This window comes from Streptomyces sp. NPDC026575 (assembly GCF_055567415.1).
Genome location: NZ_JBVHQM010000003.1, coordinates 114,800 through 171,417, shown reverse-complemented (window position 1 = coordinate 171,417; position 56,618 = coordinate 114,800). Strand labels below are relative to the sequence as shown.

General features: G+C 66.6%; 57 protein-coding genes and 1 pseudogene (2 of these 58 running past the window's edge). 17 read left to right on the top strand and 41 right to left on the bottom strand.

What is annotated here, in order from left to right:
* From ACZ4NB_RS05215 to ACZ4NB_RS05190, 6 genes are all read left to right on the top strand, one after another.
* Positions 1-154 carry the 3' portion of a hypothetical protein gene (locus ACZ4NB_RS05215; protein WP_467658408.1) on the top strand. 95 nt of this gene lie to the left of the window's left edge, so only the last 154 of its 249 coding nucleotides appear in the window; its start codon lies beyond the left edge, outside the window; it ends in the stop codon at positions 152-154.
* Positions 151-1,338, top strand: coding sequence for a DnaB-like helicase N-terminal domain-containing protein (locus ACZ4NB_RS05210; protein WP_467658407.1), 1,188 nt, complete (start codon positions 151-153; stop codon positions 1,336-1,338). Before ACZ4NB_RS05215 ends, ACZ4NB_RS05210 begins: the two co-directional genes overlap by 4 nt.
* Positions 1,335-1,931 (top strand): hypothetical protein, encoded by a 597-nt coding sequence (locus ACZ4NB_RS05205; RefSeq protein WP_467658406.1) that lies wholly within the window; start codon positions 1,335-1,337, stop codon positions 1,929-1,931. The genes ACZ4NB_RS05210 and ACZ4NB_RS05205 overlap by 4 nt, the downstream gene beginning before the upstream one ends.
* Positions 1,910-2,218: a DNA cytosine methyltransferase gene (locus tag ACZ4NB_RS05200; RefSeq protein ID WP_467658405.1), complete on the top strand. Its 309-nt coding sequence runs from the start codon at positions 1,910-1,912 to the stop codon at positions 2,216-2,218. Before ACZ4NB_RS05205 ends, ACZ4NB_RS05200 begins: the two co-directional genes overlap by 22 nt.
* Positions 2,112-3,131, top strand: a complete 1,020-nt coding sequence (locus ACZ4NB_RS05195) for a DNA cytosine methyltransferase (RefSeq protein ID WP_467658647.1) — start codon at positions 2,112-2,114, stop codon at positions 3,129-3,131. Before ACZ4NB_RS05200 ends, ACZ4NB_RS05195 begins: the two co-directional genes overlap by 107 nt.
* 303 nt (positions 3,132-3,434) lie before the next feature.
* Positions 3,435-4,214 (top strand): class I SAM-dependent methyltransferase, encoded by a 780-nt coding sequence (locus tag ACZ4NB_RS05190; protein WP_467658403.1) that lies wholly within the window; start codon positions 3,435-3,437, stop codon positions 4,212-4,214.
* A 66-nt stretch (positions 4,215-4,280) separates the two neighbouring features.
* On the opposite strand, the gene ACZ4NB_RS05185 is transcribed toward ACZ4NB_RS05190, so the two are convergent.
* The 11 genes and pseudogenes from ACZ4NB_RS05185 to ACZ4NB_RS05135 all read right to left on the bottom strand — a co-directional run.
* Positions 4,281-5,060 (bottom strand): aspartyl/asparaginyl beta-hydroxylase domain-containing protein, encoded by a 780-nt coding sequence (locus ACZ4NB_RS05185; protein WP_467658402.1) that lies wholly within the window; start codon positions 5,058-5,060, stop codon positions 4,281-4,283.
* Between the two features lie 55 nt (positions 5,061-5,115).
* Positions 5,116-5,832 carry a 2OG-Fe(II) oxygenase gene (locus ACZ4NB_RS05180; protein WP_467658401.1) on the bottom strand — a complete coding sequence of 239 codons (717 nt, stop codon included), beginning with the start codon at positions 5,830-5,832 and terminating at the stop codon, positions 5,116-5,118.
* 16 nt (positions 5,833-5,848) lie between these two features.
* A complete protein-coding gene (locus ACZ4NB_RS05175) occupies positions 5,849-6,169 on the bottom strand; it encodes an acyl carrier protein (RefSeq protein ID WP_467658399.1) in 321 nt (106 codons plus the stop codon).
* Positions 6,162-7,484 carry a class I adenylate-forming enzyme family protein gene (locus ACZ4NB_RS05170; RefSeq protein WP_467658398.1) on the bottom strand — a complete coding sequence of 441 codons (1,323 nt, stop codon included), beginning with the start codon at positions 7,482-7,484 and terminating at the stop codon, positions 6,162-6,164. The genes ACZ4NB_RS05175 and ACZ4NB_RS05170 overlap by 8 nt, the downstream gene beginning before the upstream one ends.
* Positions 7,481-8,758, bottom strand: coding sequence for an MFS transporter (locus ACZ4NB_RS05165; RefSeq protein ID WP_467658396.1), 1,278 nt, complete (start codon positions 8,756-8,758; stop codon positions 7,481-7,483). The genes ACZ4NB_RS05170 and ACZ4NB_RS05165 overlap by 4 nt, the downstream gene beginning before the upstream one ends.
* Positions 8,755-9,780 carry a biotin synthase BioB gene (locus tag ACZ4NB_RS05160; RefSeq protein WP_467658394.1) on the bottom strand — a complete coding sequence of 342 codons (1,026 nt, stop codon included), beginning with the start codon at positions 9,778-9,780 and terminating at the stop codon, positions 8,755-8,757. The genes ACZ4NB_RS05165 and ACZ4NB_RS05160 overlap by 4 nt, the downstream gene beginning before the upstream one ends.
* On the bottom strand, positions 9,764-11,032 hold the full coding sequence (locus ACZ4NB_RS05155) for a hypothetical protein (protein ID WP_467658393.1): 1,269 nt from the start codon (positions 11,030-11,032) through the stop codon (positions 9,764-9,766). Before ACZ4NB_RS05155 ends, ACZ4NB_RS05160 begins: the two co-directional genes overlap by 17 nt.
* Complete coding sequence (locus ACZ4NB_RS05150) at positions 11,019-11,843, bottom strand: hypothetical protein (protein WP_467658392.1); 825 nt, start codon at positions 11,841-11,843, stop codon at positions 11,019-11,021. The genes ACZ4NB_RS05155 and ACZ4NB_RS05150 overlap by 14 nt, the downstream gene beginning before the upstream one ends.
* A gap of 24 nt (positions 11,844-11,867) precedes the next feature.
* Complete coding sequence (locus tag ACZ4NB_RS05145) at positions 11,868-13,244, bottom strand: B12-binding domain-containing radical SAM protein (protein WP_467658390.1); 1,377 nt, start codon at positions 13,242-13,244, stop codon at positions 11,868-11,870.
* A gap of 175 nt (positions 13,245-13,419) precedes the next feature.
* Positions 13,420-13,710 (bottom strand): hypothetical protein, encoded by a 291-nt coding sequence (locus ACZ4NB_RS05140; RefSeq protein WP_467658389.1) that lies wholly within the window; start codon positions 13,708-13,710, stop codon positions 13,420-13,422.
* Between the two features lie 485 nt (positions 13,711-14,195).
* Positions 14,196-14,541, bottom strand: a pseudogene (locus ACZ4NB_RS05135) (helix-turn-helix domain-containing protein); the annotation flags it as partial.
* A 512-nt stretch (positions 14,542-15,053) separates the two neighbouring features.
* Between ACZ4NB_RS05135 and ACZ4NB_RS05130 the strand changes: the two are divergent.
* The 4 genes from ACZ4NB_RS05130 (at position 15,054) to ACZ4NB_RS05115 (ending at position 18,219) form a co-directional block, all read left to right on the top strand.
* Positions 15,054-15,665: a DUF4913 domain-containing protein gene (locus ACZ4NB_RS05130; RefSeq protein WP_467658387.1), complete on the top strand. Its 612-nt coding sequence runs from the start codon at positions 15,054-15,056 to the stop codon at positions 15,663-15,665.
* A gap of 480 nt (positions 15,666-16,145) precedes the next feature.
* Positions 16,146-17,009: an SPDY domain-containing protein gene (locus ACZ4NB_RS05125; protein ID WP_467658386.1), complete on the top strand. Its 864-nt coding sequence runs from the start codon at positions 16,146-16,148 to the stop codon at positions 17,007-17,009.
* A 31-nt stretch (positions 17,010-17,040) separates the two neighbouring features.
* Positions 17,041-17,892, top strand: coding sequence for an SPDY domain-containing protein (locus tag ACZ4NB_RS05120; protein ID WP_467658385.1), 852 nt, complete (start codon positions 17,041-17,043; stop codon positions 17,890-17,892).
* Positions 17,893-18,015: 123 nt separating this feature from the next.
* Complete coding sequence (locus ACZ4NB_RS05115; protein WP_467658384.1) at positions 18,016-18,219, top strand: hypothetical protein; 204 nt, start codon at positions 18,016-18,018, stop codon at positions 18,217-18,219.
* On the opposite strand, the gene ACZ4NB_RS05110 is transcribed toward ACZ4NB_RS05115, so the two are convergent.
* Complete coding sequence (locus ACZ4NB_RS05110; RefSeq protein ID WP_467658382.1) at positions 18,216-18,404, bottom strand: hypothetical protein; 189 nt, start codon at positions 18,402-18,404, stop codon at positions 18,216-18,218. The genes ACZ4NB_RS05115 and ACZ4NB_RS05110 overlap by 4 nt on opposite strands.
* 207 nt (positions 18,405-18,611) lie before the next feature.
* Here ACZ4NB_RS05110 and ACZ4NB_RS05105 point away from each other — a divergent pair, with 207 nt between their 5' ends.
* The 3 genes from ACZ4NB_RS05105 (at position 18,612) to ACZ4NB_RS05095 (ending at position 19,992) form a co-directional block, all read left to right on the top strand.
* Entirely contained in the window at positions 18,612-18,986 is a 375-nt protein-coding gene (locus ACZ4NB_RS05105; RefSeq protein WP_467658381.1) for an SPDY domain-containing protein, read from the top strand.
* Positions 18,987-19,351: 365 nt separating this feature from the next.
* The gene (locus ACZ4NB_RS05100) at positions 19,352-19,576 is read left to right on the top strand and encodes a hypothetical protein (RefSeq protein ID WP_467658380.1); all 225 of its coding nucleotides are present in this window, start codon (positions 19,352-19,354) and stop codon (positions 19,574-19,576) included.
* A 110-nt stretch (positions 19,577-19,686) separates the two neighbouring features.
* On the top strand, positions 19,687-19,992 hold the full coding sequence (locus ACZ4NB_RS05095; protein ID WP_467658379.1) for an esterase: 306 nt from the start codon (positions 19,687-19,689) through the stop codon (positions 19,990-19,992).
* A gap of 45 nt (positions 19,993-20,037) precedes the next feature.
* Here the strand turns inward: ACZ4NB_RS05095 and eccCa are convergent, their stop codons facing one another.
* A complete protein-coding gene (gene eccCa, locus ACZ4NB_RS05090) occupies positions 20,038-24,024 on the bottom strand; it encodes a type VII secretion protein EccCa (RefSeq protein ID WP_467658378.1) in 3,987 nt (1,328 codons plus the stop codon).
* A 9-nt stretch (positions 24,025-24,033) separates the two neighbouring features.
* On the bottom strand, positions 24,034-25,248 hold the full coding sequence (gene mycP / locus ACZ4NB_RS05085; RefSeq protein ID WP_467658377.1) for a type VII secretion-associated serine protease mycosin: 1,215 nt from the start codon (positions 25,246-25,248) through the stop codon (positions 24,034-24,036).
* 1,034 nt (positions 25,249-26,282) lie between these two features.
* Between mycP and ACZ4NB_RS05080 the strand changes: the two genes are divergently transcribed.
* Positions 26,283-26,822: a hypothetical protein gene (locus tag ACZ4NB_RS05080; RefSeq protein ID WP_467658376.1), complete on the top strand. Its 540-nt coding sequence runs from the start codon at positions 26,283-26,285 to the stop codon at positions 26,820-26,822.
* 85 nt (positions 26,823-26,907) lie between these two features.
* Here the strand turns inward: ACZ4NB_RS05080 and ACZ4NB_RS05075 are convergent, their stop codons facing one another.
* The 13 genes from ACZ4NB_RS05075 to ACZ4NB_RS05015 all read right to left on the bottom strand — a co-directional run bounded on the left by ACZ4NB_RS05075 (position 26,908) and on the right by ACZ4NB_RS05015 (position 38,220).
* Positions 26,908-27,216: a hypothetical protein gene (locus tag ACZ4NB_RS05075; RefSeq protein WP_467658374.1), complete on the bottom strand. Its 309-nt coding sequence runs from the start codon at positions 27,214-27,216 to the stop codon at positions 26,908-26,910.
* A gap of 268 nt (positions 27,217-27,484) precedes the next feature.
* A complete protein-coding gene (locus ACZ4NB_RS05070) occupies positions 27,485-28,600 on the bottom strand; it encodes a hypothetical protein (RefSeq protein ID WP_467658373.1) in 1,116 nt (371 codons plus the stop codon).
* Complete coding sequence (locus ACZ4NB_RS05065) at positions 28,600-30,789, bottom strand: hypothetical protein (protein ID WP_467658372.1); 2,190 nt, start codon at positions 30,787-30,789, stop codon at positions 28,600-28,602. Before ACZ4NB_RS05065 ends, ACZ4NB_RS05070 begins: the two co-directional genes overlap by 1 nt.
* A gap of 2 nt (positions 30,790-30,791) precedes the next feature.
* Positions 30,792-31,250 (bottom strand): hypothetical protein, encoded by a 459-nt coding sequence (locus ACZ4NB_RS05060; RefSeq protein ID WP_467658371.1) that lies wholly within the window; start codon positions 31,248-31,250, stop codon positions 30,792-30,794.
* A gap of 195 nt (positions 31,251-31,445) precedes the next feature.
* The gene (locus ACZ4NB_RS05055; protein WP_467658369.1) at positions 31,446-31,832 is read right to left on the bottom strand and encodes a hypothetical protein; all 387 of its coding nucleotides are present in this window, start codon (positions 31,830-31,832) and stop codon (positions 31,446-31,448) included.
* Positions 31,833-31,907: 75 nt separating this feature from the next.
* Positions 31,908-33,653: a relaxase/mobilization nuclease domain-containing protein gene (locus tag ACZ4NB_RS05050; protein WP_467658368.1), complete on the bottom strand. Its 1,746-nt coding sequence runs from the start codon at positions 33,651-33,653 to the stop codon at positions 31,908-31,910.
* A 2-nt stretch (positions 33,654-33,655) separates the two neighbouring features.
* Entirely contained in the window at positions 33,656-34,006 is a 351-nt protein-coding gene (locus tag ACZ4NB_RS05045) for a plasmid mobilization protein (RefSeq protein ID WP_467658367.1), read from the bottom strand.
* Between the two features lie 269 nt (positions 34,007-34,275).
* The gene (locus tag ACZ4NB_RS05040) at positions 34,276-34,500 is read right to left on the bottom strand and encodes a hypothetical protein (protein WP_467658366.1); all 225 of its coding nucleotides are present in this window, start codon (positions 34,498-34,500) and stop codon (positions 34,276-34,278) included.
* A 104-nt stretch (positions 34,501-34,604) separates the two neighbouring features.
* On the bottom strand, positions 34,605-35,600 hold the full coding sequence (locus ACZ4NB_RS05035) for a DUF2637 domain-containing protein (protein ID WP_467658365.1): 996 nt from the start codon (positions 35,598-35,600) through the stop codon (positions 34,605-34,607).
* Positions 35,597-36,190: a WhiB family transcriptional regulator gene (locus tag ACZ4NB_RS05030; RefSeq protein ID WP_467658363.1), complete on the bottom strand. Its 594-nt coding sequence runs from the start codon at positions 36,188-36,190 to the stop codon at positions 35,597-35,599. Before ACZ4NB_RS05030 ends, ACZ4NB_RS05035 begins: the two co-directional genes overlap by 4 nt.
* 94 nt (positions 36,191-36,284) lie before the next feature.
* Entirely contained in the window at positions 36,285-37,067 is a 783-nt protein-coding gene (locus ACZ4NB_RS05025; protein ID WP_467658362.1) for an ATP-binding protein, read from the bottom strand.
* Positions 37,067-38,086 (bottom strand): hypothetical protein, encoded by a 1,020-nt coding sequence (locus ACZ4NB_RS05020; protein ID WP_467658360.1) that lies wholly within the window; start codon positions 38,084-38,086, stop codon positions 37,067-37,069. Before ACZ4NB_RS05020 ends, ACZ4NB_RS05025 begins: the two co-directional genes overlap by 1 nt.
* Positions 38,087-38,088: 2 nt before the next feature.
* On the bottom strand, positions 38,089-38,220 hold the full coding sequence (locus tag ACZ4NB_RS05015) for a hypothetical protein (protein WP_467658359.1): 132 nt from the start codon (positions 38,218-38,220) through the stop codon (positions 38,089-38,091).
* A gap of 1,469 nt (positions 38,221-39,689) precedes the next feature.
* Between ACZ4NB_RS05015 and ACZ4NB_RS05010 the strand changes: the two genes are divergently transcribed.
* Positions 39,690-41,057: a helix-turn-helix transcriptional regulator gene (locus ACZ4NB_RS05010; RefSeq protein ID WP_467658358.1), complete on the top strand. Its 1,368-nt coding sequence runs from the start codon at positions 39,690-39,692 to the stop codon at positions 41,055-41,057.
* Between the two features lie 203 nt (positions 41,058-41,260).
* Here ACZ4NB_RS05010 and ACZ4NB_RS05005 read toward each other — a convergent pair whose 3' ends face one another.
* The 14 genes from ACZ4NB_RS05005 to ACZ4NB_RS04940 form a co-directional block, all read right to left on the bottom strand.
* Entirely contained in the window at positions 41,261-42,142 is an 882-nt protein-coding gene (locus ACZ4NB_RS05005; protein WP_467658356.1) for a hypothetical protein, read from the bottom strand.
* Positions 42,143-42,420: 278 nt separating this feature from the next.
* The gene (locus ACZ4NB_RS05000; protein WP_467658355.1) at positions 42,421-43,416 is read right to left on the bottom strand and encodes an NAD-dependent epimerase/dehydratase family protein; all 996 of its coding nucleotides are present in this window, start codon (positions 43,414-43,416) and stop codon (positions 42,421-42,423) included.
* A gap of 37 nt (positions 43,417-43,453) precedes the next feature.
* Positions 43,454-44,290, bottom strand: coding sequence for a phosphotransferase (locus ACZ4NB_RS04995; protein ID WP_467658354.1), 837 nt, complete (start codon positions 44,288-44,290; stop codon positions 43,454-43,456).
* Positions 44,287-44,943, bottom strand: a complete 657-nt coding sequence (locus ACZ4NB_RS04990) for a histidine phosphatase family protein (RefSeq protein ID WP_467658352.1) — start codon at positions 44,941-44,943, stop codon at positions 44,287-44,289. Before ACZ4NB_RS04990 ends, ACZ4NB_RS04995 begins: the two co-directional genes overlap by 4 nt.
* Positions 44,940-45,701 (bottom strand): phosphotransferase, encoded by a 762-nt coding sequence (locus ACZ4NB_RS04985; protein WP_467658351.1) that lies wholly within the window; start codon positions 45,699-45,701, stop codon positions 44,940-44,942. Before ACZ4NB_RS04985 ends, ACZ4NB_RS04990 begins: the two co-directional genes overlap by 4 nt.
* Positions 45,701-46,543: a class I SAM-dependent methyltransferase gene (locus ACZ4NB_RS04980; RefSeq protein ID WP_467658349.1), complete on the bottom strand. Its 843-nt coding sequence runs from the start codon at positions 46,541-46,543 to the stop codon at positions 45,701-45,703. The genes ACZ4NB_RS04985 and ACZ4NB_RS04980 overlap by 1 nt, the downstream gene beginning before the upstream one ends.
* A gap of 31 nt (positions 46,544-46,574) precedes the next feature.
* The gene (locus ACZ4NB_RS04975) at positions 46,575-47,087 is read right to left on the bottom strand and encodes a P-loop NTPase family protein (protein WP_467658348.1); all 513 of its coding nucleotides are present in this window, start codon (positions 47,085-47,087) and stop codon (positions 46,575-46,577) included.
* 96 nt (positions 47,088-47,183) lie between these two features.
* Entirely contained in the window at positions 47,184-48,239 is a 1,056-nt protein-coding gene (locus ACZ4NB_RS04970) for a glycosyltransferase family protein (RefSeq protein WP_467658347.1), read from the bottom strand.
* On the bottom strand, positions 48,236-49,963 hold the full coding sequence (locus ACZ4NB_RS04965; RefSeq protein ID WP_467658345.1) for a carbamoyltransferase family protein: 1,728 nt from the start codon (positions 49,961-49,963) through the stop codon (positions 48,236-48,238). Before ACZ4NB_RS04965 ends, ACZ4NB_RS04970 begins: the two co-directional genes overlap by 4 nt.
* Positions 49,963-50,919, bottom strand: coding sequence for a thymidylate synthase (locus tag ACZ4NB_RS04960; protein ID WP_467658344.1), 957 nt, complete (start codon positions 50,917-50,919; stop codon positions 49,963-49,965). Before ACZ4NB_RS04960 ends, ACZ4NB_RS04965 begins: the two co-directional genes overlap by 1 nt.
* Positions 50,916-52,793 (bottom strand): hypothetical protein, encoded by a 1,878-nt coding sequence (locus ACZ4NB_RS04955; protein ID WP_467658342.1) that lies wholly within the window; start codon positions 52,791-52,793, stop codon positions 50,916-50,918. Before ACZ4NB_RS04955 ends, ACZ4NB_RS04960 begins: the two co-directional genes overlap by 4 nt.
* Positions 52,790-53,455, bottom strand: a complete 666-nt coding sequence (locus tag ACZ4NB_RS04950; RefSeq protein WP_467658340.1) for an HAD family hydrolase — start codon at positions 53,453-53,455, stop codon at positions 52,790-52,792. Before ACZ4NB_RS04950 ends, ACZ4NB_RS04955 begins: the two co-directional genes overlap by 4 nt.
* Entirely contained in the window at positions 53,452-53,997 is a 546-nt protein-coding gene (locus ACZ4NB_RS04945; protein WP_467658339.1) for a LuxR C-terminal-related transcriptional regulator, read from the bottom strand. The genes ACZ4NB_RS04950 and ACZ4NB_RS04945 overlap by 4 nt, the downstream gene beginning before the upstream one ends.
* Positions 53,970-54,398 (bottom strand): ATP-binding protein, encoded by a 429-nt coding sequence (locus tag ACZ4NB_RS04940; RefSeq protein ID WP_467658338.1) that lies wholly within the window; start codon positions 54,396-54,398, stop codon positions 53,970-53,972. Before ACZ4NB_RS04940 ends, ACZ4NB_RS04945 begins: the two co-directional genes overlap by 28 nt.
* A gap of 571 nt (positions 54,399-54,969) precedes the next feature.
* Between ACZ4NB_RS04940 and ACZ4NB_RS04935 the strand changes: the two genes are divergently transcribed.
* Positions 54,970-56,229, top strand: coding sequence for a helix-turn-helix domain-containing protein (locus ACZ4NB_RS04935; RefSeq protein ID WP_467658336.1), 1,260 nt, complete (start codon positions 54,970-54,972; stop codon positions 56,227-56,229).
* Positions 56,226-56,618 carry the 5' portion of an aminoglycoside phosphotransferase family protein gene (locus ACZ4NB_RS04930; RefSeq protein ID WP_467658335.1) on the top strand. Its footprint extends 486 nt past the window's final position, so 393 of the gene's 879 nt are visible here — the first part of the coding sequence; it begins with the start codon at positions 56,226-56,228; the stop codon falls past the right edge of the window. Before ACZ4NB_RS04935 ends, ACZ4NB_RS04930 begins: the two co-directional genes overlap by 4 nt.

The window sequence follows — 56,618 nt, the reverse complement described above, 5'->3', positions numbered from 1 at the left end:
ATCGCCCTCCGGAACGATGCTCGCCACCGATGCCGCCTTTACGAGCGAACTGGACCGCTTCGCCACCGACATGGCCACGGCCAACCGTGCCGTCGCTGATCTGCACAACGGGCGCGACGCTTCCGACACTCCCGTACGCGAGGTTCAACGGTGACGCCGCTCGTCCAAGCCGAGCAGGCCGTCCTTGGAGCGGTCTTCCTGGCTCCCGGCCAGCTTGACCGCCTTGCGCCCTGGCTTCGGCCGGAGCACTTCTCCCGTCCGGCACACACCGCGATCTACGCCGCAATGCTCAAGCTCCGAGCCGACGACCACCCCGCCTCGAAGGCCCAGGACGCCGGCCCCGTACCGATGTCGTGGATGACCGACACGGTCACCGAGGCCAGCAAGCACACCCGGGGCCTGACCGCCTCCTACACACACTCCCTGGTGGCGGCTTGTCCACGGCCGGAGCACGCAGCGATCTACGGACGCATGGTGCTGGAGGGCGCCATCCACCACAGTGTCGCCCAGCACGCCACACGACTGCACCAGACCGCCCGCGCCGACGCCATCCGCGGCGGCGCTGAGGAGACGGTGCACCACGCCCAAGTTCTGTCCGACGTGCTGGCCGATCTCGCACGCCGCTGGGGCGGCGAGCCCCGGCCCGTAGCAACCCCGGCATCGGCTCCGTCCCCTCCCGCTCATCCGCAGCCGGTAGACGAACAGCTCCTGGCCGATGAGGAGTTCCTCCTCGGCTGCCTCAGTGGTCGTCCCCAGACGCTGGACGAGGTGGTGGGCTGGCTCCACCCCGGCGATTTCGTCGATGCCGGCCATCAGCAGATCTACCGTTCGCTGGGCGCGCTCCACCACCGGGGTGAGCCCATCGACCAGCTGACCGTGCTGTGGGAGACCCAACGCCGCGGTGCCATGGCCGACCGAACCCTCGATGCCGAACGCGTGCTGCGGATCTGCGACCCCTCGGCGTTCGCAGGGTCGGGGGAGTACGTCGGCGAGCAGGTCGTGCGAGCCTCGCTCGTACGGACGGCAGCCGCCTCGGCCCGGCAGGTACGTGCGCTCGCCGACGACGAGTCCCTGGCGCCTGGTCGGCTGATCGGTTACGCCCTCCACGCCCTGGGGCCGCTGGACGAAGTCCGCCAACGCTGGCGTATCGCCACCGGCGACCAGCGCGAACCGCCCCGCCCCCGCTCTTCGCCGGGCTCCGCCCCGCCTGCGGCCCGCATCGACGCCGCCCGTTCCCGAAGCCGCCCCCACCTCACCAAGCCCACCCCGCCCGTGGCCCCTGCCGCGGCCTCCCCTCCCGCCACACCTGACCGTCACCACCGCCGGAGTCCCGCATGAAGGACCACACTGGCCGCGCCGACCTCGAAGAGGACGGGCTGTACGCCGTAGCCCACGAGTTCGACCAACTACGCACCAAAATCAGTATGCCCGGGGCACCGAGCGGGCTTCCCGACCTCACGACCGCATCCAAGCAGCTCGCCACCCTGGCGGAACTGACCAAGGACCTGTTGGAGGCGGCCCGCTGCAGCGCGGAACCCGACTCCCCCGGACTCGAACTCGGACTGGTCATCAACGCTTACACGTCAGCATCCGTACCCACCGGGCGTGCCATAGAGAACTACACCCAGGCGTACGCCCAGCTCGGCTTCCTGCACCGCTTCGCCGACGCCCCGGCTACCGCAGACCACCAGAACGCCCGGCTGGCCGCATTCTGCATTTTTCAGGAGCGGATGGTCTACGTCCGCGACGACCTGAAGGAAGCCGCCAACACCCTGCGGGGCTCGGCCGACCGGATCGACGGCACGCCGCCACGCACCTTGGCCGCGCTGAGCCGGTCAGCCCGCCCGACGAACTCGATTTACCTCCGTAGAGCCAGCCACGCCGGCGCCGACCCCCATCCGACTCGCTTATGCCCCAGCGCCCCGTCATGACCGCTGACCCGACGGTGCCGCCGACCGCGCCATTGATCGGGAGTCTGTGCTCCGGATACGGCGGCCTAGACCTCGGCGTCCAAGCCGCCCTCGGCGGCAGCCTTGCCTGGCATGCAGATACCGATCCGGGTGCCGCCCGGATCCTGTCCCGCCACTGGCCCACGGTGCCCAACCTCGGCGATATCTCGACCGTGCACTGGTCCGACGTTCCTGGGGTGTGCGTCCTTACGGCGGGTTTCCCGTGTCAAAGACGTCTCGGTTGCCGGCCGCCGCGCCGGGCTGGTTGATGGCACCCGGTCCGGTCTGTGGCACCACGTCGTCCGTGCCATCAAAGCCCTCAACCCGTGCCTGGTGGTGATCGAGAATGTCCGGGGACTCCTGTCCTCCCCCGCCGGTTCCCCTGGCGACGTGGAACCCTGCCCGTGGTGTCTGGGAGACACCGCAGACCAGCCTCCTGTGCGAGCACTGGGTGCCGTACTCGGCTCCCTGGCCGACCTCCGGTTCGATGCACGCTGGCGCGTGCTTCACGCCTCCGACGTCGGCGCCCCACACCAACGAGCACGGATCTTCCTCACTGCCTGGCCATCCGGACAGGCTGTCTCTGCTCAAGACCCCGACCAGCAGCCTGGCGACCAACGGCGGCAGCCAGCACCCGGTGAAAAGGAAGCAGGGCGGCCACGGCCCGAACCTGGCGGACGAGATCGAGTGGCTCCCGCCCACCCCCGTGGCCTCCGACGGGACCAAAGGCTCGCCGAATCAACGGCATGGCAATGGGGACTTGACGCTGCCGTCAGCAGCAGCTCGACTGCGACACCTCTCCGGTGCGCAGCCCATGCGCACGGCGCGGGGACGGAAGGGTGCAAGCGGGGTGTCGCTCACGGTGCTGCTGCCTCTGTTCGAGGAGCCGACGTCGGCGGAGGACGGACCGAGATGTGGGGGCCGTACGCCGCCGCCCTCGCCCGATGGGAGACAGCCACTCGCCCGGCGCCACGGCCAACCGATGACGCGGGCCGCCTGAGTCCGCTGTTCGTGGAGTGGATGCAGGGACTGTCTCCCCGCTGGGTGACTGCCACCCCGGGGCTGGGTCGCCCTGCCCAATTGGCCTCTCTGGGCAATGGCGTTGTGCCGCAGCAGGCCGCCCGCGCCCTGCAGATCCTTTCGCCGACCAGGCCGGCCTGCCGCCATCACACATCGCGCTGAGCGGATCAGGCCGCTTCTGGATGCCGCGATGCCTGGGCGGAATTGGTCGGATCGGCAGCCGCGACCACGAGCAGGCAGCCACCTGAAGAGAAATCTTAGAAACTGGCTTGAGCGCCCTCCTAGAAGCCGTCGTGACGCCCCTCAGTAGGGGAAGGGGCGGCCTCGCGTGCAGGGCCTCAACCAGGGCTCGTTGGCGCCTCTCCGAACCGCGCATTCGCCTGTCCACGCCTTCGCCGTGTGCGCTCTGAGCTGGGATTTTGTGGCGTGCGGCCGTACTGTCTCCCCATCGTGAAAGGGGGCCGGATGGACCGGAACATCCGCACCGTCGAGGACGTGCTGAAACTCCTGGACGACTTGATCCCGCCGGACGCCGACCGCTGGACCAATCACGCGGCCGCCTGGTGGGATACCTTCTATGCCGACCGTTCCAAGCCTGTGCCGTTCTTCGCGGCCAAGCCGGACGAGAATCTCGCCTCATACCTCGACCGCCGGCTCATCACCCCGGGCCGGGCGCTCGACCTGGGCTGTGGGCCCGGACGCAACGCCCTTTACCTGGACTCCCTGGGATTCCAGGTGGACGCCGTCGACCTCTCCCCGGCAGCCGTCGGATGGGCCGAGGAGCGCGCCCGAGAGGCTGGGGCCCGCGTCCGGTTTCACAGAGGAGACGCCTTCGCCCTGGCCGGCACCGAGCTGAGCGGACGCTATGACCTGATCTACGATTCGGGCTGCTTCCATCACCTGCCGCCCCACCGTCGCATCAGCTACCTCGCGCTACTCGACCAACTTCTCGCACCTGGTGGGCATTTCGCGCTCACCTGCTTCACGACCGGAGAGACGGGAGGATCTGACCTCCCCGACGCAGCCTTCTACCGCGACGCCCACCTCCACGGCGGACTCGCCTACACCCCACAATCCCTACGCCGGATCTTCTCCGACCTAGCAGAGGTCGAAGTTCGCCTCATGCACGACGAACCGCCCGAGTCCGCCTACTTTGGCGAACCCTTCCTGTGGGCCGCCCTGTTCCGACTCGACGCCCAGTCAAGTTGCGGCACGGTACCTACGGACCCGATGCGTCTCAAGTAGGGTAAGTAGAGGGCACGGCTACTGCTGCCCCAAAGGGGCATCTCCCGGGTCTGCAGCGGGCTGTCATCACGTCGCGAACTCCTTCGTCCAGAAACTCCGGTAGATCAACTTCCGGGAGATGTCCATCAGATACGACACGGCCCGAATCTCGATCTCCGTCAACTCGGGGTGCCAGATGTCGAACAACAGCACTGCCCGCCCCTCGTCGCTATCGTTCCAAACTTCGTGCTCGTAGGAGTCGTCGAACACGAACGCCTTGCCCCGCTCCCATTCCCGCGTCTCGTCACCCACCCGAATGCGGGGGCCGTTCGGGGTCACCAACCCCAGGTGACACCGCAAGTGCGCATTCGTATATCCCGTGTGTGCCGGGATGTGGGTGCCCGGGTCCAGCACCGAGAAATACGTCATCCCGCAGCCCAGGGCACCGGGAATCGGTTCGAGTATCTCGACGGTCTTCGGGCATGCCTTGAGGTTCCTGGGGTACGCCTTGGCCGTGTAGTAAAGGTAATGCGCCGACCATCGTCCCTTGTCCACGAGTTCAGTCGGCTTGGACAAGGTTCGCTTGCCAACTAGGCCGCCCAGGCTCTCGAACTCCGTCGTGATGCCCTCGGTAGCCGCTTCCAGGTCCGCGATCCACGGGAAGCGCCCGTTGTCCCACCAAGCAATCTCGGAGAGGCCCGGGATGAAGATGTTCGGCTCCTGGCCTCCACTGGTATGGTCCAACACCTTATCCCGGAGCGCAATGTCCAGGCCGTCCAGCACTCGTTCGAGCGATGAGCGGTCGATCTCTTGCTCCTCGATCCACTGCTCCAGGTAGGCCGGGCTCTTTGCAAGCCATGGCTGCATGAATCCCTCCAGATATGTTGGTCAACGGATATTTCCGAGGGAGCGGGTGCATAGATCAGCCAGCGTTAAGGATCGCCTCGAACTTTTCACGCGCGCTCACTCGAGTCTGTTCCCGCTCTGGGCTCTTTGAGACGAATCCCGTCAGTGTGCGACGCAAGGTATCTCCGGCTGTGTGATCCACCCGCCCGATGGTGTGCACGGTGTCCGACTTCACCAGGACCAGCCGGTTCGGCTTCGGCACGATGGCCACTGGGGTCGTCGTGCTTCGGTTGATCCGCGCCTCCATCCGCAGGACCAAGTCGTTCTCCGCCTCCTCATCCGCGGCGATCGGCTGCGGATCCTCGTCGATTAGCTTGAGTTCACCGCCCCAGGACGGCCGCCACAGGTCGTGGAGGAAAAGGATGAACTCGCCCTGTCTGCCCCGTCCCGCATCGTTGTGCCAGCCGAGGCGGCTGCCTGCCGGGTACTTCCAGAAGGCGAACGCAAGCCTGTCCCAGGCGATGCCCGCCTCGCCGTAGAAGTCGCTGTATGCGCGCACCGCACGGGCCAGCTCCTCGTACAGCTTCGGCCGTCCGCCAGTGCCTGCGGCTCCAAGGTCCTCTCGGAACCTCACCCCCTTCGAACGGTAGGCAGGACCGTCCTCGTCCGAGATGACGCTCTCCCGCCTGGTGAACGTCGCGCGCTCCATCAGGTCCTGAGCAGCAGAGAAGTCCTGCCTGCTGAGAAAGTCGTCGATGATGATGAAGCGCCTGCCGCGCTGAATCTCCTTCACGTTCTCCCCTCCAGGATCAGTGGGTCAGCTGATGCGTCTCTGGCTGCGCTGTACAGGCGGCGAAGATCGCCTCGCTCCATCCCGCGAGGCAGCGGTGTTCGGGGCTCAGCAGCACCTGATCCGGCATCTCTGCACCGATCTCGTCTTCCAACCTCGTGGCTAGAGCGATCCAGTCGAGTGAGTTAAGACCAAACAGCGAGAATTCGCGGGTCCGCAGGCCAGCATCCTCAATCAGCTCCTCGGCCGTGGGGGCCTCTATCCCCCGGTTGGCCAGTGCCAGTACGAGATGGCGAGCGACCAGCAGTTGACACGCACGGCGCTCTGTGGAGCTAGGCACATCTGCTCTCTTTCCGTATTTTGTCGATCACCGCACTCCGATCCCGTTTACCCACCGTGGTCCGCGGAATTTTCCGACACAACATCACGCGCGGAATGGGAGTTCCCACCGGACCTCCAGCCAGAGCCGCAAGCAAGTCCTCCTCTCGGGCATTCCCTTCGACCACCGCGTAGAAGTCCTCGATCTCGGGCCTGTCGTTCCGTGGGAGGACGAGCAGGAAGACATCCGTTACCCCCTGCGCGGAACGTAGACACTTCTCTGTGACATCCGACCTGACAGATCTCCCGTTGAGGCGGAGTTGCCCCCGCATTCGCTCTTCGAAGTACACGAAGCCGTCGGTGTCACGTCGGACGATGTCACCCGTACGCCACTCCTGCGTGGGCCCAGCGTCGTCGTCGAGGTAGCCCTCCAGCGGAGCGGCCAGCCGCAGGACCAGTTCTCCGTGCGCTCCGGGCGACGGCTCGACGATGTCGACCCCCGGCACGGGCCGGCCCATGCCCCGGTCCCCGAAGAAGGTGCCCCCAGTCTCCGTGGAGCCGTATCCGCGCAGCAGCGGCAGCCCGAATCGCTGCTGGAACGACTCATTGAGTTCGTCAGGGACCTGGCCGGCGCCAGCCATCGCGGCGCGCGGCGTGGATCCGCCCTGGCGCCGGGTCTCGACCAGCAGCCGGGCCAGGGGCGGCGTAAGGGCGAGAACCGACACTGCGCCGGAGTCAGCCTTGCGGGCCAGCGTGCCCGCCCTGACGAAGGGCGTCACGTCGATGTCACATCCGCTGAGCAGCGCGCTGACAGCGATGCTCCAGCCGAAGGAATGCACGAGCGGGACGGGGACCGCAACGCAGTCACCCGGGACTAGTCCCAGCCCCGTACGGTAGCCCTCGGCGTCGTACAACACGCTTGCCACGCCACGCCGTGCGACCTTGGGGCGGTCGGTGCTACCGGAGCTGAGGTGGAGCACCGCAGTGGTGTCGAGGACTCCGGCCCAGTGACCTGGGGCAGCGGGGGATACGGCGAGATCCGGAGTGATCTGGCATGTCTCGCAGATGATCTGGGCGGCCTGCCCGTCGAGGCTCGGTGCCGGTTCCGGCACCGGCATCGGCACCGCGTCCAGTTGCCACACTGCCATGGTGGCCACCACCAAGTCGCGGCCTTGTAGGCCAGCCAGCACCACAGACTGACCGGGCCGCACCCCGGCTTGAGCGAGGCGGTCGCAGAGGCAGTGAAAAGGAGAACCTGCAGCGTCGATGCGGTCGCCGTCGACGTGCACACCCTGCGCCAGGATGCGTGCCACCAGTTCGTGACGGCCGCTGTTCACTCTACGGCCTCCCGCTGCTTCGCCGCTGACACGGCAGCGGTTGCGGAGATGACCTTGTCGATAGTAACGATCGGCAGAACCGTCGCCACGCTACCGACCACGCCGATCCACAGGGTCGGCACAACGCCGATCCTTGACCCCAGCCAGCCCGCCACTAGGGCGGCGAGCGGCATGCTGCCCCAGACGACAAAGCGAATGGAAGCGTTCATACGGCCGAGGAGGTTCTTGGGGCAGAGAGTCTGTCGAAGGCTGACCTGGGTCACGTTGTAGAGCAACGCCCCGAGCGTGAGGCCGAATTCGCCTACCAGCAGGACTGCTCCTGCAAGGATTTTGCTGTGCTGGGCGACTGTAGCCGCCAGCGGGTTGGACGCGCCAAAGAACGCGGCAGTGAGCAGCCCGCAGGACATGACGGTGCCCGCGCTGAATCGCTTCCGGGCCCTGGCGGCAAGCAACGCCCCCAGCACACCTCCGGCAGCGCCGCAGGTCATGATGAGCCCGAGCATGAACGAATCAAAGCCGATGGTACGCATGACCAGGACGGGGACCAAGGTCGCCACCATGGTGGCGAAGAAGTTTGAAGCACCCATGGACATCGCCAGACGCCGGATGACTAGCTGGTCACGGACGAAGCGCAACCCTTCCCCAATGTCCGCGAACAGGTGCCCCTTGGCCTGAGGATTTAGTGCGGACCTCTGTTCGCTGTCCTGGGTCACTGTGAGGCACAGGAAGCTGGCGAAGTATGTGAAGGAGTCCACGAGCATTACCACTGGCGCGCTAACCACCCTCATGAGTAGTCCGGCCAGCGCCGGCCCACCGAGAGTCGACACCTGGGCGGTGGCTTCGAGTCGGCCATTGGCAGCGGCGATTTCCTCCTCAGGTACGAGGACTGGCACGTAGGACTGGTAGGCGACGTCGAAGAAGACGGTCACCACGCCGACGACGACAGCGACGGCGTACAGCACTTCCATCCGCAGATCCCCCGTTAACCAGAGGCCCGGGACCGCGAGTACAGCCAGGCAGCGGATGAGGGCTGCCCACATCATCGTCTGACGCTTGAGCATCCGGTCCACCCACGCGCCCGCCGGAAGACCGATGAGGAGGTAGCAAACAGTAGATGCGGCGCCGAGAATGCCGACTTCTTGGGTGTCTGCGTGGAGAAGCTCGACGGCGGTCACTGAGAGACCGAGTGTGCCGATGCGAGTGCCGAACTGGGAGAGCGTCTGCCCGAACCAGAAGCGTCTGAAGTTTGTGGATGTCACAGAGTGTGTGCTCATGACGTGGACCTCAGACCGTTGCCTGCACTGACCGGGACGTCGGCGCCCGAGTCCAGGAACACCGACCCACGAATCCGCAGACCGGATGACTGGACCAGGTCCTCGACGTGCTGCTTCTTCACCACGAACCGGTCCTTGCCGTAAATCAGGTACCGCTGCCGGTCAGTGTCACCGGTGAAGTTCACCGTCATGACATTGGCGCCGGCGGCCAACCCCCGGGACTGTCCGCCCGAGGACGTCTTTTCCAGGGCGCTCACCGATGGGATGAGCAGCTGGGGACGGTGCACTCGGAGGGTGGCGAGTGCGTTGAGAGCGAGCTCGTTGTCGCCGATAGGGGCGAGTTGAAGGGGGGTGTTCGGGGCAGGCACGAAGGGGCTCACGCTGCACATGTGGACTCCCAGCGATTCAGCCAGCTCGATGTCGTCGACAATGCTGTCGAGGGACTGGCCGGGCAGACTGGAGATCAGGCCGGTGCCCACCCGGTAGCCGAGGTCCAGCAAGTCCCTCATGCAGCGCAGGCGCTCGTCGAGCGATTCGTGTCGCATTTTCTCGTGCAGGCGCGGGTCGCTCGTCTCGTGCTTGAGGATGTAACTCGTCGCACCGAGGTTGCGTAGGCGTTCGTACTGTCCGCGGCGCATGTTCCCGAGGTTGAGCAGGATCTCGACACGGCCGTCGAACAGTTCGCGAATCCGCGGAATGGCGTCCTCGATCGCGGTGAGATTCCGGCGAGTTTCGCCGCCCTGGAAGAGGATAATGTCGATCCCAGCTGCCCGGATCTCCCTCGCGCGCTCCAGTATGCCGTCACTGCTCATGAAGTAGCGGTCGTTGTCCGGTGTGTTATCGCGGCGCATGGGACAGTAATCGCAGTTCACCCGGCACACGTTGGTGACTTCTATGACGCCGCGCAGGATCACGTTCGGCCCGAAGTGCTCCTCCCTGAGCCGCCGGGCCTCAGCGAAGAGCTCCTCCTGGGCCGGGCCCCTGGCCGTGAGATACGACCGTATTTCAGATCGAGTGAGCATGCCCAAGCCTCTCTTCGTTGTTCGATTCGGTCGACTCGTTGCTGGAGTGCTGCGGGACAGTGATGTGCTCCACCTGTTCCGCGACGAGCTCCGGGTCCGCCGTCTCTCGGAAGGAGTCGACTACGGTCGACAGGTCCGGTGTGAATCGGAGTGACGAGACCGAACCGTTGACTACCACCGTGACGGTGTCCCCGGGAGCTAGCTGCTCACCGCGCAGGTAGAGCGTCACCAGTCGGGCCCCGCTGACCTCGATGTCGATCCGGTCGGCGGCCGTTCGACGCGCATGCACCACTGCCGTCTGCCGCGGTCTGACACCGCTGAGGCGCACCCAATGAGCACGACCGTGCGCGTCCTCGGCCACCCGGTGGCGAATCTCGGCTGGCCGACTCGTACGGCTGGTACGGGCCAGCCAATGTTCGAGTTTGCGAAACAGCGGGCTGCCGTCCGTCAGCCCGAGTGTGCCCAGTCCGTGCGCGCCATCCGAAACCTCCACGTACTCCACATCCTGGTGGCCGAGATCGCACAGCGTGCTCACGGATTCACGGTCGAACTGTGCGGGGATCTGCTCGTCCTTGCTGCCGTGCACGACGAAGAGGGAGAGCGGAAGAGTATTGGGCAGCAGGGCCCTGGTTCGCGTATCAGTTCCGAACGACTCCCAGACGGAGAGGGCTCCGTTGAACGGTACGGCCGCAGCAAAGGAATGCCAGAACCTCATGCCTAGATTCCAGGTCGCCAGTCCGCCCATGGAGACTCCAGCGAGGACGCACCGGTTGGGGTCGGCGCCGAGTTCGGTCCGGGCCCACCGGAGGGCAGCGAGGGGGAAGTCGCGGCCAGCCAGGTCCCAGCGGGGCATGTGGAACCGGCTGCCAAAGATTCCGGCAAGGTCGAGGTTGTTCGATTTCTGCCTCGGCAGCTGCGCGGTCGGGCAGAGGACAGCCATCGACAGCCTGTCGGCGAGTGCGGTGAAGTAGGGCAGCACCTGTTCTCCGCTGCCCCCAGCGCCGTGGAGAACGATCAAGGCGCCGAGTTGACGTCCCCGCGTGTACGCGGGTACATGCACGGCCATATCCGTTTGCCGACCATGCTCGTCGTGCAGCTCCACGGTTCCTGACCAGGCACGCCAAACGTTCTCGTCGGTGCGGCCGAGCAACTCCCGCAGCTGCGCCGCACCGATATCGCGGCGGCGCAGTTCTGCAAGCGCCTCGTCCGGGTCGGCGTGCAGGCACAGCTCTCGTGCTTCAAGCGGCGTCATTTGCGTTTTGCCTCCTGCCGTCGCGGGCCGGACCGTCGTGAGTGGTACCGAAGTCCAGACGTCCCAGGCGGACGGGCGTCCGGCTGAGCCGCCGTGCCTTGACCGCAGCCAGAGAGAGCGCAGCCGAGAGGTCCGCTGCCGGAATCGGAAACTCCAGAAAACCCGTGCCCTTTGCCCTAGCCAGTGGCCCTGCAGCCTGAGTCAACAAGTCAAGGTCCGCGACGGAGCGCGGGGGGAAGCCGCTCAGCACCAAGCGGTGGCGGTCGACCACCCAGCGCACCGTGGCAGGCGAGTCGCTGCTCAGCAAATCGTCCACCAGCGGAATCAATCGCGCCGGCTCTGGCATGTGCAGCGCGAGCTTGCCATGGCCATCGCCAGACGCGGCAACGGAAGGGCCATCGTCTGGTACCGGTAGCTCGAACCGGTGGATCAACGGCCCAGTCGCCCGCAATCGGAGCATGCGTGCCAGCCCTGCTTCCGGCTTGTGCGGTTCGATCCAGGCGGCTAGGCCGGCAAATCTGTTGCCGCTCGCGGCGTCACGCAGTGCGAATGCCAGCTCCAGTGCCGCGCCGCTGCCGCGCATGGATTCTTCGACGAAGACCCCCTTAAGCAGGAGGTGATCACCCCACTTCATACTGCGGTGCACGGCGCCCAGACCCCCAGCGGCCGTGTCGAGCCCTATCCAGAGGTAATCGTCCTCAGCCGCCAACTCCCGGACCAGCGTCTCGGCGTCGAGTCCTTCGAGATCGACGATTCGGAGAATCTCGTCGGCATCCACCGGCATCAGTCGGCGCACTCGTCCGTTCTTCATAAGCAGTCACCTATAGTCGAGCGATCACACGAGCGGAAGTTGCCGACTCAGCGCGAGATACGGGAATTCTGTGGGCGCTGCGTCCTGCAATTCCTCCGTGAGAGGGATCTTGTTCATCCGCTTGCTAGAACTACGAACGGCCAGGAAGTTGATCAACACCTTGGGCGGCATGAAACGACTGTCGAGATCCTGAATAATCCACGAGAAGATATCAGGGTGGAACGGGTAGAACGTCGGGCCCACCAGGTCACCGTCGGGCATATTAAGCTGTCTGGCCATGCCGGTCTGTGGCAGCACCCTATAACCTACGTGCATTACCAGCTCGCCGTCTTCCAGCTTAGAATTGATGTACTGAATGCTGTTGCGCACGCTTTCGCGGTTTTCTCCTGGGCCGCCAAAGACGACGTTTACCCGGGCGGGAATCCCGTGCCGCCTGCACCGTTCCAGACATCGGTCGACATGGCGGGTATCGAAGGTCTTGCCGAGTAATTTCATCACGCGGTCGTCAAGACTATCCGGCGAGATTACGACGAATTCCACCTTACTCCCGGCGAGGAGTTCAGCAAATTCGTCGTCGAACGGCTTGGGTGTGAAGTATGCCGACCATGTTAGGCCCGGAAGGCTTAGCTCCGTGATTAGCTTGACAACTTCCTTGGCATATCGGAGCTCACTGTTGAAGATTCCGTCCGTGAAGAACACTCGGCGGATTCCTGCAGCATGGATGGCGCGGAGCTCGGACGCGATAATATTCAGCGACTTCAGGTCACCGCTGTTGTCGCCGCTGATGTATGCGTACGGGCAGTAGACGCATCCCTGATAGCAGGTCTTACGGCGCGTCTCAACACCGATCATGGCCCCTTCGAAATTTGCGTAGGTCTCCATCAGGGACTTCGGATGGTGGAGTACGTTCGTCAGGAAGCCGTCGTACCGGCGCCCGGTAATGTTCTGGCCCGCTCCGCGGTATCGCTCCGGGTCGGCGAGGATGTCGAGCAGGGCCTGCTCGCCAGGCCCAACGACGCCTACGTCGAAGCCGAGCCGGACCAGCAACTGGTCAGCAAACAGGCTGTATCCAGGTCCCCCGCCAACCAAGAGGGGGAGACGGCCAGCATCACCGAGGCACTGGCGTACCCGGTTTAGGAAGTGCTCATAGTGCTCGACGTGACCATCGCAGGACATGTCGATAGGGTCAATGTTACGTATGGTGAATCCAATGACATCCCAAGGTTCAGTGACCCAGGAGAGGTCTTCGACGGCGCCAGGATCTTCGGCAAAATCAATCAGGCGCGTCTCATGGCTAAAACGGTCGAGAGCGTCTTGGACAGACCGCAGACCGATGGGAAAAATAGGCTCATTACCCGGCATGGGGAGACTAGCCAGATTGACCAGTGCAACGCGAGCCATTCTCGATCCTCTCGAAAAACTCTCCGCCATGGCGGACGATCGAATATTCGGACGGCGGGGGCAGGCCACAACGATCGGCCTGCCCCCGCCATGCAGCGATTTCTGCTTTACGTGTCGCGGTTAGCAATCACGCTTATGCAGTGCAGGCGAAATCTGTGCGCTCCCCTGGAAAGGGTCAGGCACAGGAAGGCCCCACCAACTGGTGCAGAAATTCGGAGTCGACCAGGTCGAAGAGCGCCTCGCAGAGCTTGTCGAAACGCTCCGGGTCGGTCGCCAAGAGGACCTCGACGGCCTCCTTCTCCATCAGCATTCCCGAGCCCTCAAGAGCCTCGCGAGGGTTGTTGGCCAGATGCGAGGCAAAACTCTCGTCGTAGCTGAGGCGCCCGATCAGGGCCTCCATTGTGAGGGCCGCCTTGCCGGCGTCAGCGATCTGTTCGGCCGAGTACTCGGCAACTTGCTGAGACACCTATTCCTCCTCGTTTTCCCCTGTATTTGGGGATGGGTGGAAATTGCAGTGAGCGAGTTCGATCATGAGCTGGCATGGCAGTCGAAAACCAAGCCGAACCACCCAACGTTCGAAACCCGCACGATCGAGGCTCAGCCTGCGATCAACGGCGATCTAAGCCGATCAAGCGACCGAAGTCATCAGGACTCAAGCGGATGACCGAAAGACAGCTGGCTTCGGCTGTGGTCTGACGGACTGTGCGTCCATCCCCTCTCCACAAGTGGATCCCGAGTTCTCGCAATGATTGGATGGCTGTGCGCAGGAAGGTCATCACGCTGAGTCCGAAATGCGAAGATCAATCACCCACGAGTTGCAACCTGAAAACTCCCACGCAACAGGGGGCTGCCGCTTGGCTTGAACGGATCGCCCCTTGCACCTGTTGATTTCGGCCACGGGCGAGAGCAGATACGCGGTGGAGACGATCCAACGCTGAACTATTCTCGCTTGACCTGTACGTTTGCCGACATGCGGTAGTTGCGGACGAGGCACCTACCGTACGGTCGCAGACGGGGATGAGGGTGCCGTCCACAATCCACAGGCGGTCGGCATCTGCGACCGGGCGTTGGGGCCGGATCCAGCGCGAGCAAGGGCCCCAACCGCTGGATGATCCGGCGGGCCGTGGCCGGGGAGATCCCGAAGAGCGGGGCGAGCTGCTGCATGGTGAGGTTAGTGCGGGAGTAGACGGCCACCAGTAGTACACGCTCGGCCAGCGGCAGGCACCACGGCCGCCCCCTCCGGGACCGTTGCCGCCCCGCTCCGCATCACCTTCAACAGGCCCTCGAACCCACTCATCCGCAAGCCCGTGAACGTCTCTACTCACAACGGATCAGCCCGCAACACCCCACCCATACCGGGAAAGTGCACGGGGGACGACGATTCTGCAACACCCTTTAGCACTGCACGACACAGCCGCTAACTCACGTGCCAGCCACCATAATTGGGCAGGTGCCTTGGGTGCCTCCATCAATCCCTGCGAGATTCCGCGAGCCCGTCGGCTTCATTCCACGGGACTGGAACTACGCCCTCCTTCCCCGACCACCCCGGCACCCCGAGCGCGGACAGCGCAGCCCTGATCGTCGTCCGCGTGCCACCACGATGACGCGGAACAACGGCAGTATCACCGCCGGCAGCCCCGACCGTAAGCCCCTCCCTGCCGGCATCCATGTGTGCCGGTTTCATCGCAGGGCTGCCCGCATCACCTAGTGCTCTGAGCTATGCCGCTACACCAGTTTTCCGGCCGGGCCAAACCTGGGATTTTCCGGACCCTCGACACCCCAACCACCCGATCTTGCGGAGGGGTAGTCATGTCCGGACCCGCCCACGATGGCGACAAGTCTGTGCGCATACCTGATCACGACCTGGACGACCTCATGTCCACGGTCACGCGGCTGGTCGCGGAGAGCCGCAAGCAGAGCGAAACGCTCGCCCGGCTCACCGACGACCAGCCGCTCGCAGAGGCTGACGATCCTGCGGGCCCCACCGTCGAGCCCGGCGCGGTGCCGGTCAGCGGCCGGATCGCGGACACGCAGCACTCGCAGGACGACGGCCCTTCGTCCGTCTTCATCCTGGCGCTCGACGGCAAGGCGTACGCCGAGGAACTCGCCGCGCTGGCCAGCTGGGTGCATCACCTGCTCCTGCCGGTCTACGGCAGGGAGATCACCACCGGCCGCCCATGGTGCCAACAGTGGCAAGAACACCCCGAAGCCGTCGCCCGGCTTCACGCCCTCTGGCTCGCCTGGCAGCAGCTCACCGACGTCGAGGCCGGCCTCACCGGCCCCGCGACATGGCATCGCGACCATCTCGACCCAGCGCTGCTCCAACTCCGCACGCCGGATGGACCCTTCGGAGCGTGCACCACCAGCCCGGCCCGCCCCAACCACCGGCTCCTGGCCTCGCCCGAGCCTGCCGGAATCTGACATGGCAATCACCTACGCCCCGGTGCCGAACTACCGGATCGACGGCTTCGAGGCCGCCACAGAGCGGATCAAGGAGGGCTTCCCCTCGCTCACGCTCTCGGACGACGTGTTCGTGCCCCTCGCCGAGCACCACAGCTCTGACGGCCGCGACACATCCGTAGCCCCGGCTCCCGTCGCACCACCTCGCCCAGCGGCAGCTGCGCCGGCACCTGCGCGTCGGAGCACGCCGCACTGGCAACGGTCAGCACGACCAGGACCAACGCGGCCATACGGCGGACCCCCTCGGCCTTCCCGGGGTTGTTCTCCCACTCCCCGTCCCTCCAGCCACGTGTCCCGGCACACGTCACGGCGTCCTCCCACCCCGCACGGACCAGGTGATCCACATACCTACCGCCAGACCCTGCCGCCACACCGGCGCCCGCGCACGTTCCCGTGCGAGCCGCGCGGGCGCCCGTGCACCACCCCTCCGGAGCTGTTCTCATGCCCACCACCGACCCCCACACCCTCGACCCGGACAGCGATGTCCTCATCACCCCCGCCTACCTCGCCGGCCCCGGCCCTGACGACGCGATCTTCAACACCCTTGACTCCGCGACAGGCTGGGCCAAGGTCGTGGCCTTCGGCGAGGACACGTACTACACCAGCCCGTGCCAGCGCGTGCGCATCGCCAATGTCATGGACAGCCACTACGGCGGCTGGACGATCTCGTATGCCGAGAACCCGCTCGGCGTACCGGACTGGATCACCACCTTCGACCGGGACACCCCCCGAGAGATCGTGGCGGCGTTCACGGACACGCTCGTCGCCGGGCTGCCGAACAACTTCGCCGACTACCTCAGCGGCGGCAAGCACCACACCGGGCACACGCCCGCCACCGTGCTCTCCAGCCATCAGTGGGAGGCCGTCCGCGGCACGCGGCCATTCCGTACGGTTTCGCCCGACGGTCATGCCGCCTACCGGATACGCGGCGGCTGGCTCCACGAGTACGACGAACTGCTCGACCCGGCGAAGTCGACCTGGCGGATGTCCGCCGGCCCCGACCCGATCTCCGCGCCGAGCTGGCAGGCGTACTTCAGCCGGGGCACCCCCGAGCACCTCATGACCGCCACGGCCGACGCCCTGACCGATCCAAGGCCCGTCGTCCGCGCTGCATTCCTCATTCCCGACCGCCACCGCTCCCTGGTCGAGACCCAGTCCCTGCGGCCCGACCAGACGCGGTCACGCAGCACAGCTGCGCTGGCCCGCAGTTCGCGCACCAACGCAGTGCCCCACGTCCAGCCTGCACCGCCAGCCGCACCCGCTTCCGTCACGCCCGTCATCGCTGGCTCACGCCGTCAGCGCTGAAACCCGCACCTCACCCGGAGATCCGATCCCCATGCCCGTCCACGCTCTTGACGGGGACTTCTACGTTTCCCCGGTCTACCTCGCCGGCAGCACCTTCACCGGTGACCCCGCGCTCCAGCCGCTCCTCGACCAGGGTTTCCAGTTCCACCACGATGAACTGGCGAACGTCTTCGTCAGCTCGCCCGAACAGCGCATCCGGCTCGGCTACCTCCCCGAAGGCGACGACACCACCCTGTGGAAGATCGCGGTGCACTCTGACCCGTTCGGCCCGCCCCGCTGGCTGGCCACCTTCGACAACAGCACTCCCACGGAACTCGTCACCGCCTTCACCACGGCCCTCGCCCATGACTACGCGCAGGGCCACGACACCTACCTCTACGGCGCCACCGGCCGAGACCGGGGCTTCCAGCCGCTCGTCGAGGCCGGCTGGCGCACCGACAAAGGGCCACACCTCAGCGTCTCCGTCGCACCCGACGGCCTGGCGGAAATGAACCATGTCCGAGGGGCGCTGGATCACCAGGGCGAGCTGTCCGGCTACCAGTACCGCTGGAGCGCCAGCGGCGGACGCGACGGCTACCGCTCCAGCTGGCATGCGACGTTCACCACCCACACCCCCTCGCACCTGATCGCCGCCACCGCCGGCGCCCTCGCCGACCCCACCCCGGTGCCCCGGTATGAGGCAGAGATCCCCAAGCGCAACCTCGCCGCGGCCCGCGTGACGCCGGTGCCCCCACCAGTACCGACTCCGCTCGACGTCCGCCGCGCAACGGCAGCCCGTGCCCGCTCCGCCGGTCATCACATCGTCGCCCACGCTCCGGCGATGGCGATGGCCACCGGCAGGCCGAGTGCGGCACTCCCGACACATGTCCCCCGCCGCCGATGACCTCCGCCGTCACCTTCTCGAAAGGCTTCCCAATGCTGCACCCCGACCTCGCCAACGCTCCGGACGCCTGACTCCGGCCCCTGGGCCGTGGGTGACGGACTCGGTCGCCGCCTGCGTGCTGCCGTGCAGACCCTGGTCGGCTCCCTGCCCCGCCTCATGGACGACTTGGAACTGAACTTCTCCGACGCGCTTGTCGGCGGCGGTGAAGTCGTCGTCTGCGACCTGACCGAACTCCATCCGTCCTGGGCGCCGTTGATCGAGGCAGACGCCCTTCGGCTCGTCGCCGACGCCGCAACGCACAACGAGGTGCGCTCGCCCCGTCGTTAGACGGCGCCGGCCGCGCCATGCCGGCCCGTGCCACACCCTCCTGCGGCTTCGGCGCCGACCAGCTGCGTCAGCTCCCGAATGCTCAGCTCGATCCGTCTGCCGTCGGCCATGCGGGCCCGGCCCAGGGACGCGGCCTCCGCATCGTCGACGGCCTCGTCGTACGTGCGGATCTCTCCGCTCTCCAACCCAACCTCCTACAGCGATCGGTCGCCTCCGGAACAGCTCCTGGGGCGACCGATTCATTCCCCCTTGCGCAGACATCGGCGACCGGTCCCCCGGCCAGTTCGCCGACGGCAGACGCACACCGCCGGACAGGACTGGAGACCCCCTCCCAGACCATGCCAACGTACGGATGTCACCAAAACCGCAGGTCAAAGAATGGATTGCTGCTCGTGACGCTCACCGCTACCGCCCCGATCCAAGCTCCCGCCGCGCTTCCGTTCGCCGCCCTCGCCGAGCGTGAGTGGCTGCTCGGCTGCCGCTGCGCAGGCCCCATCACCGACCTCCTCAAGAACCAGGAGTGGGATGTCGTCTCCGACCTGGACGGCAACGTCTACTGCTCCAGCTCCGGCCAACGCGTGTACGCGGGATTCCTCCCCGAGAGCCCGTCAGTGGTGCGCGGCGAGCTGTGGCGCATCCACGTCAAGGGGACGAACGGCACAACCGCCTGGCGTCAGAGCTTTGTGCCGGACACCCCGGCACAGGCCGTCGCCAGATTCCTCGCCGCCCTCATCTCCTCCCTCAGCCGCTACTGCACCTGCATCTGACCAAGAGGTCGCCTCATGCCTCGCCACTCGATCACCGTGACCGCGTATCACGCCGACGGCACCATCTGCCCCTCGGGCCATCGGCATACCACCGGCGGTACGCCGCTCTCCGAGACGTGTACCGGACGGGAGCGCTTCGTCGCGACGTGCAGCTGCGAGCAGTGGACCAGCAACGCCTCGTCCACCAAGTCCTACGCTGCCGAGCTTGGAACACGCCACCGGTCCGACCAACTCCCAGCGAAATCCGCGCCGCCGTCGAAGGGCCCTGCCGTACTGCGCGAGCTTCTGCGATTCGACGCGGAGCACTGACCAGCCCCCTGCGCCCTGCACCCGCTCCCCGCTCCCTCGTCGTCCCGGAGGCCGTCTTGTCGCACAAGATCACCGTCCGCCAACTGATCCACCAGCTCCAGACCGTCAACCCCGACCTGCCTGCCTACCTCGCCATCAACCCCGACTGGCCCCAGACCCACTACGTCGGCCGCATCGTCGAAGTCCCCGGCCCCAACGGCGCCGTATTCCTCGCCGAAAACGGCCAGGAGGGCGTACTGCCGCCCGAGGTTCGCACCGAGCTGGGCTGGGCGGACGTGTGACCTACGACGCCCCTACACGTCTCTCGGCGAAGGCGATCGGCCCCGACCCGTACCTGGACCTCAGCGATCTGGCCCGCTGCCCCATGCCCCCGTCGGCACGCGGAGCTCTCTTGCGCTCTGTCCCCCAACAGCCCACCGAGCCGATCCGCGCCATGTGGGACACCGCCCCGGAACCCGAACCGCTCCGGCCCGGCGCCATCCTGCTGAGCTGGAAGCCTGGCCACGACGACGGCATGGACGTCACCGCCCGCCTCGGGCTGGCCACGACCACCGTCGTGCTCGCCACCTGGCCCAGCCTCCACGACGACTGGACCCCGATCGTCCACCCCACGCTCTACGAGGTCTCCGGCCTTCACTCCGTCCTGACCATCGCAACCGACGCATTGCATCTCGCGAACCGACTGGCGGACAGCTGAACCCACAGCGCTCCGCCATACCATCCAGCACTGGTCTGCCCCGACTCACCTGGGGGCAGACCAGCCGATTTGGATGACGCGGGGCCGCTGCCGTGGAGTGACCAATTGAGCCCGCCCAGGCGGCATGGGCTCAGCCCTCGTAGTGCCTATCAGCGGTCCTTCGTCAGGGTTCCCCGACAGGATGACTCCGCTGGCTCGGAGCTCTTTGAGGCGTCGGGTGACGGGGTCGAACGAAGTGCGGGCTGCGCCACCGCTGTTGCGGGCGACGATGGTGCGGAGGCCGATGTCCCGGGCGTAGGGAAAGAATTCTGTCAGCGCTTCGAGGGGGTTACCAGAGGGGAGTGCGACGAGGTCGTAGTCGTCGATGACGATGAAGATCTCGGGTCCGTGCCACCAGTTGCGGGCGCGCATCTGCTCGGCGGTGACTTCCTCCGTAGGCATCCGGGCCTGGAGGATCGGAACGAGGCGCTTCAGGCCCTCTTCGAGCGATGCCGACGCGGGAGCGTAGTGCAGCACGTGGTCCTCCGGGAGCTGTCCGTGCAGCCCCCGTCGGTAATCTCCGACGACCGCCAGAGCTTCATGGGGCTGATGCCGTTCGGCCAGCCGCCGGGCGAGCAGGCGAAGCAGCGTGGATTTCCCGGACTCGCTCTCGCCGTAGACGACCAGGAGCGGATCGGTGTCGAAGTTGAGGTAGGCCGGCGTGAGCGTCGATTCGTCGAAGCCCACAGCGAAGCCAAGATCGGGTGTTTCGCGCGCCTTGGGGAGGGCGTCCACATGCAGGCGGTCGGGGAGCATGCGTACGGGTGGGCACACCGGCCCGTGCCAGTGGGATGCGACGGCCGCGATCAGCTCGGCGGAGCTTTTGGCGTCATCCGCAAGGTCGTGCGTGGCATGCGGGAAAATGGCGTACGGCAGTGCGGCGACGTAATGCAGGCCGCCCTGGGCGAGGCCGTGTCCGGGGCGGGTGGCCGGCACGTTGCGGGCGCGTCTGCGGTCGTGTTCGGAATCCAGAGGGTCAGCCATGCGAAGTTCCAGCCGGGTACCGAGTTGGTCCTTCAGAGCAGGGCGGATCTCGTTGTACCGACCGGCCGTGAGGATGACGTGAATGCCGTAGGCAAGACCTCGAACGGCCATGGCTTCGACGTCCGGGATCAGCTGTTCGTGCTCCCGCTTGAAGGTGCCCCAGCCGTCGATCACCAGGAAGACATCGCCGAAGAGGTGATCGGAGTAGTGCCCCACGGCCCGTCGTCCGCGGTAGGTCCGGATGGAGTCGATGTGATGGGCACGAAAGAACTCCTCCCTTTCGTCAAGGATCTCCCGCATCTCCGCGACGGTCCGTCGCACCTTGGCCGCATCCAGTCGGGAACAGACGCCCCCCACGTGCGGGAGGCCGGCCAGAGAGGACAGGCTGCCGCCGCCGAAGTCCAGGCAATAGAACTGCACCTCGCGGGGCGTATGCGTCAGGGCGAACGCCATGACGAGGGTGCGCAGCAGGGTGGACTTCCCCGACCGTGGGCCGCCGACCACCACGGCATGGCCCTGTGAACCGGAAAAGTCGCAGCGAAGGGTTTCGCGGCGTTGCTCGAACGGCACGTCGGCGATGCCCAGCGGGATGACCAGGGACATCTCCCGCCACTCGACAGGCTGCAGGCCCCGTTCGGACGTGACCATCAGCGGGGGAAGAAGATCGCCGAGGGAAAGGGACTCTTCCAGCGGAGGCAGCCAGACCTGCTCTGCCGCCGGTCCTTGGTCCCGAAGCCGCTCCACCAGAATGTCCAGGACGGAAGGGCCTGTGCCGCTTCCCTCTGGCGGTGCCTCATCACCACTGGTCAGGCATCGATCGGCGCCCTCGATGATCGACTCGGCGGTGAACAGCATCGGGGAGAGCTCTTCCCTGCCGCCGGAGGCAGTGGTGCGCCGGGGACGGTAGAGGCCGGAGACGTAGGCGGCCTTGAACTGGGTCAGGGTTTCCGTTCCATGACTCAGAAGGCCCGCTCCAGGGACGTTGGGCAAATGGTATGCGTCGGTGACGCCGAGGGCGATGCGGGACTCTTCAGCCGAGAAAGTGCGCATCACCAGTCGGTAGGACAGGTAGGTATCCAAGCCGCGCAGCCGGCCCTCATCCACCCGCTGTGAAGCAAGCAGAAGGTGTACGCCGAGCGAACGCCCGATACGTCCGATCTGCAGGAACACGTCGATGAACTCGGGCCTGGCTGCCAGCAGTTCGCTGAACTCGTCCAGGGCGATCAGCAGCGTTGGTAGCGGCTGAAGCGGTGCCCCTGCTGCTCGGGCTCTCTCGTAGGCGCCGATATTGGCGAAGTTTCCGCTGACGCGCAGCAGTTCCTGACGGCGCAGCAGTTCACCGGTCAGGGCGTCCTGCACGCGGTCGACGAGGGTGAGGTCCTCGGCGAGATTGGTGATGAACGCAGCGACGTGCGGTAGGTCGGCCAGGCCGGCGAACGTAGCGCCGCCTTTGAAGTCGGCCAGGATGAAGTTCAGGGTCTCGGAACTGTGCGTGGTGGCGAGTCCGAGGACGAGGGTGCGGAGCAGCTCGGACTTACCGGAGCCGGTGGCGCCGACGCACAGGCCGTGCGGCCCCATACCTCCTTGGGCTGCTTCCTTGAGGTCGAGGACAACGGGATTTCCGTCGCCGTCCACTCCGAGCGGTACGCGCAGCCGGTCCTGCGCAGTTCGATGCCGTGGCGATGTGTCGAGGGTGGTGGGGTCCTCGATGCCCATGAGCTCGGTGAAGCCGAGGTTGCCCAGCAGAGGGTCCTCGCCCTCGTCGTCGCTGGTCCGCAGCGGAGAGAGGGCGCGAGCGAGTGCCGTGGCTTCGACTGCGCTGAGGGTGTCTGGAATTCCCGTGTAGGTGGAGCCGGAATTGGAGACGAGGTTCAGGGCATTCGGCTCGACTGCCATACCTGGCCTGCGATCCACTCGACGGAACCCACCCCCGGGGGTACGGCGCTGTCGCTGGCCGCCGATGGCCGTTTCGAGTTCGATGACGGTCACGCCCAGAAAGCCGTCCCGGTCGAATGGCCATGGGAATGGCGTCGTGGGGCCGGGATCCAGAAGGATCACCACATGGGGTCGGTCGAGCAGTGGCCGGGCATCCGCCTCCCAGGCGGGGCGCGTGGCGAAGTCCTGGGCAAAGTCCTCTTCGAGGCCACTGAGCGAGGAATAGACCAGCAGTCGTTGCGCACGTCGGCGGTCAGCGGCTTCTGGCTCGGTGCTACGAGCGTGTGGCAACCACTTGATCCAGTCCCATTCCGCGGCCGTCCCCGGATCCGTGACGACTGCGATGCGCACATCGTCCGGTGAGTGCATCACCGCCAGCTGGCAGACCAGCGCCCGAACCGAACCCTGCACGGTGCCAGCATCACCCCTGATCGTCAGCCGTGGAAACGCCCGCAGGGACAGCGCCAGGGGCAGCTCGTCGAGGTACTCGTACGCTGCGACGAAGTGTCGCAGCGCATGCGCTGAAAGCGGCTCCCACTCCTCCGCAGGCCCTGCCTGCGGCACCACAAGCCGGGTCGAGAGGGTCTGCGGCCCCAGCCCGACGCGTAGTTGGGCAAAGTCGTCGTCGCCAGGCCGGCGTTCCCAAAGTCTCGTGCGTTCGGCGATGACCGCCCAGAGCTGTGCCGGCTCGGGGAAGGTGCGGAGTTCTGAGCGGCGTTGGGCGCGTGCGGTGGCCCGCGCCTCCTCGCGAGTGCGGGCCAGGTACTTCAGGTATTCCTGACGCGCCGCGTGGACGCCTGATGATGAGCCGCGCCGGGCACGGACGAGCTGGCCCGCCCCCATGGCCGCTGCGGCGATGAGCATGATGCCGCCCATGATCTTCATGAACGGTGGTGAGCCGGGCAGGAAGAAATACACCGCCGTACTGGCCATGCCCGCCATGGGCAGCAGTGTCAGGAGAGCGGATTCGCGCTTGTGCTCCGGCAGCTCGGGAGGCGCCTTCAGCTGCAACTCACCCTTGGGATAGTCAGGGGGCGCGGTACGCGAAGGGCGCTTGATGGTGACGGTTGCCAATGGGGCCTGTTACTGCTGGAAGGGCGGGCCGGGCTGCTGGTGGCCGTAGGGGGAGGGCGGTGGCACGACGGGGCGCCGGCGCTTGACGATGACTACAGCCAGCGCGGTCACGAGACCCAGCACCACTACGCCGACGACACCCCAGATGACATACGCCGACGCCCCACCCCCGTTGGAAGAGGCTTCAGACGGGGCGGCGGGAACCGGTGAAGCCGAGGACGGAGCCGGCAGCGGCCCGTTCTGCGAGCCTGCCGGGATGTCCTCGGTCAAGGCGCTGAACGGGCGGATGAACCCGTAGCCGTAGTGCTTGTCCGGGAGCTTCGCACCCTTCACCGCGTCCGGCACCTTGGCTGTTTTCACCAGGCGGTTCGCGATCTGGCCGGCCGTGAGGTTAGGGAACTTGGAGCGGAGGAGGGCGGCAGCGGCTGAGACATAGGCGGTGGCGTCGGAAGTGCCCGTGCCGCTTCGGTAGCCGTGATCACGTCCCGCGCCGGGGACGTCCACTCCTGGTGCTGCGAGCAGGTTGTTCGACCCGTAGTTGGACTTCTCCCAGATCTTTCCTGAAGAGTCGACCGCTCCTACCGAAATCACGCCTGGGATGCTCGCGGGGTAGTTCGGCTCAGCAACACCGTCGTTGCCGGCCGCGGCAACAATGACGGCGTCCTCCTTTCGCGCATACTGAACGGCGTCGTCCAGATCGGTAATCTTGAAGGTGTCCCCCAGCGACAGATTGATGACTGTCGCTCCGTGGTCGACGGCATAACGGATCGCCTGCGACACGGGGGATTCCTTGCCAGTGCCGACTCGCAGGCCATCCTGAGAATTGACAAGCAGCGGCAGAATCTTTGCCTCAGGGGCGAGCCCCTTGACGCCGGCCGCGCCCCCGGGCCCGTGACCATGGCCTGCAATCAAGGAGGCCATGGCGGTGCCGTGTGAGTCCTCTGTCGCACGGTCGGCAGTACCGCTGCCCTTGAGAAGGTCCTTCCCCGGCAGCACATTGCCCACGAGGTCGGGGTGAGTCCCGTCGACTCCGGTGTCGACGACGGCGACGGTCACCCCCCGACCTGTGGACACCTTCTCAATCGCGTCCGCATCGAATGCCGACAAGGCCCACTGACGATCGCGAATGGAATCCGCGGCTGCCGGGGGCGCTGCATGCGCGAGACCGACCACGCACAACAGCGCCGTCCCACCCGCCGATCTCATCCATCGCTTGAACGTCACGCCCTGCTGCTTCCTTCCGAACTGTCCGGCTCTACCGCAGGGCTCCGCTCTTCCGGCACGCCACCGTCTTCCGCCTCCTCAGAGGCCGGAACGCCGACAACTCCCGGCACAACGTCCCGCTGCGAAACCCAGGTCTCTTCATCCTCGACGAGATAGTCGGGACGCTGTGACTGCCGGCGCTCCTTGTCCTCACGGGTGGACCGCCCGCTGGTCGGTACGCCCAGTGGACCACGCGAAGGAGACGATCCTTCCGAACGGCCGTTCAGAGCGCCACCCCGGCTGCGATGGAGACCTGAGCCACCTTGCGAACCTCGACCCGGCACTCCGGGCTTATTCGGTTCCCCGATGACACCGCCAGGACGCCGCGCGAGCCCTCCCTGACGACCACGAGCGCCCCCCTTACCGGACGCGCCGGGACCCGTACCGCCGGCAATCGGCGGTCGTCCTGCCTGGCCCGGCTGGCCGGGAGCACCCGGCATAGCGGTTCTTCCTGCACCAGCACGACCACCCGGAAGCGTACTCGGAACACCCGGTGAACCGGGACGCACCGTTCTGCCACCCACAGGACCACGCCCGCCAACCACCGGACCACCACCAGGCATGCCCGGCCCGCCGGGGCCCGCACCAGAGTGGTCAGGAGCCCCGACCACCGGTCCGCCGGGGCCCGCACCAGGAGGACTTACAGGATTGGCCACACCGCCACGAACGCCGTCCAACGCCGTACCAGGACGCGGCGTCTGCGGCATGGGAGGACGCGTTCCGGATTGGGCAGAGCTCCCTGTACCCCCGCCCTCCCGTGACCGCTGCGGCGAAGCAACACCACCCGCGGATGACGTGCCCCCGGCCGCCTTCTGGCCCGACACCCCAGCGGACGTCCCCCTACGCGGACTCGCCACGGCTGGAACCACGGCAACTGCCACATCTGGCGGCGGCACCGTCGAATCCGGCGGCGAGATGGGCTTCTCCGGGTCACGGGGTGGCGGGGGCGCCAGCTGATTCCCCTTGACGTTGTACGAGGCGCCGAGCTTCTCCATGTGGGCAGCCGCCTGCAAGGCGATCTCCCGCCCACGGGACAGCGTGCCCCGGTGCTTGTCCAGCGCATCGCTGGTGTTCATACCGTTGGCGAGATCCTGCTTCAGGGTGTCATCGCTGCGAGCACCGAAATCGCTCAGCCAGTCCGCACCATCCTGGACCTTAGAGCCAATAGCTTGGAGGATGTTGCCGTCTTTCGATGCGGCCTCGGAGTCCTGCAAAGCCGTGACGGCCCTTTGGGCATTGCGAAGGTCGATCGCTGCTGCTTTCAGAGTGTGCGACGTATTCTTCGCGTACTTAGAGCCATTCGCGAGGCTCGTGCTCAGAGTCTTTGCCCGCTTCTCGAAGGCTTCCGCCGCTGCGCCGTGCCAGTACTCGCGGACATCCGCCACGGCCTTGTCCAGCAGATCCTTCACGCTTCCGTCCGGCGCATTACCGGCAAGCTGGTCGTGCACGTGCATCCAGTGGTCGGCAATCTCATCGACCTTGTCCGGCTGCGCGTCGCGCACCATGGCCTTCAGCGACTCAAGCGTGTGGCCTGAGAAGTTGGTGGAGTGTCCACCCCCGCTACCCATCTCATTCCTCCCCGTTGCGCCGGCTCACCTACTGAGTCGGCCGCAGCCTGTCTCAGCGCATGGACTTGCGGACCTCTTGCTCACGACTCTCGTAGTCGTCGTGCACGGTCCTCGACTTCTTGCCAGCATCGGCAATCATGTCCTTCAGCTCGGCAACCATGGCGGCGAGCTCCCGCTTCATCGTGCCGTGTGCATTCCGAAGCCCAGCTTCCTCGGCGAATCCCTGGCCGAGATACCCCTCCGGCAGCTCCGTCTTGTACTCCGCGGTGCTCCCGACCCCATCCATGGTGTCCACGAGCGAGTTGAGTCGCGTAATGACCTGTTGTAGTGCACTCAAATCGACGCTATATTCCCCGGCCATCCAAATCCCCCCGGCCTCGTGCTAGATCTCTGCCTGGCGCTCACGCCATAGCGAACTCATGTAACCCGCCGTCAGTCCGCCCAGTCAACCGTGGCCCTGGCAAGGACGAAGGCATCGCGCATCTGTCCTGAAAGCGACCCGAATCTGGCCGACTTGGCTGCGGCGATATGTCGCGTCCGCCCGTTGTATGCCAGAGTGACGTGTTCGCACATTGGCGCACGGACAACTACTCATCTCCGCCCTGCGTGGTGACACCGCACCTAATGGCTCACGGCAATTTGAGATCAGTGCAGCCGTGGCGCTTAGCGGACCGGGTAGCGAACTCCTTCAATGCGGCCTCTTCTACCTTCTCGCTTGGGTCCGAGTCGTAGTCATTGTGGTCCACGGGTCGGGTCGTGATGTACAACGCCCGGCTACCGGAAGGACACTGTGCCGAAGCCCAGAACGCATCGCCCTTGCGGCCGGCAGGCTTCCACAGATCGTATTCATCACCATAGCCGAGCTGTTCCCGCAGCGCCGGAGCAAAGGGACCGTAGAAGGCGCTGACGCGATAGTGGACAGAACTTGATTCTGCGACGTAATAGCAGTTCTCGATCGGGGATTTCGAATCTGTGACGCTCTCACGGACAGCCTCTTCGATGCCCGCACAAGTCCCGCGAGCCTTACCCGATATTATCGAGTGCGCAGTGTTGTCCGGCACCCGATCGATGGCGCCCCCAGGAACAGCAGTACATCCCCATGCCTTGGCTGCGTTCTGCGCCGTCTTCACCGTCGTGCGGGCGAAACGCGCGCGCTGGGTGGCTCCGTCCATTGATCGCATAGCCATCCCCTTCACCGTGACGATCAGGGAGGAACGCTTTGGATCGCTACGGTGATTTGTGCAGGGCATGTTGACTGTGGCAACGAGATCTTGACCCGCGTGCCCCTCATCCATCACGCCCTCCCATCCGTGGCCGAGCGGAATCGCCATTCCCACGTCACCGTACGGAACGAATTCGTTAAAGTCGTGAAGCGCCCCCGCCGCACCGGAACCCCAGTCCAGTCCCACTGATAGCCATCCGCCGGCATCGGGGTCACGCACGGAGCACTTGTGAAGCTGACCTGAGCTCGGGACAGCTCCCTGCTCTACTTCAACATCGTGCGCGCGCAAACGGTCAACACCTAGCAGTTCCCTGACCTCTGAGGTGTCAACACTGCCTCTGCAAGAGTCGGACAGGCTCCGACCGTCTTGCCAACGGTCATACGCCCCGCTGAAATAGAAGATGCTGGGCACCGCCACCACGACGATGATGACCACGGCGATCAGCCACCGCTTGCGCTGGCGGCGGACTATTCGAGGATCGGGGTCACCAATACGGCGATCCTCCGTTGCGTCAGCGGTCATCAGTTGTTGTTCTTCCCTCGGCCAAGAACATCTTGCACATCGGTACGACCATCCTCGTAAAAGCCCTGCAGTTCATGCTGGACGAAGTTCGCATCCGACGCATCAGCGCCAATTCCTCGCGTCTCGTACAGTTCGCCAACCATCGCGTTGATGCTGGCTTTCCCGCCCATGCCCGCGCTTCCGTTTAGTGTGTTCTCCGCGATCTCTTCGGCCGAGCGCGCATCGGTATCGGCATCCATCTTCTCTTGCCAGGCGGAAGCACCCACATCAGTGAGGCGCACCGCGATGGAGCCAACGACAGGGATTTTGCTAGCTCCCTCGGCTAGCCCATGATATCCAGCCTTCGCTATCCACCACTTATGGTCAGAGCGCCCCTCATCGCGGTGGTCGAGGATGACATCACCTTGGATAGCATCGATGGCACCCGTTGCTTTAGTGGCATCAGACATCATTTTCTTGGCCTCGTCCGCGCCAGTTTCGGCAGGAATATCAGCCAACTGATTTGCCGTATGAGCGGTTTGCGCCTCCTGGAGCGCGCGATACGCGACAGGATCGTCGGACACCCCGCGCATGACTCGGATCAACGAATTCCGGTCAACGGCCATACGCATTTGTCCGGTCTCCTTGTCCGTCCACACCCCCGATGCTTTCTCTCCATCGTGATCCGCTGATCCGTCGTTGACGTTCGAAAGTATGTCTTGCGTGTCGGATACATAGTCGCCCAGGGCATTGGCGATCGGACGATGCATGCCGTCAGGCAGCTTCTCGTCCTTCGAGCCACCATCGAGCATATTGATGCTGTCACGCATGATTCTGGCTTGCGATGCAGTGTGTTCGCGCACCGCATCTTCCTGCCCCGGTTGATGTCCAGTGGAGCCGGCTTCGATGGCGAGTGCCAGCGAACCCTGGCCGGTCTTCTTGTTGAAGCCGTCTTCCACCCACTCCCGGTCATCTACGAGATACTTGAGATTGCCGTTCTCGCGCGGCTCGCCGGGGTCCAGGAACCCGGTTGCGGCTTCGGGATTCTTGCTCAGTGCATCCATGTAGCCCGTCATGGGGTCGGCGCCCGGCCCGTCTCCGGAGTAGTCGATCCTCGGCATGGTGGAGTCCGGAGCCCACAACTCCCTTGGAGTGGATGGGCCTCTGGTCTTCTCGTAGCTCAGGAGGTCTCGACCGTAGTCATGGAGGAAATCGCTGTCGTAGCTACCGCTTCGCATGAGGCTGCTCATCAACTGGTAGCCCTTGGCACTCGGCCCGCCGATCCCTCCCGGATCGATCATCTGCGGCCCGAGCGCCCGCATCTTCTCCTTCCAACCGTCCATCGCCGCACTTTCGCTCTGTGTGGCGATGCCGAGTGTGGAGCCGAGGCCGGCCTGCAACTGCTTGAGGGCGGCGTTACGCTCGCCACCTCGCTCTCCGGAGTTTGGCCCTGACGCTTCACGCCAGAATTCGAGCGCACCCTTCGGCCCCATCGAGAGAGCGAACTTCTCCGCAAAGACCATGTCATTCTTGCGCTTTGAAAGAAGCTCTCCCAGCCGACCCAGCTCATCGTTGGTCAGGTCTTCGCCCTTTTTGGTGAGCCTGAGCGCCTCGACCATGTCCTTCTTGGCGTCCCGGGCCGAGTCCAACGACGTGTAGATGTTCTTGTTGAAGGAGGCGTTGTTCTTGCCGTTGGAGTCCTGACGCAGCGCCCAGTCCGCGGCTTCATCCGCTGCAGTGGCATCCCGCAGCACCTTCTCTATGCGCCTTCGCATGGCCTCGACCTTGGCCTTGCGCTCCGGGTGGAAGACGTCGCTATATCCGCCGGCCGCGAAACCCTGGGTGTCCGGATCGGTATCGATCACCATGCCGTTGTCCAGCACCTGGAGCTTCTCGGCCGGTGCTTCCTCGTCGATGATCCGGCGGAGCTTCTTCTGTGCTGCGCTAAACTCCGCGTGGGCGTCAAGCAACAGAGTCGCAACAGCGTGCGCCTCTTGCGCCGCGGCGGCGTACTGCTCCTTGATCTTCGTGAGCGACAGCTGCGCCTGGTCGGCCGCATCCCCGTGCCAATCGGACTTCAGCGGCTTGGTGACACGTGCCTCGAACAGCTCTTGCAGACCCTGGTACTTCTTGGGTAGCAGCTTCCACTCGTCCGCTGATGCCTGGAGCTTGCCGAGGTCGGCATGGAGGAGATCGGAGAATGCAACCATGATCAGTGCCTCCCGCCGTCAAGAGAGTCCATCCTGGATTTCTCGGAGTGATCTGTCCGCTTGTACGAACTACTAGTGTTGTGCAGCTTCATGACGGCGTCGGACAGCATCGTGCTCAGATGTACGGACTCGTCCGCCCACCTCTTGTGCAGTGCAGAGAGCCCCTGAGAGCTTTGCCAGCCGCCCAGTGCACTGGATGCGGCATCCGTTTCTGACAGAGCGTGCTGGTCCACCTTGTCGGTGTCGCCCCGGAGATTCTCCAGCGCGTCGGCTGCCTCGGTCAGCGCGGCCGTGCGGACTGACGTCTGCCGGCCTCCGCTCCCGGAGCCCCCGCTTCCCTTGCCCCCTGCGGAGTTGAGCTCCATCGTCACGTTCTGCCGCTTGGCGGCACCCGTGAGCGATCCGTCGGCGTTGTAACGGAACGGATTGAGTCGGCGATCCCAATCCTGGTCGTCGGTCACGTGCTTCCCCCCGTGGCGGTGCGGCGCTGTGATCACTGTGAACACACGGAAGCAGGAGCCTAGGGCGTCAAGTGGGCAGGAGCAATCGGCTCAGGGTCTGATTCGAGCCGACCTGACGTGCCCTCTATGCACGGCGATAAGTGCAGGTAGAGCAACCATCAAAGGCATTCGAACTCTGCCCCTTGCGCGAGGACATCAGGATAGGTAGGCGCCGGCGAGCCCGCCGTCATACCCTGCAGCCTGTGCTGCGGCCTCCAAGCTCGGGTAGTCCTGGCCGATGCCTTCGCCGATCATCGCCATGTAGTCGGCTCGGGTCAGTTCGCACTCGACCCACTGGTGCGCGCAGCGGCAGCGAATGCTGATCTCGTTGCGGTCGCAGATCACCATCCAGTCGCGCCGGGCGCCGCACTGCGGGCACATGACGGCGATGCCGGTGATGCGGATTTCCTCCGGGTGTGTGGTGGCGCGCAGACCGATGTTGTCGCCTGCGGGCTGCGTCTCCTGCTGGAGCCGCAGGAGCGGGTCGTCGCCGGTTGTCGCCGGCTGAGCGGTTCTCGGGGTCTGAAGTTCTTCGCTGATCATCCGCATCGTCTCCTTGTCTCTCTTGACCAGCCGTAACAAGGTCGGCGGCCGGTGTCCATCTGTTTGTCGTGCTGGTCAGCGCCTCGCGCCACGTTGGCGGGGGTCGTTGAGGTTGGGCCGGGCGGCAGACTCGGGCGCCTGCGGCTTCTGGGGCTGGGGTTGCCGCTGAGGTGGTCGCGAGTTGGTACGTGTTCGGGACGGGTTCACGGTGGCGGGGAGTTTGCCCAGCCGTCGCAGTCGCCAGACGAGTACATCGGTGACGCTGTCGGCGGTGTCCAGTTCGCGCCATTCGATGGCTTGCTGGAGCAGGGCGTCGGGATCGTGTCCGGCTCGCTCGGCTTGGTCGAGGGTGGCGGCGAGTGCGTCCCAGCCCGGTTCGCGGAGCAGGCGGTCGGCCTGTTCGGGCAGGGTGGCTTCGAGGGTGCTGGCGTACCGCTGTCGTATGGGTTCGGGGAGTCGGCGGCCGTGCTCACGCATGGCGTTCATGGGGGTGGCGGCAGCGGTCCGGTAGGCGGCACGCAGGTGCTGGGCGGCATGTTGTGCTGCGGCGGCTTGCTGGGCGTGGCCGCGGGCGGAGTGCCAGCGTGCGGCGGCGATGGTGACCAGGACCATCGTGGACAGGAGCATCGCGGTGGCCCCGCCATCTTCGCCCTTGCCGAGGGCGTTTCCGGCGCGGATGATGCCGCGGGCGGCGGAGCGGAGCGCGCGGTTGTCGGCGCGTTCAGCCCGTGTGTGGGAGCGGGTGGCGCGTTCGAAGGCGCGGGCGGCCTCGGCGAGTTCCTTGCGGGTTGAGGCCGGAGAGGTCTGGGCGAGGCCGTCGAGGAGTTCGCCGAGGCCGACCAGTTGTGCGGCGGAGTCTGCGTCGTCGTCTCCGCTCAGTACCGAAGTGGCCCGCTCGACAGCGGGAGCTGCCTCACGCCGAGCACGAGCCGGACGTGGCACTCGTTCACCGGGGCGGTCGATGGCGGATGCGTCGTCGGGCAGTCCGGAGTCGAGACGCTGGCGAATCCTAGGGAGGGAGAGGTCCGGGGCAAGCTTTGAGCCGGAGAACCAGATGGGTTCGCCGTCGCGGTTGCGGTCGCCGGGGAGGGCGACCTTGTATCCGAGGGTGTCGCCGGAGGGAGCGAGGCGTTTTTCGACGCGGAGGCCAGCCTCGGCGAGGCGGCGGAAGAACTCCTCCTCGGTCGCGGCGCCGGCCAGGGCCTGGCGGACGCGTCCGTGCAGGGTCTCGCGGGGTGTCGCGGTTCGTCCGGCGCGCTCGGCTTTCGAGCGTTCGGCGCTGGTGGGCCGTTGGGCGGCGGTGCGGTCTCCGTCGTTGAGGATTTGCAGGCCGAATTCGGCTTCGATCTTGCGGCATTCGGCCTGGGCGCGGATGCCGTCCTCATGGCGGCGAGGGCTGCGCCCGTCCTCGCGCTTGAGGGTGGCGACGAGGTGGATGTGGTCGTCGGCGTGGCGCACGGCGATCCAGCGGCATGCCTTGTCGTCGCCGGCTTCGGCGATGCCGGTGGCGTGCACGATCCGACGGGCGACCTCGGCCCATTCCTCATCGGTCAGGTGGCGGTCGCCGGGGGCCGTGCGTACGGGGCAGTGCCACACGTGCCGGGCCGGGCGGCGGTGCTTCGGAAGGGCGAGGACGGGCAGATCGAGCCGGTCGGTGAGCTGCTTGAGGGTGGTAGCCGGATCGCGTCCCGGATCGGGGGCGAGGCCCGGCATCCAGGCAGCGACCAGGTGCGGGTCAGTGTGTTCCTCCCTGCGACCGGGGCCGTAGAGGTAGTTCAGCAATCCGTACGTGCGGCTGCCGGTGGAGATGTCGGGCACCATCGTCAGCGCCTCGCGATCTCGATGGCCGCATCCTCGACGCACACGGCGGCCCGCAGGACGCGGGCCACCGCCTCGTCCACGCCATCAACGTGGCCACCCGAGTTGAGGATGCGGGCGATCTGGTTGAGGTTGTTGCCGACGCGGGCGAGCTGTGCGCTGGCAACCATGAGTTCCTCGACCCGGCCCCGCTGATCCAACAGCCACGCCTTGGAACTGCCTTGGGCCTGGGCGACCGCGACCGCGGCGTCGGCTATGAACCCGGCGGTCTTCAGGCCGGCGGATTCGGCGGCGCGCTTGACGGTGTCGAGTTCGTCTTGGGTCAGGCGGACGCTGCGGACTTGGTCGCGGTGCACGCTCTGGCGCAGGCGTGGACGCGTGCGTGGCGCGGCAGGTGTGTTCGGTTCCCCTCCCGGCTGCGGTCCGCCCTCGGTCGCAGCCCCAGAGTCCGGCGCCCCCTGGTGCCGGGCCTCCCCCACTCCCTCTGGGGCGGGGGCATGCCGTTCCGAAACTCCTCCGCTGCCTGTGGCTGCGGAGGAGTTTCGGAATGTACAGCTTGCTCGGCCTCGTGCCGGGCAGTGGTCTTCGCCCAGGTCAGGGGGTGTCCCGGCGGTCTCGACGGCAGTCATCGGGCCAGCCCCGGGGCGTTGCGGCGTATGTCCCGCAGGACCTCGGCGACGAAGTCGAGGGCGAGGACCGGGTGGTGGAGGGTTCGGGGCTGGCTGGTTGCGGTTCGCTGCACAGTCCAGGCGCCTTCGGGACCGGGTTCGGCGCTGTGAAGGTGTCCGTACTCGCGAAGCACGGTGATCCAGGCGTCGGCCTCGGCGTGGTTGGCCGGTGTGGTGCGCATCGTGGTGCCTCCGCTGTGTGGAGAGGTCGATGGTGTGGTGCGCCGGGGCGGGTGACCCGGCATCCAGGGCGGGGCCGGGTCACCCGCTGACGGGGTCGGTTCGGTCAGCCCGTCCTGCTGACCGGGGCCTGGTTGGCCTCTGCGCGAAGCTGGTGCACCAGGCCGGTCAGCCGGTCGTTGGCGAGGGGGAGGTTCTGTCCCCGGATGGCGTCCGCGACGACCTGGCGGGTGATCTTCCCCGCCTCGGTGACCGCCTGGCGGGCGATCGGCAGGAGATCGTCGGCCACCGGGGTGGCGTCCGGAGTGCCGTTCTCCGAGGCGTCCGGATCGGTGACCGGATGGGTATCCGGCTGTTCGGAGGGAGGCGCGGCCAGGCGCGGGCGAGCGGCCGAGGCGGGTCTGGTGTCCGGGGGTCCGCCCAGGTCATCCCTTCGGCCATGGTGCTCAGGTTCTGGCTCGGTCGGGCCGTCCTGGACGGTCAGGCCATCCGGGACAGTCGTCTCCTGGCTGTCCCGGCCGACCGCGACCACCAGGCGGTTGGCATGCGGTTCAGGCAGTGGGACCAGCTGGTGCTCGTCCTGGCCGACCCCGGTGTCCGGGCGGTCAGCAGTGACCCGGTCAGTTCGGACAGCGGACGTCTCCGGGTGTCCCGGGAGAGCGGTCCCGCTGACCCGGCGGGCGATGAGGATGTACAGGTGGACGGCTCCGGCCAGGGCCAGCGGAGCGATGGTGGACAGGACCCCAACCGTGATGTCGCCGAGCCGAAGCCCTGCGCCTTCAGGCCGTTGCTGGTTCAGGCGTACAGCGTGCAGGGCGTTGGCCCAGATGCTCGCGGCCGTCGCTGTGCCGAACAACAGCCACACGTAGCAGCGGGCGGCGAGCGGTGCGGTGCGCAGGACCAGCAGGGCGCGTACGCCGTAGGCGATGAAGCCGTCGATGACGAAGGGGAAGAGGTAGGTCAGCAGGCCTCGGATGTGGATGGCGATGGCCATCTGCTGGAGAGCGTCGTAGGACAGGGCGCATCCGGCGCCGCCCAGGGTGACGATGGCGGCTCGGTCCCAGCCGGTGATCCGGGTCGGTATCGGCGCGACGTGCTTCACGCGGCCGTCCCGAGGTCGTCGCGGGAAGGAGCCTTCACCGAGGGCTTCTTCAGAGTCGCGGTCCGGCTCTTCGGAGTCTGCTCGCCCTTGTTGACCTTCTTCTGCTGGTCGACCGCCCGGTTGCGGATCTGCCGGCGGGTGCGGCGGTAGAGCTTCTGAGCGTGCTCCTTGGTGACCTTGAGCATGCGGGCGAGCTCTTCGACCGGGGTGCCGGCCTGGTAGGCAGCGCGAGCGACGGCCCGGCGTTCGGCGGTGGTGAGATGGATGTCGCTTCCGGACAGGACGGCATTGACGCGGTCGTAGCTGAGGCGGTGTTGGAGCTTGCGGTGAAGGGAGTGGCGTTCCTCTTCGGTCATGCCGCCCCGGATGCCGTCCTGGTCGCCGTTTTCGAGGGCGGCATCGAGGCAGGTGGTGCGGACGGGGCACTGCTGGCACAGCGCTTTGGCTGTGCGGATACGGTCCATCTCGTCCGGCTCGGGAAAGAAGAGGTCCGGGTCACCGTGGTCATGGACTGTGGAGCGGCAGGCGGCGCGGTCATGCCAGGAGACGTCGCCGAGGGTGCGCGGCGTGGGGTTTTCGGTGCTGTTCATGAGGGGTCTCCGTTCGCCCCGGGCGCGTTTGGGCAGGCGCGGCCTGGGGGTTGGTGCGTGAAGGCGGACCGGTGGCGGCGGTCGCGACCGGCTCTTAGCGGCTGGGGCAGCGAGCCGAGGATCCTGCGATGGGGGCAGCCAGCTCAGGGGGTTCGGTGTATCCCGGCGGCGTGGCAGCGGTGATGCTGCGGCGTTGAGCTGCGATGGCTCTTCTGCGGTCGGGGCCGTCGAGGATGACCTTGTCGGTCATCTCGGTCAGCCGGGAGGCGACGCGGTCGCCGATGTGGACGCGCAGGTCAGCCATGCCGAGGTTGGTGGTTACCAGGGTCGGGAGCATCTCGTTGTAGCGGCGGTTGATCAGCCGCATCGTGATCTCCTCGGTCCACTCGCTGCTCTTGGCCGCGCCGAGGTCGTCGATGATCAGCAGTGGGCAGCGGGCCAGGTCCATCAGCTCCCGCTCGCCGTCGTGGCCGGGGCGGGGCCGCAGCTCCGCGTACAGGTCGGCGGCCGTGATCGCCTTCCAGCGCAGCCGCACACCGGCCAGCAGCAGGGACCGAACCGCGCCGTACGCCTGGTGGGTCTTACCGGTGCCAGTGGTGCCGACGATCAGGAGCGAGCGGCCCTGGGCGATGCCCGGAGCCCCCTTGGGGCCGGGGCGTCCGGTCTGGGCGACCTCGCGGACCCATGCGGCGACCGCGGTGTGGTCGGCGACGGCGTCCTGGTAGCGGGCCGGTATGCGGGCCTGCGCCGCCTGCAGGGCCGGGATCGGCTCGGCCGGGTCGGTGAGTTGGGCGGTCGGGTCGATACCCCGGGTGGTGAGGATGTGGGCCAGGCGACGGGCGATGCCGCCGACGGGCTGGGCGTCGTGGTCGCGCATCACAGCTCCTCGGCGTAGACGGCGGCAGGGTCGGCGGGGTTGGCCCAGGCCCGGTGAGCGGGCAGGTTAGGCCGCGATTCCGGCCGGACCAGACCGGCTGGTGAGGCGTTCATGGCTTCGTTGACCATGCTGGTCAGCACGCTGGGGTGCTTGGGGTTGGCGGCGAAGCGCTGCAGGCCGCCCCGGATGTGCTCCGGGGCGATGCCCTCGCCCAGAAGCTTTTTGACGATGCGCCCGAGGTGGCCGATCACGTCACCCGGCGGACGCTCATTGCAGGCGGCGATGTATTCGCCGACGAGGTCCTGCGCAGAGGGTATGGGCGCGGGCGCTGTGCGCCCCGTAGGAGTAAGAGATCCAGGATCCAAGATCCTAGATCCAGGCGCCGAGCCCTCGGGGAGGTTTCGGGGAGCCTTCGAGGAGTCCTCCGCGACCGGCTTCCGACCTGCGCTTTTCTTCGGAACGCGATGAGGGGCCTCGGTTGTGCCGCCGAGGGTGGTCTGCTGGCCGGACTTGCTCATGGGCCGGGCGGCGGGAGGCTTCGTGGAGGACTTCGACGGCCGATCGAGGGCTCGGGGAGCCTTCGGGGAATCTTCGGGGAGGGTTCGGGGAGTGCTAGGGGTGCCCGCGTGGAGCACGCTGCACTCACCCTTGCAGGCGCCGCACCGCTCCTTGGCGTGGTGTTCGGGGCAGGCCGGGACACGGGACTGCGAGGGCTTATCGATCTTCTGGTGCTCAAACCAGGTGACGATGTGCAGGTACCGGCGGCCGTCGCAGCCGGTGTACCGGCAGATCAGCCCCGCATCGGCCAGCTGTTGCAGATCGTCCTCGACGTGCACCGAAGTGTGCTCGGCACGCAGCGGCCAGAGCAGCCCGGCGATGATCGCTGGGTTGTCGCGGAAGCGGCCGTGGTCATCGGCCTGCGTAAGGAGTCCGAAGAAGGTCCGCTCGGCGTGGACGCTCACCTCGGCGAGCGACTCACTGAAGAACGCTTCGGGCTTGATGGTGCGGATCCTCGCCATGATCAGCGGCCCCTGCCCGTGACGGCGTACGCGTCGGTGGCAGGTCGCAGCACCCCGCTGACCAGGTCGATGTCGTGTGCCTCGTCCCAACTCAGCTCCGGGTGAGCGCGGATCACCCAGCGGGCAGCCGTCATACACTGGGCCCGGTTGAGGGCTATGAGCTGCCCCCGGGAATTGTATGCGCGGGCATAGGGGCTCGGCCAGCTCTGGCCGGGTTGGTGTTGCGAGACGCGGATGGTGCGGGCACCGGGCACCATCTCCGCGAGCAGGGCAATCAGGCGGTGCCAGCGAAGGCCGAGAGTGGGTGCGACAGCCTTGGCGGGCTGGGCAGCGTGGGTCCTTCCGCTCCGGGATTCGGGCATGCGAGAATTCCTCAATGGTAGGCGGGGTGGGACGGCCGTTCTCGTCGAAAAGGTCAGCCGGCTCGTCCCGGTTACAAATCCGCGCCCTTCGGGGTGCGGGGCCCGGCGCCCGGAAGCTGCGAACTTCTGGGCGCCGGTCTCATTTCCCTCTGAAAATCAGAGGACTTGGCGCTCAGCGCAGATGCTGATCCCCCCTTTGCCTGGACTTCGATCGGCGATTTCGCCGAGGGACCAGCAACATATGCGTGACGCTCCCAACGCTCCAGCGCACAGCGGATGGTGGACCACTTCGACGCCAACTCGACATACGGAACTCCCCCGATGGAGCCGGAGCGGCGACGGCGGACGATCTCGGCTCCTCTCCCGAGCGGACCATCACCGCAACACCCTCAAGCACCGGCATCATCCCGACAAGCACCAGGCCGGCGGCCGCCTCACGGCTCCCTCCATGACGTTGGTGACGTTCCGCTCAGGCTTGCTGCTCGCAAGCGATTAACCACACACGCAGCGCTGGCGCGAAGATCCAAAAGACGCTGCCACTTCTGCCGACAAGTCACGCTGCCAAGGACTCGGCAGGAATGAGGCTTCTGCCACAGCGCAGAGAGTGGTGCCATGCCATCGCGGCGTAAACGTGGGCGACAGGCGGACCATTTCGTTTCGCTTGACTGCAATGCCACTCCTCTGCCGACCAAGGTCTGGCACGACCCATTGCCGAACCAGCCCGTGCAGCGATTTAAGCGGGCCAATAGTCCCTAGTCAAAGCGCACACAACCCCGACTTAATGCGCGCAGAGCAGGAATCATGAGCACACAATCAGGGAGATCATCAAGTTCAATTCGCCTTGCACGCAACAGATGTGACAAAGCGTCGGATGAAGAAAGAAAGTCGATTACCCATCACCCGCACCATTCGGCAAGCCGAGCGAGAAGGGACCGGCAGTTTTTTGCCCCTTGCCATAGGCGGCAATCTTTTGCCGCTCACTATGTCCGAATCGCGGCCGTAGGTACCGCCTTGCCCGGACGGAAAAGTAGAACATTAAAATGATCTTTCATTCCGACTGTGGCCTGCCCCACAATTTCACCCTTATCGATCACGGAAGCGGCGGAAGATCAGATTCAAGTTCCGTATTGTCGATGTACGAAAGAAACCTGAGGTGGGGACGGCCGATCGCCGTCCGCCATTTCCATGCCTCGACGAGGGCTGAGATGGCCCTGACACAGGCAGCAGAGCACGGAGGATCAATGGGCGCGGGACCCGCCGAGAGCGGCCCCGGACGGGGCGGCGTCGATCCGTCCCCGGGTCGACAAGCTGCAGCACGGGCCGACCGGGAGGACAGGGCATCGCTTACCCCGGCGCAACTGATGGGCCTTGCCGGTTTGCTCCGGGCCTGGCGGGCTGTGGCCAGTGAACGGCTCGGCCGACAGGTCACGCAGCAGGACGTCGCCGACGCCTGTGAGCGCTCGGTGCGCTGGTACCGCGATCTGGAAGCCGGCGCCAACACGCGGCTGACTCGTGAGCAGTGCGAAGCGATCGGCAAGCTCTTCCTGCTCGGCCGCGATGAGCTACAGGCCCTGCTCCTGTACAGCATGGGCGGTGCTGTTGCTGCCGGCCCCGCTCCCGCCTTCGATACGCCCACCCGCCGTGCGGTGCAGGCGCTGCTCGACCAGCAGACGAATCCGACCTGGCTGCTCGACTCGAAGTGGAACATCATCGGCTACAACGACCCGATGAAGACCTGGTGCCCATGGGTCATGGATCCGCGCGCCAACCTGATGCGGTGGTCTCTTCTCAGCGACGAGGCCAAGACGGTCTTCGTGGACTGGAACAAGCACGCCATCGAGTGGCTGGCGATGCTGCGCTTCTCCGCACTCCAGCACCCCCAGGACGCTGAGATCGGCACCCTCGTCGCCGAGATCATCAACGGGGACGCCCACCTGCGCCGACTGTGGGAAGAGCGCTGCGACGTCACCGAGGCCCGCGAGGCGTTCTATTACCGGGTGTCCCTGCCCAACCACAATTTCGAGATCATCGAGCTGGAGTCCCAGACCCTCTTCCCTGCGGCCCTGCCGGACTGCCGCATGGTGATCATGAGCCCGCTGAACGGCTGCGACGCTGCGACAGATGCCCCCGGTCAGGACACGAGGGGTGGTGAGCCATCAGGCCGGTCGTCGAACGGTCTGCTCCCGGGGCAAATCAGCGTGACCACACCTGCCGAAGCCGCGGCGTATGCCGGTGAGGGGGCCATTGCGCTGCCGATCCTCAGTGAACTCATGGGACACGGCTGCCGACTGACCTACGGCCCGTCGACCCGCACCGTCATCTGGGCCGCGCGCCAGGACGACGGTCGCTGGGACGTCGCCGAAGTCAACCCCTATACGGTCATCGTCCGCATGCCACAGGCCATCCACGTCAAGGGCGCCTCCGAGGAGTACAAGCTGCTCACCCGGGCACTGCTGCCCATCGACTCCAGGGACGCAGTCCAGCGCACCCAGGAGATGACCGCTCAACTGCGGCGCCGCATCGAAGTGCTGGAGGAGATCCACCGCGACGAATGGGAGACCCACCGCGACCGGGTCCCTTACACGTGGCATCCGGTCGACGAAATCTGACCACCACTGCTGCACCTCCACCTCACCGTGGCCGGGTTCGGGGCCCGGCCCGGTGCCGCCGCGGCGCGCAACCCTGGCCGCGGTGGGCACCCGTCCGGCGGCTGAGCGGGAGCGGCGAACAGGGTTCAGCGCCGATCGCCATAGCCGACTGAGGCCCACATCGGTTGACGGTGCGGCCCCATCGCCGGCCTGGACCAGCGGGCTCACGTGCCTATGGCCAGGCCGGGAAGCACCAGCAGGCCGCCGTCCTCGCACCTGACGTCCTCTATGCCAAGCCCATCCGGCGAGGGCACTCCCCGCAGGCGCAGCTCCTGGACCGCCATCCTGGCGGCGGTACCAGCACCCTCCGCTCCGACGTCGTAGAAGTCACGCAGCCACCAGCCCATGATCCGACCCCGCCACCCTCTGGCCTCCATGACCGTATCCGGAGTCCCACCGGGCACCTCACGGTCGTCGACCAGCAACATCACGCCCTCGGCCTCCGAGCAGAGCACCGAGACCGTCTCCAGCACATTCTCGTGACCGCTGCTGGAGATGATGTTGAAGCCCGCGGTGTCCTGTCCGATCTGGGCCGGCAGCTGTTCCCACCACGCACCCAGCAATGCCTTGAGGGAATGTTCCAGCCAGTGCCAGTCAGGCGCCGTTTCCACCGCGGGCAAGGCGAGCGGCCGGGTGCCCGAGCCCCGGTAGAGCAGCCACAGGTAGGGCAGCCGCCCGTAATAGGCAGCTGGATCGGCGCATTCGCCCTGCTCGAAGCCCGCCGCCTCCTGCGACTCCAGCTCTGCCGTGTGCCGCACCGACAGCTGCAGCCCCCGGGGGCCGCGATCCAGCAGCACCGTTTGCTCCTCGCTGCGCCACCGAACGACAGGACCGGTGGTGGCACCGCCGTACAAGGTTGGCGGTCCTATCCGCCCGATGACAGCACCCAGCATCTCTCGCGCGACGGCTTTACGGCGCTCGGCCGGACAGCCCTTGCCATGATCACACACAGTGATGGGAGGGCGCTCAAAGTCACGCACCGAAGGGCGGCGGTGAAGCCGCTCTGCCAGGTCCACCACATCCACCAGGCTCGACCTTTCGCCCATATGGCCACTTTGCCGCAAATACCCCATACGGCAATATGGGGCGCTGGCCGAGCGGACGGCGCCGCGGGCAGGGCCGCAGACGGCCAGGTCGTCCCCTCACACCCGCCCGCAGCCCGATGGGCGCGGCTGCTCTGTCGCTGGACGTCCCACTCAGGGACGAGACCGGGTCCGCTGGAGACGACTGGCGGCGCGAACAAGGTCCTCGGGGGTTTCCACTGCGAGGCTGGTGTCCACCACGGGCAGCATCCGCACGCTGTGCGAATGCATCGGTAAGCCGGTCAGGCGGCCGGTCGATGTGCGGACCGGGACATGCCGCGCATCTGTGCGCGCATGCCGGCGGGCAGGTCGACGGTGGGCTGCCAGCCGAGCACGGAGCGGGCCCGACGCGGGTCGGCGCGGGTGGTCAGTACGTCTCCGTTGCGGGCTCCGTCGGTGTGGATCTGGATCTCTCGGCCGACGAGGGCGTTGGCGATGTTGATCACGTCAAGCAAGGAGGCGTTGGAGCCGCCGCCGACGTTGACGATGCCTGTGTCGATGGGGGCACCCGCAGCGGTGATGGTGGCGGTGACGACGTCGTCGATGTACGTGAAGTCACGGCGCTGATGGCCGTCCCCGTACAGGCGCAGTGGTTGCCCGGTCATCGCGGCGTGGAGGGCACGGTGGGTGAACATGTCGGGGCGCTGACGGGGGCCGTAGACCGTGAAGTAGCGGAGGGCGACGACGCTGGTGGAGCAGTCGGATCGGGAGGCGTGGGCAAGGCAGAGCTGTTCCTCGGCGAGTTTCGTGACGGCGTACGGGGAGGCCGGCCGGGGGTGGTCGCCTTCGGTGCTGGGACCTCCATTGGTGGGACCGTAGACGCTGGAGGATGAGGCCACGACCAGGCGGGGGACGTGCATGCGGGTGGCTGCGTCCATCAGCCGCTGGGTGGCGAGGATATTGGCGTTGACATATTCGCTGAACTGCGCTCCCCACGAGGGACGTACGCCGGGGATGCCGGCCAGGTGGAAGACCACGTCGGTGTCGATGAGGAGCGGATCGACCGCGCAGGTGAGAAGGTCCGCGGTGATGTGCAGGTAGCCCGGGAGGCTGTGCAACGGGGCGATGTTGGCGGCGGCGATCTGGTCTCTGGCGGGATCGCGGCGGTCGACTCCGATGACGGTGGTGCCTGCCCGGGCGAGAGTGTGGGCGAGGTGCGACCCGATGAAGCCGGCCGCGCCGGTCACCAGGGCGCGTCGAGGGACGGCTGGGGTAGCTGTGGAGCGGTTTTCCGGCACAGGAATCTCCTGGGGGGGGATTAGTGAGTTGGGGTGGTCAGCTGAGTTGAGCCAGGACGGTGCGGCCGTGGGTGCCCAGGGCGATGTCGCCCTGTTCGTGACCGCGGACGAGTGCGGTGACGACTTCAATGGCGCCGAATCGCTCCATGAGCCGTTGCTCGGCGTCCGTGAGGCGGCTCCCATACCCGGTGAAGAACGCCTCGCGCAGCCAAGGGGCTGCCTGCCAGCGGCGGAAGTGCAGGCGGGCGAAGTCCCGGATGCGGGCGTCGCGTCGCATGTGCTCGAAGTCGAAGGTCCAGAAGCCGTTGCCGACGTGCCAGTTCCTGGGCTGGTAGTCGAGGTGGCAGACGGCGGTGTCCATCCAACTGCCGGCCAGTTCGTCCGCGATTCGCAGGAGGAGCTGCCGCTCAGCATTCGACAGGAGGCTCGCGTGGTCAGCCCTGGCAACCCAGCTTCGTAACCGATCCGCCAGGGCGGCTCCGGTGCCTTCGTTCGCACCGCGGCCCGTCGCATGGTGAAGAGCCTGAAGGGCAGCTCCGGCGTCGTGGTGCGCTCTCGCCTCCTCATCCGATCCCGGCTGCAGTGCGTCGCCGTTGCGCCCCGGCACCGCGGTGATGAGGAGCGTGTGCGTGGAGTCCTGGCGGGCGACCAACTCGGGGGCGTGGTCCTGGAGATATCGGCGCCACGCCGTGTACGCGTGCACCTCTTGGACGTACCGGGCCTGGATTCCGTGCTTCTTGGCGAAGTAGGCGTTGCCCTGAGTGTCGACGAGCTGCAGGAGGTTGGACGGGAGGGTCGGGGCGGCGACGATGCTGACCGGCCCGACCGTCTGACGTGCGAATGCGATGCGCGGGTCTTCGTCAGTCGTGCTCACGGCGTCGCTCCCGTTGCTAATGCGGAGAGGTGAGCGGTGTCGTTGTGCCGGTCGAGCATCCACCGGCGCTGGCCGAGCCGGTTGTGGTGGTGCTGCCATCTCGTGATGGAGGCGTGCGAGACGGTGAAGCCGGCTTCCGTCATCGACCCGAGCCCGAGCAGCAGAGCGTGCGCGGCCAGGATCGTTTCGCCGTGGACGGCTAAGAGGAGGCGGTCGCCGTCGTGCTGGGTGATGAGGTCGTGGAGGAATGCTTCGGCTCGGTGGAGGTAGCCGTTCCATGTGTCGGAGCCTTCGGCCCAGGGTTGGTCGGGGTGGGCATGCGGGCCTCCGTTAGCCACGGTTTTCACGTGGTGCCAGGGCTTGCCGTCGGCCGCACCGTGAACAGGGCCGTCGAGGCCTGGTTCGATGAGCGGCTCCAGGCCGAGGGCCTGCCCGAGGAGCTCTCCGCTCTGCTGGAGGCGCAGTCGGGGGGCGGCGTACAGCGCGGTGAAAGGCTGGGCTAGGTGCTCGGCGGCCAGGCGGGCCGCGGCTCTCTGGACCTGGACATATCCGAGACGGGTGAGCCCTGTGCAGGTGGCGGGGCCGCCAACGCGGCCGTCGGCATTGCACTGCGCCTCGCCGTGGCGGACGAAGACGAGTTCTGTGGTGATCACGAGGGACCTTGGGTTCGTCGGTGCTGGTGCAGCCAGCGGTAGTGGTAGCCGTGGCGCCCGACATACGGCGCGGTCAGTACGGCATGAAGTGCGAGAAAGTTGCCGAGGCGCTCTCGGCTCGTCGTGCCCAGCCGGGCGTCGTGACGAGCGGCGGCACGGTTGTATCCGTCCAGAGCTGCGGCGATGTCGGGCGGGGCGATCGGGCCGTGCGTCATGATCAGTGTCGCGATCAGCTTGGCCAAGTCGTATCCGAAGGGTGCGAGGGTGAGATCGTCCGTGTCAATGCTGAAGACCATGCCGCCCTCGGTGATCAGGAAGTTCCGCGGGTTGCAGTCCTTGTAGAAGGCAGCGGGCCCTTCGGCGGAGCGCTCCAGCAACATCAACATGGCATGTAGAGCAGATGTGTCGGGCAGAAAACCCTGCTGCAGCCGTTTGCGGAGGGCCGCCTCCCGGCATGAGCGGAAATCCTTGAAGAGGGTGACGTCCCTGAATGCGTACGGCCTGTCCAGTTGGGCGCGGTGCAGTTCGCTTGCCCAAGCAGCGCCGTGCGCGTCTCCCAGGAGCCCGGCCAAGCGCGGGAGGTCTTCCCTCCGGGCATGGCGACCGTCGATGAACTCGAAGGTGAGACTGGTCGATCCGACCACCGTCAGGGCTGGCTGCTGTAGCGGCTTGGCATGGCTGGCCAGCCATCCGTAGTGACGTGCTGCGGCAGCTGCCTGCGCGGGAGTCTCGTAGTCCTTGGTGAATTGGAACGGCATCACGCCTGGCCTCTCTCAGACCGTGCCACGACGTACGTGATGACCGAGGTGGTGGCGATCGGCTTGTCCGCGTGCCATTCATGAAGTGCAGCTGCCAGGGCCCCCGGGTTGCCGTACAAGCTGGGTGCGAGGTCGTACTTGGGGTTGGTGGCAAGGTACTCGGCGACGTGATCGAGGCCGGAGAACTCGAAGCGGTGTTCCTCGTGCTCGACCGCCAACACGTCCATGGCCGGCTTCGTCAGGCCGGCGAGGTTCCCTCCGTGCGCGGTCGCGTAGAGACTCTCGTGCCGCTCGGCGTGCGGGTCGAGTCCCGCGGCCACAAGGGCGTCCAGCTCTTTGTAGCTGTCGAGTGCCTTGGTCACGAGCACCGCGATCCCGCTGGGGGCCAGGGAGCGGGCGATCTCCGCGACGACCCGGCCAGGTTCGGGTGAGTGGTAGAGGCAGAACGCTGCAACAGCCAGCTCACACGAAGCATCGGAGAGCGGTAGGTGGTGGAAGTCCCCTTGGAGAAACGTCAGTTTCGTTCCGGGGTGGTGGCCGGCACGCCTGCGGGCGGCGGCCACCAGGGCAGGAGAGGCGTCGACGCACAGGAGGCGCTGCGGCTTCAGCTGCTCGGCCAGGACTCGGGTACTGGTGCCACGGCCGCAACCGATGTCCGCCGCCAATCCGAGGCGGCGGTCCGCCCCGGCCCGGTGTGTCTGAGCCAGCTGGACGATGACCTCGGGGACAGGACGGCCCGCGGTCCTCGCCCGCATCAGGGCAGTGGAGCGGCTGGCCAGCCGGGCGTCGCTGCCGTACAGCTCGCCCTGTCGATCGGGATCGAGAAAGGGGTTGGTGCTCACGCGCCACACCCCCGCTCGGGGCGCGGGAGGCTCAGGCGTGCTGCTCGGCGATCTGCTGTAGCCAGCGTCGCGTGTGCCGGCGGCTGGTGAGCATCACCACTTCGGCGTGCCCGGAGGCGAACTCCTCGATCTTGGCCATGACTCGCGGCCGCATCTTGCGGCGGTACGTCGCCACGTACTTGATCACGCCCCAGTTGATGCGGTTGTGCACTCCATTGCCCTTGTGCCCGGCACCGTGCCGGATCTGCCGGGACAAAATCCCCCACAGTGCGACCGGGGTCGAGACGTCCATCAGCACCACGGTGTCGCAGGCTTCGAGACGGATCTGCAGCGTGGAGTTGTAGTTCCCGTCGATCACCCAGGCCGGCTGCGCGACCAGCTCGCGCTGTACCTCGGCGAATTTCTCCATGGGCAGGGCGTTCCACTCCTCGTCGTAGAACGCGGCATCCAGGTGCGTCACCGGTGCGTCGAGCAGCGTGGCCAGCTGGCGAGCCAGGTGGGATTTGCCGCTGCCTCCGCAGCCGACGATGGCGACCTTCTTCATGGTGCTCCAGGGTAGAGGTGCTCGGATGCCCGGACGGCACGGCCACCGAGATGTATCCGGATGATCCGGGCCTCGCGGCCCGAGCAAAGAGGCTCATCAGGCGACTCCCTGCCTTGGTGCGGCACCGACGTTGGCTGCCCTGTCCAGCACGGATTCCAGAGCGTCGGCCTGGCGGCTGAGGCGGAACAGCTCCAGCCGGCTGAGGCAATCCGAGATCAGTTCGGCGTGTTGTTGACTGCCCGCGATCTTCCGGAATTCCGTGATACGCGAGATCACCTGGCCGCCCGTCCTGACCACAAGATCTTCGGGGACGAACCGCTCGACGTGCCGGATGCCCGCCGGCGCGAGCGGCAGGCATCCGGCGAGAACGGCTTCGAAGATCCGCTGTGTCATCTGTCCGGCCGCTGCGTATCGCTCGGGCAGGAGTAGGACGGTGGTCAGGGTGCTGCTGTAGAGGGGGGAGACATCGGCGAAGGGGATCCGCCCGAGGAACCTGACATGCGGCCAGCGCTCGGTGCGGGTCCACTTCCCGCCGACCCGGTGCGCGAAGCGTGCGGCGGCCGGCGCGAAGAAGCGGTCGAATGCGTCGTCGCGGTCGTACTGGTTGCCGACGTAGCTGAGCGGCGTCGTGCGGTCCTCGCCGGCCAGGGCGATCGGGTCGGCACCGTCCAGGAGCACGTCATCGATCGGGAAGAGCACGCGGTGGGCACCGGGGGTGGGGGCGACGGCGGCTTCGCACACTATGACGTTCGAGGTCCTGCGCCAGATGCTGTCCTCGCGCAGTTGCCGGTCCTTGTCCCAGATCACGGTGGGGGTGCGGCGGCGAATGGTGTAGCGCTTGAGCAGCTCCGCCTGGCGGTGGAGGTCGCAGGTGTGCCCTGGAGTGCCGCAGGCCGTGGTGTTGCGTCCTTCGATGGGCCAGCGCCATTCGAGGAACAGCACGTCAATGTCCGGAATGCCGCCGTCGAAGGTGTACCGGGCGTCGAGAGTGTCACCGGCTTCGAGGCGATCACGGTCGGTCTGCAGAAAGACGATCTCGTAGCCACGCCCGAGAAGCGCGTCGATCAGCGGGCGACGGTGGCTACGGCCGCCGTCGGGGGTGTCGGTGATCCCGTTTCCGAGGAAGCCCCAGAAGCTGTATCCGATCTTCACTTGGAGATCCACCTCCCTTCGAGCAGCAGAGCATCGAGCCCGGAATTCGCGAGGCAGTCCAAAGCCATTTCCGGCGTGCCGCAGATCGGCTTGCCCTTGACGTTGAGCGAGGTGTTGATCAGGACGGGGACTCCGGTGCGGCGGGCGAACGCCTCCAGGACGTCGTGCATGAAGGGGTTCTGTGCTGGCGTGACGGTCTGGAGTCGGGCGGTGCCGTTGGCGTGGACAACTGCGGGAATGCGCTCGCGGGCGGTATCCGTCACCTGGGAGGCCATGGACATGTACGGCGCGGCCTGTCCCAGGGTGAAGAACTCCCCAGCGCGGGCAGCGGTGACCATGGGGGCGAACGGGCGGAAGGGCTCACGGAATTTCACCGTGGCGTTCAGCCGCTCGACCACCCCGGCTTCGAGGGGAGAGGCGAGGATGGACCGGTTGCCCAGAGCGCGCGGGCCGGCCTCGACACGTCCCTGGAACAGCCCGACGATCATCCCTCGGGCCAGCTGATCCGCGAGGAACTCCGCGGCCTCCCCTCCGAGGCTCTTCTGTTGCAGGGAGGTCCACGGGGTGAGGTCCAGCACCGGTTCCGGAAAGGACGGGCCGAGGTAGCAGGTACGGGCGATCCCGGACAACGGCCGGGGGCTGCCGCTGTCGGTGTGCACGGCGACCGCGGCCCCGATCGCGGTACCGGCGTCACCGGGAGCCGGCGGGACGAAGACCTCGTCGAAGATTCCGGCCTCGATGATCCGCCCGATGCTGACGCAGTTGGTGGCCACTCCCCCGCCCACGCACAGCCGCCGCGAACCGCTCAGCACGCGGGCCCGTCGCGCGAGGTGCAGCATGATCTGCTCAGTGCGCTCCTGGAGGGCAGCGGCCAAATCCTGGTGGATCTCCTGGACCGGCTGATCCGGGTGCCGGGCCGGACAGGTCTCGGCGGCGAACCGAGGGGACGTGCGTGCGTACCCGGAGGCGAGCACGCGGGGCGGGAAGTACGCCGGATCCACTCTGAAGCCGGTGGGAGTGGTGCAGACCGCGCGGGTGAAGACGTGGCGAAATCGACTGGGGTCGCCGAGGGCCGCGAGAGCCATCACGGTGCCTTCTTCGTCGCCCCGGCGCCAGCCGAGATGCTCGGTGACCGCGCCGTACACGTAGCCCAGCGAAGCCGGGTCCGTGAGCCCCTCCAGCATGCGCACCCGCGGACGAGCACTGCAGTGAGCATGGGCGATGGTCGTGGTCTGCCGCTCACCGAGGCTGTCGACGACGAGCACAGCCGCCTCCTCCCAGCCCGACGCGCTGAATGCCGCGAGCTGATGCGCCCGGTGATGCAGTACGGGGAAGACCCGAGCGCCGGGGAATTGCTCAGCGAGGAGTTTCAGGCGACGCCGGGTGCGTGCGGCGACCTTGGCGAACCCCGCAGCCCTCGGAAGCGCGCGTCGCCGCGTCGCGCCCGACAGCGCCATGCGCAGCGCGGCGGGAGTCTCGGCGAGGTAGCGCACGGGCTGGAAGTTATACGCGACGGCGTCGATATCGCCGTGCGTGATGCCAGCCTCCTCCAGCAGCCACCCGACGGCCTGACGAGGGTAGTCACGGGTGTGTTTGTGCTGGGACAAGCGCTCCTCTTCAACGAAGCCCACCAGTTCACCGGCGATCAGGAGGGCGGCAGCAGAGTCATGGGTGAAGGAGCAGATGCCCAGCACCACGGACGGGATACGAGCCACGGCAGCCATCACCTAGTCCCCGGTGCTGAGGCAGTGTGCGTGTTGCCGGCGCGGTGAGTCAGTTCGGCGTACCAGGCAGTCAGCGCTGCACCGAGAGGCCCACCTATGGCGCCGGCAGCCCGTGTCGCCTGTTCTCGCTGTCCGCCCTTCCACAACCGGTAGCTGCGCATGGTCTGTGCCATGGCATCCCAGCCGGGGTGTCCCGTCTTTTCTCCGGCCTGGGCCCGGTCGAGGAGCTGCTCGAACCCCTCCCAGGGCGTGACCAGTTCATGCATCACCGGGCTCGCCGCCACATCTGTCAGCGCGTCGGCCTTCTCCAGGTCGCCTTCGTAGATGTGCAGGGAGTCGACGTGATGGTGGTAGTCGCCCAGGTCGGCGCCGAGCCATCCGGCGACCAGTTCATGGAGCGTGGTGAAGAAGAACAGGTCGTACGGCATTCCGATCCACACGTCCTGGCCACGCATAGTGGTGGACATGTGCAGTCGCCCGCTCCTCATGTGGAAGCGGAACCCGAGGGTGCAGGGGACGTCCTTGTGGCCGACGGCATCGCGGGCCGGGTCGTAGAGCTGGATGGTCGCCCGCCGGGAATCGGGGTCGTCCTGGAGGATTTCGACGATGCGGTGGAGCTGATCGACCTCTCCGGCCCAATTCCGCATCCGGGGCCCGTACGCGCCGCGCAGGAGGCCGTCGTCGGCGTACCTCCGCAGTCGCGCGTTGTAGTCAAAAATCCACGGGGCGTCGGAGCCGGAAAGGTGCCAGACGGTCTCGGCGACCGCGAAGGCGGGGTTCACAAGGCGGACGGGCGGCGCATGCAGGAGCCGTGCCCGGGGTTGGGTCAGGCGCATGCTGACGTCAAGAACTTCGCGGGTGCCCATCCTGCGGGGGCTGACCTTCTCCCCACTCTTGGCCAACGAAACGGCCCCGGTGAAGAGTTCGGCGACACTGTCGGCGATCAATTTCGTCATGGGGTATCTCCCTCGCCCCGAGCCAGGCTGGGCCCGGCACCGGGGACATCGTGATCATTTAGGTCGGTGTACGCGGTGTCGGCCTCGGCCTGGCGGACGATGAGCTGGGCGATATCGGCAGCGCTGTGGCCTCGCCAGCGGCAGACCCCATCGCGCGCTTCTCGCGGCACTCGGGCGCTTCCGCTCCCCTGGCTCAGGAGGTTGAGCGCGTTCGAAACGTCGGCTCCCGTACGGCAGTCATGCGCGATGGCGTGCTCGGCGAGACCGAGTGTGCGGTCGCTGGAACTGCCCAGTTCGAGGACGGGCACGTCGAGGAGTACGGCTTCGATGCCGCACGTCGAGGAAACGCTCACCACGGCGTCCGCCCCCGCCAGGCAACCGCGCGCCCCGACGCGGGGGTCGGCCACGGCCACTGGCGGCCGTCCGTGGTCCCGCCGTACCAAGCGGTCAAAGGCGTGGCGCTCTTGGGCGGGGTGCGGGGCAATGACCAGCCCCCAACACCCCCGGGCCCTTCCTAGGCCATCACGAATGACATCCGCCTGAGCCTGCAGACGGTCCGGTCCGAACGGCTGGCAGGCCCACACCGCAATCCGTTCTGGACCCCGTTCGCCGGCGGCGCCGAACAGCTTCTGCAGGTAATGACGCTGAGCTTCCTTCCCGAGGCCGGCGAGCGCATCGAAGCGTGGCTGACCGAGGACGTGTACCTCCGCATGGGGGTGCCGGGCCCATGCCCTCGCCTGTGCGACGTCGCGGTCACCCATCACCACGATGTGACGACTGTGGAGGGCGGGCCAGGCGACCGCCCCCGGTATCCACGCTCCGTGCTGGACGTTCACAGTGGTGGCGCCGTGCCGCTGAGCGGCATGGGCGGCGAGGGCTCCGAGCGGGCTGGTGTCGTTGCTCAGCAGCACAGTGTGCGGGCGTACTGCGCCGAGCAGCTCAATGAACCACGCCTCTACTCGCACTACGGCTCGCCAGGACGGCTGGGTGCACCCGCCGCTCCCTTCGAGGAGCGCGGCGGCCAGGCGCTCCAGCCGGTCCAACCGGACTGCGTGCACCCCGACTTGGACCGCTCCATGGCCTCCGACCGGCTCGTTGGTCTCCACGCTCAGTCCGGGAATGGTGCCGGAGGCGGTGAGGGCGGCAGGGGGTGCTGGACACAGTGTGATGGACGTCCGCGCGGGGACAGAGCAGCGCTCCACCGGATCCGTGGCGAGATCGATCAGCAGGCTGGATCGGCCTTCATCTGCTAGTTTCTCCAGCACCGGCAGCAGGGTCTGGGCATGCCGGGACGACCAGGAAAGTGCCACAACTTCCGCTGGCGCAACGGTGAACGACTCGGCGGCGCCTGTAGGACCGTCCTCGGGCAAGAGCGCGGCAAGCTTTCGCAGGCGGGTGGAGCGCGCCGGGTTGTCCGGTGCTTGCGCGCCAAGGGCGTATGCGACACCTGACCAGGTGACCGTGTAAGAGCAGTACTCGCGTGAACTGCTCTCCCGCAGCCCGAGCAACCCTTCGTACGGAGCCGGCGTTACAGGGCCTGGATCGTGGGCGAACTCCGGCCACGCGCTCAGGGCCAAGAGCTTCCGCACCAGCTGTGTGATCAGACGCCTTACGGGAACGTGCTGCACGTAGAGCCACGAGGCGCCGCCCGGCGTCTCGGCTCGTCGGGAGCTGTACTTCTCCAAGGCGGACATGACGTCGGCGACGTGCCGATCCACCGCCGTGCGTGCGATAGGCAGATCCTCAAGGTCCCGCGTGGTGAGGCGGGCAGCCGTCGTGTGCCGGAGGGACGCTTCTCCAACAAGCGCCCAGATGGTCCGCTCCCCCACACGGGTCCGGACGAGTCCGAGGGCTCCCGTCGTCGAGGTGCTCACACCAGGCTCCCTTCGACGAAGGGAGCCGAAGGCCGGTCCGGTTCAAGGAAGCTAAGGAGGTCCTGCGGAGCGCGTGCGATGTCCGGCGCCGGGCTGCCAGGCTCTCCGTAACCCCAGGCAGCGTGCACGTACGGCACGCCGGCCCGCCGGGCGCACTCGTGGTCGACTGCGATATCGCCCACGAACATCGCGGATGCGGGATCAGTGGCGAGATCGACGAGCGCGAGCATCAGTGGATCCGGGGCCGGCTTGCCCCGCCCGGGGCCGCCAGGAGACCGGACCGCGGCGAAAGGACACCCGAGCCGGGCCAGCAATGGAGCGGCGCGGTCCAGCGGCTTGGACGTGACCACCCCGAGCAGCCAGCCGGCCGCAGCGAATGCGTGGAGCACTTCCTCCACGCCGTCGAACGGCCGTGCAAGCTCGCACCCTCGCTCAGATGCCCGCGCGTACGTCTCATGGAGGTGATCGACCTGGGTAAGGCCCAGCAGTTCCATGATGTCGTCGAAGGGGCGGCCGAGGTGTTGCTCGTACGCCTCGAACGGCACGTCGATGCCGTGGCATTCGCCTACCTCTTGCCATGCCTGCCGCATGACTGGACGCGTGTCGAGCAGGACGCCATCGAGATCGAGGACGAGTGCACGCCTGAGTTCGGACGCCGTCACCGGGACCGCGCTCCTTCGTCGGCGCTGAGGATGCCCCAGCTCCAGGCGAGGCTCACCCCGTGCGCGGCATCGGAGGCGCCCATTCTGTCCAGCAAGCACCGGATGTGCTTCTTAGCGACGCTGTGCGACATGAGCTGTGATTCAGCGACTTCTCGTGCACCCGCACCCCGGGCGAGAAGCCGGAGTGTGTCGGCCTCCGTATCGGAGAGCTCCGGCCGTACGGCCTCCGCACCCTTCGGCCGGGCCTGGTGACCGGCCTGGCACGCGATCCCGGCGAGCACCGGACGACTGCTGGTTCCCAGTTTGGACCGGATGCCACGCAGGTACCCCTTGACCGTGCCCTCGGTCACGACGAGGCGGGCCGCGATCTCGCTGTTCCTCAGACCGTCGGCGACAAGGCTCAGAACCTCGCTCTCCCTTGTTGTAAGGGCCGACAGGACAGGCAGGGCGTTTGTGGGCATGGCTAACAGCTCCAAGAACTGATCGGACGCGTGGGTGGTAGAGGTGACCGCGGTCAGACGGGCGGCGATGTCGGAGGCCACCGCAGGAAGGCCAGGACGCGCTTGCCGGCGCCATCCGGTTTCAGACGCGAGGTCCACGCATCCGCCTCGGCTGCCACCAGGTGCAGGCCCCGGCCGTCGAGTGCCTCGATCGGTCCGTTGCGCGGAACGGGGAGCTGTGCGGAGTTGTCCTCCAACTCGATCGTCACGAATCCGTTCCGGAAGGAGATGGTCAAGGTGATCTCCTCCGACAACCCCTCGGGCTTGGTTCTGCCGTGGCGTAGGGCGTTCGTGACGAGTTCGCTGACGATAAGCAGCGCCCGATCGGCAAGAGCGTCCAGGCCCCACTCCGTGGCCTTCGTCCGGACGAACGCCCGAGCCCGACGGGGTGCCAGATCGTCAGAGGGCAGTGCGATGCTCGATTGCAGCTCGGCCTGTTGCACGACAGTCATTGAGGACGCGAGACCGCTACGTCGCTCACCAGCCTCGGGCCGAGTCATTGCGCCGTCTCCGTCAGCACTGGCAACGCAGCGGCGGCTCGACCTACCGGGCAGCCGCCGTGCCGAAGGTCAACGACCGCCAATTCGCTGCGGAGAATGTGGAACACGATCTGGTGGTTCGCCGCCATGGACATACCTCCCAAGGTCCCTGCCACGCCGAGCTCGATTCGTCTGCTCGGCTGACGGGTCACGCTGCCACCGCGTCCGGAAGACTGCATATCGCCCAGGTAATAAGGGGAGTTGGGCTGCAATATGGCCGCTGCAATGCCAGCATAAGAATCAGCGTCCACATGGGGCGTCGGCATGGTCGGGAGGGGCAGTGAGCGGTGAGAGGCGTTGCATGAAGTGCGGGTGCCGACTCAGCCGCTACAACCCGGACGATCGCGAACTGTGCGGAGCGTGTGCACGAAGCATCCCCACCTCAACAGCAGCACCTGAGCCACCCTCCATTCCAACCCACGTCTGGTCAGACGCCGGTATTCAAGAAGCCCTACGGTTAATGGACTTCGGGCGGGTGAGCCGTCTGCTGCGGCAAGGCACCGGGTTGCGGCAGGACGATCTCGCTCGCCTCACTGGCCTCAGCCAGGGCTATCTCTCCCAGCTCGAATCCGGAGCCCGGCGCCTCACACGCCTCGACAAGACCCAGTCGTTCCTGGACGCTCTGGAGGTGCCGGAAGAACTCCGTCCGGTCGCTTCCAACAATCCGCCTATGCGCGAAGCACCGGAGCCTGACTCATGTCCCGATGACACGGCCCAATTGCGCTCGCTCGCTACCGGGGCAGCACAATCTTCGCGTGTGTTCGCCGACATCATTTCCCCCAGCAACGTCAGCTCGGATGAACTTGAGCAGTTCGGATTCGCTCTCGCCCGCATCGCTACCGACTACGTCCACGCGCCACTGCTCCCGCTCTTCACCGATCTAGTCGCGGTACGCGACGAACTCTTCGACCGGCTACAAGGCCGCCAACACCCCCAACAGAGCCGCGAGCTGTTCATGCTCACCGGTACGGCGTGCCTGCTACTCGCGCATGCCTCGCAGAACCTCGGTGAAGCGGCGTCCGCGATGGCGCAGATCCGTACCACCCGCCTGTGTGCCGAGCAGGCAGATCACACGGGACTCCGCGCGTGGACTGCCGGCACGGCGGCACTGATCGCCGAGTGGTCGCCACAGAACCGGATGGCCCTGAAGCTGACGGAACAGGCGGCCCGGCTCGCTCCAGCCGGCGAGGCCCGCATCCGTATCGCTGCGATCGAGGCCCGCACGGCAGCCCGGATCGGCGATCATGAGCTGTCGCTGGCCGCACTCGACCGGATGCAGCAGGCCAGGGAGGAGACCCCGCTCCACGACGAGGTCGAACAATTCGGCGGCCTGCTGACCTTCCCCCTAGCCAAGCAGGACTACTACCTCGGCAGCACCTACACACTCCTCGGGAAACACGAACAGGCACGCCACCACGCCACCGCCGCCATCACCGCGTACCGCAGCGGACCGACAGAGGAACGCTCCTACGGGGACGAAGCCCTGGCCCACATCGATCTGATCACCGCCGGCATCCTCCAAGGAGACCCCGACGGGGCCACGACCGCCCTCCAGCACGTCCTGGACCTGCCCCCGCAGATGCGCATCCGCCAGCTCGGCAGCGCCATGGATCGTCTCGGCGGCCTCATCCGCCGCACCGATCTCAAGGGCAACCGGACCATCCGACAGCTGGCCGATCTGATTCACGGCTACCAGGTCATCGACGGCACAGCCGCGCTACGGTCGGAGCGATGACCACAACATCTCTCACGCCCCAAGGCGCCGCTCAACAGGCATGCACGGTCTGGGGACTTTCGGCGCGTGACATCTCGCCCCTGCGTACCCACGCCACCTCGGTTTATCTACTTCCTCATGCCGACGCCGTGGTCCGGGTCAGCCGGAGCGGACAGCGTGGCCCGATTCAACGGGCCGTTGCCCTCACCCACTGGCTGGCTGGCCAGGGCCTTGAGGTGACCGAGCCGCTCGATGTACCGCAGCCGTTGGACGTTGACAGATACGTGATCAGCGTTTGGCGGCACTACCCGCAGCCCGATGGCTCTCTCCCTGGCCCGGAACACCTCGGTCGTCTGCTCAGCAGACTCCACCAGCTCCCCGATCCCCCGATCCAGCTGCCGGCCTATCGG

What these genes read in the sequence shown, in the direction of transcription:
- ACZ4NB_RS05055 (WP_467658369.1), bottom strand. Translation starts at nt 31,832, where the DNA reads ATGATCAGCGAAGAACTTCAGACCCCGAGAACCGCTCAGCCGGCGACA.
- ACZ4NB_RS05205 (WP_467658406.1), top strand. Translation starts at nt 1,335, where the DNA reads ATGAAGGACCACACTGGCCGCGCCGACCTCGAAGAGGACGGGCTGTAC.
- ACZ4NB_RS05125 (WP_467658386.1), top strand. Translation starts at nt 16,146, where the DNA reads ATGCCCACCACCGACCCCCACACCCTCGACCCGGACAGCGATGTCCTC.
- ACZ4NB_RS05010 (WP_467658358.1), top strand. Translation starts at nt 39,690, where the DNA reads ATGGGCGCGGGACCCGCCGAGAGCGGCCCCGGACGGGGCGGCGTCGAT.
- ACZ4NB_RS05190 (WP_467658403.1), top strand. Translation starts at nt 3,435, where the DNA reads ATGGACCGGAACATCCGCACCGTCGAGGACGTGCTGAAACTCCTGGAC.
- ACZ4NB_RS05015 (WP_467658359.1), bottom strand. Translation starts at nt 38,220, where the DNA reads ATGACGGCTGCCCGCTGGGTGATCCGCGCTCACCCGGAGCTGAGTTGG.
- ACZ4NB_RS05075 (WP_467658374.1), bottom strand. Translation starts at nt 27,216, where the DNA reads ATGGCCGGGGAATATAGCGTCGATTTGAGTGCACTACAACAGGTCATT.
- ACZ4NB_RS05020 (WP_467658360.1), bottom strand. Translation starts at nt 38,086, where the DNA reads ATGGCGAGGATCCGCACCATCAAGCCCGAAGCGTTCTTCAGTGAGTCG.
- ACZ4NB_RS05120 (WP_467658385.1), top strand. Translation starts at nt 17,041, where the DNA reads ATGCCCGTCCACGCTCTTGACGGGGACTTCTACGTTTCCCCGGTCTAC.
- ACZ4NB_RS05130 (WP_467658387.1), top strand. Translation starts at nt 15,054, where the DNA reads ATGTCCGGACCCGCCCACGATGGCGACAAGTCTGTGCGCATACCTGAT.
- ACZ4NB_RS05050 (WP_467658368.1), bottom strand. Translation starts at nt 33,653, where the DNA reads ATGGTGCCCGACATCTCCACCGGCAGCCGCACGTACGGATTGCTGAAC.
- ACZ4NB_RS05200 (WP_467658405.1), top strand. Translation starts at nt 1,910, where the DNA reads ATGCCCCAGCGCCCCGTCATGACCGCTGACCCGACGGTGCCGCCGACC.
- ACZ4NB_RS04960 (WP_467658344.1), bottom strand. Translation starts at nt 50,919, where the DNA reads ATGACGAAATTGATCGCCGACAGTGTCGCCGAACTCTTCACCGGGGCC.
- ACZ4NB_RS05165 (WP_467658396.1), bottom strand. Translation starts at nt 8,758, where the DNA reads ATGAGCACACACTCTGTGACATCCACAAACTTCAGACGCTTCTGGTTC.
- ACZ4NB_RS05065 (WP_467658372.1), bottom strand. Translation starts at nt 30,789, where the DNA reads ATGGTTGCATTCTCCGATCTCCTCCATGCCGACCTCGGCAAGCTCCAG.
- ACZ4NB_RS05005 (WP_467658356.1), bottom strand. Translation starts at nt 42,142, where the DNA reads ATGGGCGAAAGGTCGAGCCTGGTGGATGTGGTGGACCTGGCAGAGCGG.
- ACZ4NB_RS04985 (WP_467658351.1), bottom strand. Translation starts at nt 45,701, where the DNA reads ATGCCGTTCCAATTCACCAAGGACTACGAGACTCCCGCGCAGGCAGCT.
- ACZ4NB_RS05150 (WP_467658392.1), bottom strand. Translation starts at nt 11,843, where the DNA reads ATGAAGAACGGACGAGTGCGCCGACTGATGCCGGTGGATGCCGACGAG.
- ACZ4NB_RS05155 (WP_467658393.1), bottom strand. Translation starts at nt 11,032, where the DNA reads ATGACGCCGCTTGAAGCACGAGAGCTGTGCCTGCACGCCGACCCGGAC.
- ACZ4NB_RS04975 (WP_467658348.1), bottom strand. Translation starts at nt 47,087, where the DNA reads ATGAAGAAGGTCGCCATCGTCGGCTGCGGAGGCAGCGGCAAATCCCAC.
- ACZ4NB_RS05040 (WP_467658366.1), bottom strand. Translation starts at nt 34,500, where the DNA reads ATGCGCACCACACCGGCCAACCACGCCGAGGCCGACGCCTGGATCACC.
- ACZ4NB_RS05145 (WP_467658390.1), bottom strand. Translation starts at nt 13,244, where the DNA reads ATGGCTCGCGTTGCACTGGTCAATCTGGCTAGTCTCCCCATGCCGGGT.
- ACZ4NB_RS05185 (WP_467658402.1), bottom strand. Translation starts at nt 5,060, where the DNA reads ATGCAGCCATGGCTTGCAAAGAGCCCGGCCTACCTGGAGCAGTGGATC.
- ACZ4NB_RS05025 (WP_467658362.1), bottom strand. Translation starts at nt 37,067, where the DNA reads ATGCGCGACCACGACGCCCAGCCCGTCGGCGGCATCGCCCGTCGCCTG.
- ACZ4NB_RS05160 (WP_467658394.1), bottom strand. Translation starts at nt 9,780, where the DNA reads ATGCTCACTCGATCTGAAATACGGTCGTATCTCACGGCCAGGGGCCCG.
- ACZ4NB_RS04965 (WP_467658345.1), bottom strand. Translation starts at nt 49,963, where the DNA reads ATGGCTGCCGTGGCTCGTATCCCGTCCGTGGTGCTGGGCATCTGCTCC.
- ACZ4NB_RS05070 (WP_467658373.1), bottom strand. Translation starts at nt 28,600, where the DNA reads ATGACCGCTGACGCAACGGAGGATCGCCGTATTGGTGACCCCGATCCT.
- ACZ4NB_RS05030 (WP_467658363.1), bottom strand. Translation starts at nt 36,190, where the DNA reads ATGAACAGCACCGAAAACCCCACGCCGCGCACCCTCGGCGACGTCTCC.